This window comes from Pseudomonas sp. 22082, assembly GCF_052046055.1.
GTDB classification, from domain to species: domain Bacteria; phylum Pseudomonadota; class Gammaproteobacteria; order Pseudomonadales; family Pseudomonadaceae; genus Aquipseudomonas; species Aquipseudomonas pharyngis.
On record NZ_JBQEQB010000002.1, the window covers coordinates 163,065 to 219,181 of the forward strand.

Consider the following 56,117-nt stretch of genomic DNA (forward strand, 5'->3'; position numbering starts at 1 on the left):
GTTTTCGTGGGTCGGGTCGAACGGGCGCTGGAAGCCTTCGTCGATTTTCAGCAGCCAGTTGAAGTGGAACGCATCGTTGCGTTCGCGGCGGAACTGCTTCACCGCTTTGAGGCCCGCGGTCATCTGCCGCGCCACTTCGGCCGGGTCGTCGATGATGATTTCGTAGTGCTTTTTCGCCGCCTCGCCGAGGGTGGCGGTGACAAAGGCGTCCAGTTGTTCCAGGTACGGCGCGGCGTGTTTCGGCCCGGTCAAAATCACCGGGAACGGCAGCCCGGCGTTGTCCGGGTGCATCAGGATGCCCAGCAGGTACAAGAACTCTTCGGCAGTGCCGGCGCCGCCCGGGAAGATGATGATGCCGTGGCCGACGCGGACGAAGGCTTCCAGGCGTTTTTCGATGTCCGGCAGGATCACCAGTTCGTTGACGATCGGGTTCGGCGCCTCGGCAGCGATGATGCCCGGCTCGGTCAGACCGAGGTAACGGCCACCGTGAATCCGCTGTTTGGCGTGGGCGATGGTCGCGCCTTTCATCGGGCCCTTCATCACGCCGGGACCGCAGCCGGTGCAGATGTCGAGGCTGCGCAGGCCCAGTTCGTGGCCGACTTTCTTGGTGTATTTGTATTCTTCGGTGTTGATCGAGTGGCCGCCCCAGCACACGACGATTTTCGGCTCGACGCCCGGGCGCAGGGTGCGCGCGTTGCGCAGCAGGTGGAAGACGTAGTCGCTGATGCCCTGGGAGGTGCTGAGGTCGATGCTCAGGGCGTCGAGTTCGTTTTCGGTGTAGACGATGTCGCGCAGGGCGCTGAACAGCATTTCCCGGGTGCTGGCGATCATTTCGCCGTCGACGAAGGCGTCGGCCGGAGCGTTCAGCAATTCCAGGCGCACGCCGCGATCCTGCTGGTGGATGCGGATTTCGAAGTCTTTGTAGGCTTCAAGGATGGTCTTTGCGTTGTCGACATGGGCGCCGGTATTGAGGATTGCCAGGGCGCACTGGCGAAAGAGGGTGTAGGTGCTGCCGGTTCCGGCCTGGCTCAGTTGCTGAACTTCACGTTGGGAAAGGGTTTCGAGGCTGCCTTTCGGGCTGACCGAGGCATTGATTACGTGTCGTTGGGTCATGCAGTGATCCTTAAAACGATGTCATTGCCGGCCTGGCCAATGGCATCCGAATAGTGTGTATCCATGAATGAAGATGGCACGATCTGCGTGGTATCGCCATGTCCCCGTTGGACGTAGAAAAGATGAAAAGGCGCTCCAGCATAGCTAAATCCGCCTCAGAGGCGATAATGCGCCGGCCTCTTTTTATTTCAAGCCATGGAAGCCTGTCGCGATGTTCGAGATTCAACCGATCGATGCCATCAGTTATCGCCAGCAGACCCGGCGCAGCACGCTGATCATCGCGTTGCTGTTTCTGGTGCTGGCGATGGCGTTTTCGACGGCGGCGGTGGCGCTGTTCGGCGAGCCGGGCGGGGATAATCTGCGGTTCAATGTTGGCGGGGTGTTTGGCGCATTTCTGCTGACGGCGGCGTTGTTGCGCGGGCGTTTCTGGAACCAGACCTGGATGGCTCCGGCAGTGTACGGCTGGCGGCTCAAGCGCAGCCTGATGAGCGTCACCAATGTGATGCATCAGGTGACGGCGGCGGTGGAGAAGGGTGATCCGGTGGCGATGAAGGTGCTGCGTTTCTATCACCTGGGCCTGACTCAGATGCATGAACTGGATGGCAACGCCAGCGATCACGCGCAATTGCACCGGGAAGTCGAAGCGCACAAGGCGCGGATGGAGGCGCTCGGTCTGGACACCGATCAGACGCGCCTCGATCCGGCCTGGCTGGAAACCTTGAAAGCGCGCTAAAACGGAATGCGCGCGGCGCGTCTGAGTTTCCAGCGGCGAATCAGGCGCCCGTAGACCAGCAGGTTGACCGCCAGCACCACGCTGCCCAGTACCAGCTGAATCTGCGTGGTCAGCCCGGCCGGGTAGATGATCGGCCAGACGTAATGTTCGATGAAGCCGCCGGCATACTCTGTTTGCCCGGCGGCGTGGCGCATCAGGTTTTCCCAATAGGTCAGCGGACAGGTCAGGTGCAACACCTCGACCGCCACGCCCCAGGCCGCCGCCGGCAAATGCAGCCACATCAGCCGCGGCCACTTGAGCACCAGCAGTCCGCCGAACAGCACGAACAGAATGAACAGCAAATGAAACAGCACCAGCCCGTCGGCGGCTATTCGATACAGCATGTCGTCTCCCTGACGCGTGTGTGAATGGTTGCCATGTTACGCCCGTAAACGACTGACGGAAGGAAGGATTTGCGCCAACTGCGCAAGATTGTTCAAGCCATGAAAGGGCGTTTGCTGGCAGAGTCCGGGGCCTTGTCTCACGGTTGAAGCGTGTTATGTCTGACTCATTAATGCCGCGCAGTGCCTTCCTTCGCGGCGCCGCGGCGATCATGCCGTTATCCCTGGCGACCGCCCCTTGGGGGCTGCTGGCCGGCTCAATGGCGATTGAAGCCAACCTCACGCCGCTGCAAGGGCAGGGCCTGTCGAGCATCGTGTTTGCCGGCGCTGCGCAATTGGTGGCGATCGGCATGCTCAAGGGCGGCGCCGGGATTTTCTCGATTCTGCTGACCACGCTGCTGCTGACCTCGCAGCACTTGCTTTACGGCATGAGCTTGCGCCAGGTGATTTCGCCGTTGCCGGGACGTTGGCGCATCGGCCTGGGCTTTTTGCTCACCGACGAGTTGTTCGCCCTGACCAGTCAGCACGATCGTCAGCAGTTCAACCGCTGGTACGCCCTGGGCGTCGGCCTGACGTTCTACATCGCCTGGAACCTCTTTACCCTGGCCGGCATCGTGCTCGGCAGCAGCATTCCGGGGCTTGAACACCTTGGGCTGGACTTCTCGATTGCCGCCACCTTCATCGCTCTGATCACACCGGTGGTGCGCAATGTGCCGACGGTGGTCTGCGTGGCAGTGTCGCTGTTCTGCTCGTTGTTGTTCAGTTATTGGCAATGGGGTTCGGCGCTGGTGCTGTCGGGGCTGGCCGGCATGACGGCCGGGTTTATCTGCAACAAGTTGTATCGGGAGCGCACATGATGGTCTGGGCTGTGATTTTCGGCATGGGGATTCTGGTGTTCCTCAACCGTTACGTGTTTCTCGAACCGCGCTTGCCGGTGCGATTAAGCAGTAACGCACGGCAATTTCTCGGTTTTGCCGTGCCGGGCATGTTGACCGCGATTTGCGGGCCGATTGTGTTCATGCCGGACAAACAACTGAATCTGCAGTGGGATAACCCTTATCTGCTGAGTTCGTTAGTGGCAATCGCACTGGTGATCTACACGCGCAACACGTTGCTCAGCATGCTATTGAGCATGGCGTTTTTCTTTGCATTGCGCTGGTGGCTTTAAGTTCTACGCTTAATGGATCAATTTCATGAGCGAGGTGAACATGGCAACCGAGCAGAAACGTCCTGAAGAAGATGACGAACCGAGCGAAGAAGAAATCGAACGGGAGAAACACAAGGAGCAGACCTGGAAGCATGACGACAGCCGCGAGTTGTCCGACCGTGATCAGGAACGCCCGCTGAAACCCTGAACGCCACAACGAAAAGCCCCGCGATTGCGGGGCTTTTCGTTCATCAAAGATCGTCCAAGTGCGTGAAATCGGGGTGGGAGGCCCGATAACCCAAGGTCTTGTCGATCCAGGCATTCAACTCGTTGACCATCACCGGCGGGTGGCAGGGATAGCTTTCGAGGGTGGCGCGCAGGATGCGGTCGATATCGGGTACATCACGCAGGTTTCGAGTCTTTATGTAATGGCCGATAAAACAGTCGAGTTGAAAGCGTTCTGTCGGGGACAGATGAATACACTCCAGGCCTGTGACCTGTTTGATTGCAAAATCGTCGCGCAACTTAATTCTCTGCAAGGCTTGTAAGTTTGTGGGGGATTCCTGGTTTTGCTGACTCTTTGGTCAACTGGTATGCCAAAAGGAAATGCGGCGCGCATGCTATCCGTAGTGTTTGTAAATGTATGTATGACGGTTGAAATGTCAGACAGGCGGTTAGTTCAATCAAACGACTGTTTAGGTTGAATGTTTCGCGTTTGAAACACCGCGTGTAACAGGCAGGATTCGATTCGTGAGTTCCTGCTTTTGATAACGCACCGCGTCGACATTTATTTACGGTACGGCATCAATCAATTCCGCGCCCTGATTGCGGGAGTTGCCCACCGCTTTGCCGACTTTGTGCCATTGGAACGCTTCGCTGGATTCGGCTTCGAACAACAGCATCTGCTCGGCACGCTCTGTGGGCGTGGCGGGATCGAGCCATTCCTGAACCCGGTCAGGGCGCAGCACAATCGGGCGACGGTCATGCACATCGAGCAAGCCGCCTTCGCTGTTGGCGGTAATGATGACGAAGCCGTCGTCTTCCCGTGAAGGTTCGCCGGGTATCGGAAACTGGCCGATGGCGGCGCAGAAAACCGGCTGGTGATCGGTCCGACGAATCAGCCACGGTTGTCGGCTCTTGTCGGGTGCATCGACCCACTCGAACCAGTTGTCGACCGGCACGATCAGTCGATGACGCCAGATCGCTCGAAAGAACGGCCCGTGGGCGACTTTTTCCAGCCGCGCGTTGATCGGTGCGGCGCGATCCCTGGCCCAGTGCGGGCGCCAGCCCCAGCGCAGATTGTCGGCGTATAGCCGTTGTTGGTGCTGATGAAGGATCGCCAGTGACGTTGTGGGCGCGGCGTTGTAATGCGCCAGCGGGGCGTCGCCGACGTGATTGATCAGCGCATCGGGAATACTCAGCACCGCGACGAAATCGTGGATACCCCGGTATTGCGACAGTCTTCCGCACATCGGCCGACCCTCCGGCGAACACCTGCCTGAAGGTTTCAGCTTAGTTGCACGGTTCAATCTTTGCTGCCCTGGCCGGTGAACGCGTCGCGCCAGACCAGCCAGCGACGTTCCAGCACGGCCAGCAAACCGTCGCTGAGTTTGCCCAGCAGCGCCAGGACGATGATCGCAGCCAGCACGATGTCCGGCCGCGACGTTTCGCGACCGTCACTGAGCAGGTATCCCAGACCTTTGGTCGCGGCGATCAGTTCGGCCGCCACCAGAAACATCCACGACAGGCTCATACCGCTGCGCAATCCCGTGAACAGGCCGGGCAGGGCGGCGGGCAACAGAATCCGTTGCACCAGTTGCAGCGGGCTGAAGCCGTAGATGTGCCCGACTTCCACCATTTTGCGGTCGATGTTGCGGATCGCCGCGACCACGTTGACGTACACCGGGAAGAACGCGCCGATGGCGATCAGAACGATTTTCGAGGTCTCGTCGATCCCCAGCCATAGCAGCAACAGCGGCACCCAGGCCAGGCTGGGAATCGACCGCAGTGCGGCGAACGTCGGTTCCAGATAAGCCTCGGCTTCACGGCTCAGGCCGACCCACGCGGCAAACACCAGCGCCAGACTCGCGCCGATGGCGAACCCCAGCAGTACGCGAATCAGGCTGGCGCCGATGTGCTTCCACAAGGCGCCTTCGGCCAAATCGGTAAGGGTCAGGGCGATCTCGCTTGGCGCGGGCATCTGGTAGGACGGCAACCAGCCGATGCGTACGATGAATTCGAGGGCGATCACGATCAGCAGTGGCAGGGCCAGGCCTTTAAGGCGTCGACGCCAGAGCGGATTCAGCAGTGGGCCTTTGCGGCGTGGTGCCGGCACGGCGAGGCGGGCGGGCAAGTCGTTGCTCATGGACGGTTCTCCGCTCACGACAAATCCGCGACGGGCGCGGACTTGTTGTGAGCCTGGTGGGTTACTGGGCGGCGACTTGCTGGAAACCGGTGTCGATCAACTGATCGATGACCTGATCGACATTCACCCCACGGCGCACCAGTTCTTCGGAGACCAGAATCGGCGCGGCGGCTTTCGAGGCCAGCACGTCCCTGGCGGTCAGCTGCGGGCTGCTCAGGTCGGTGCGCGACAATTGCAGTTTGGCCACGTCCAGCGGCAGGCCGGATTCGCTGGCGAGCAATTTGGCCAATTCGTCGGGGTTCTTCACCGACCACTCGCGGGCCTGCTCATAGGCCTTGATCACGGTGTCGATGGTTTGCGGGTGTTGCTTGGCGTATTGCTCGGTGACGCTGACCACGCCGTAGCTGTTGAAGTCGCGATTGCGGTACAGCAGGCGCGAACCGGCCTGCACCTGACTGGCGGCCATGTGCGGATCGAGGCCGGCCCAGGCGTCGACATCGCCTTTCTCCAGCGCGGTGCGGCCGTCCGGGTGCTGCAGGTGTACCAGTTCCACGTCGTCCTTTTTCAGCCCGGCCTGTTGCAGGGTGCGCAGGGTGAACAGATAAGGATCGGTGCCTTTGGTGGCGGCGATTTTCTTGCCCTTGAGGTCGGCGACAGACTGGATCGGCGAGTCCTTGCGCACCACCAGCGCGGTCCATTCGGCGCGGCTATAGACGTAGACCGATTTGATCGGACTGCCATTGGCGCGGCTGAGCACGGCGGCGAGGCTGGCCGACGAGGCGAAATCCACGCCGCCGCTGTTGAGGTATTCCAGCGAGCGGTTACTGCCCTGGCTCAGCACCCAGCTGACTTTGCTCTGGGGCAAGGCTTTTTCCAGGTAGCCCAGATGTTTCAGCGCCAGGCTGACCGGCGAGTAATAGGCGTAATCCAGATGCACTTCAGCCGGCGGCGCTTCGGCAGCGTGGGCCAGAGGATGCAGACTCAGGGCTACTGCGCAGGCCGCGAGCAGCGTTTTGATGCGGGAAAACGGTAAGAGGGGTTTCATGGGCACGCTCCGGCAAGGCAACAGATTCTTATGTCAAAAAAGATATTTTTATCGAATGCTTCCTGCATGAATGGAATATTGCAGGCTCTGTGCCATGTGCGCGTTGTCCCGCATTTATTGGGCTTAACGCCGGTTTTGCAGGTTCGAAGTGTTGCAGGGAAAACACTCTGACGAGCCACTGTTGCTCGGCCAACAGTGCGGAGGGAAGGTGCTGAGCTTATGCGTTAATCGAATTTCAAATCTGATTTGTAAGAGCGTTATGGTCTATAAAAATCCCTCTGCAGGACTCGCCATGAAGCTCTCACGTTTCCTACGCGCCGCGTTGACCAGCGCACTGTTTGCCACGCCATTGACCTACGCTGCCGAACCCTTGGTACTGCACGTCGGCGACCAGAATTACTACAACATCCGCGCTTCGATAGAAGCGTCCGGCGTGTTGAAGGACGCGCCTTACACGGTTGACTGGAAACACTTCCAGGCTGCCGCGCCGTTGGCCGAAGCGTTGCAGACCGGGTCGCTGGATCTGGGTTTCCTGGGGGATTCGGGTTTTCTGTTTCTGGCCGCTAAACAAGCGCCGGTGAAGCTGATCGGTGTGTCGCGACAGAATCCGGATACCATCGCCCTGTTGGTGCCCAAGGATTCTCCGGTGAAAACCATCGAGGATCTGAAGGGCAAGAAAGTCGCCTACTGGCCGGGCGCCTGGAGTCAGCAGCTGACTCTTCGCGCACTGGAGCAGGGTGGTTTGCCGGAGAATTACGTCGACTTCGTCAAACTGATGCCGATCGATGCGGCGGCCGCGCTACCGCAAGGCAGCATCGACGCGTTCCCGGTGTGGGAGCCGTATATTTCCCAGCAGATCGTGTTCTCCGGCGCCCGGCCGATTCTCACCGCGAAAAACCTGATGCCGGGCTTGAGCGCCATCGCCGCGTCTGCGCCGTCCATCGACAGCAAGCGTGAAGCGATCGCCGATTTCCTTGGGCGCCTGAAGCAGGCCCGGGCCTGGGTTGACAGTCACACCGACGAGTACGCCGACCTGTGGGCGAAGAAGGCCAACCTCGATCAACAGGTTTCGCGGCACTGGTTGCGCCAGGCGCACATTACGGTCGGCCCGGTGGATCAGCAGGCCGCCGCTGACCTGCAAAGCACCGCCGATTTTCTGTTCAAGGTCAAGGCGCTACCGGCTCCGCTGGCCACGGCCGGTATCATCGACAGCTCGTTTCAACAGGCGCTGGCGCGCTGAGCGAGCGCTGGAACCAAACCCTGTGTATCTTTATCCAACCTCGGCCCATCTCAATGGGTCGCAGGGAGGCAGCAGCGGCGAAGGAGTTTTGCCAATCGACAACATGACCGCAACGGTCGGGCTCAAGGCAAAACATGACACAGTGGTTCAAGCTTTTCTGCGCGATGGCGATGGTCGTCGGGTTGGCCGGATGCATCGCCGCTCCCATCGAAATGTCCGCGCAGACCGAAGCCCGGCTCAAAGAGCAGGCGCCTGTGCGCTTTCTGTTGACCTTCGATGACGGCCCCAGCGCTTCGAGTCTTTTCAATCCTACCGACACCGTGCTCGACAGCCTCAAGGACAACCCGCTGCAACCGGGGATCAAAGCGGTGTTTTTCGTCCAGACCCGCGCACCCCGAGCGGGCAACAGCGAGATCGGTCGGCGAGTCATGCGCCGCGAGTATGACGAAGGGCACATTCTGGGCTTTCACACCGCCACCCATTGGCACACCAATCATCGATTGCTCGACCCGGATGAGCTCGAAACTTCGCTGACCAACGGCTCGGCAGACATCGCGGCGATCACCGGCGCGCCGCCGACGTTATTGCGTCCGCCGTTCTGGAACTACGACAAACGTACCTTCGCCGCCTATCAACAGCACCATATGCAAGTGTTGCTGACCGACCTGAGCGCCAACGACGGCAAGATCTGGGGCTTCAACGCCAGCCCCCGGCGGCGGGCGAACATGCTGCGACAACTGTCGGAGGTCCGCGAACGGATTGCCCTCGGCGAATTGCCAACGGTGGACGGAGTGATTCCGGTGGTAGTGACCTTCCATGACCTCAACCGCTACACCGCCCGTCACACCCGCGAGTACTTGCAGATACTGCTCGACAGTGCCGCCGCCACCGGCGTGCGACTGGCAGGCAAACCGTTCTATGACGATCGCGCGGCGCTGGAAAAGGCTGCGCTGGCGCGCACGGTGCGCGAGTCGTCGAAACCGGTGAATCTGCCGGGAATATGGAACTGGATCTGGGACCATGACGCCCATTGAGAGCCGCGATTTGAAGTTGTGAAGCGGTTGGCAATTTTTACACTGGGCGGCAGGGGCGGGGCAGTGAAAGCTCATCTATGCTCATCGGGTCGCCCGAGCCAACGCCTGTGAGGCGTGCCCACCATGATTGCCATTGCCGATATTTGCCGCATCGTCGAATCCGGCTTTTCGCCGTTGTATTGCGACTGCACCGAAACGGCGCAAGGCCTCTTGCAGATCAAGGTTTACGAACCCGACAGCGGGCGTGTCGAGTTGCTGCTCAATGGTGTTTCTCCTGAACATCTGGTCACTATTCGTGACATCTCCAATTTCATCGGTGAATTGCGCACGGAAATGAGCGCCGGACGCCGGGCGTTTGCCGGCTGAGGGTCAAAGGCGTCGCTGAAAGGCGCGGACGATGCTCAGCGTGGCGTCACTGACGTTCAGATTCTGCACCGCATCGAGCGGGTGCCAGAGACAGTCGACGATTTCATTCAGCGGGCGAACCTGATCGATGTTCAGCACCGATGCCTCGTAGACGTGGTGGCGGGTGCTGCCGTTCTGCAATTCCATCAGATAAAGCATGTCATCGCTGTCCAGCCCGGTTTCCTCTTTGAGTTCTCGGACGGCGGCTTGCGCGCGGGTTTCTCCCGGTTCGACGGTGCCCCCCGGAAGCGTCCAGCGGCACCTGGGTTTGCGCACCAGGAGAATGTGTCGATCCTGCTCGCAGATGACGGTTGCTCGTACTTTCATGTGTTACCCGATTGCCGGTTGTCATAAATCTGTCATGAATTAGCAATATTTGGGCCGCTACCGGTTTAGAGCTTCTGAGTGCCTGGAAGCGGCAAAAGTGCCGGAGACTTGACGCGGCCACGGTGCGACGTCCGGTCGGCACGGCAGCGCGTTGCGGGTGTAAGGTGGAAAAGTTCGTCAGCAGACAGGAGGTGCCTATGAGCATGGCGATGCTGAACAAAATGCACATGAATGGCTACGACGTACTCAGCGTGAACAACGGCCCGTGGCGGGTCTGCACGCAGGGTGACCGGCTCGCATCGTTTGCCAGTCGCGAGGAAGCGCTGGCGTATGCCGCTGCGCTGCCGAGGTACAAAAGCCGCGCACGCGGCCGCAAGACAGACTGAAGGTCTGTGAAGAAAAAGCCCCGGTTGTCCGGGGCTTTTTGCTGTGGGCTGAGTGAGGTTCAGTGGACTTTGGTTCGGCTGATGGCGCGGGCTTTCACTTCGCGGGCATACAGTTGCAGGCGTTCTTCATCGCTTTGCAGCACTTCGCAGGATCGCAGTACCGCCTGGGCGTCCGCCTCGTTGCCCGACTGACGCAGTTGCTCGGCGATGCGCTTGAGGTCCACCGCCGACCATCTCAGGTCCGATGCCACGCTTTGCAGGTCACGCTGAAGTTCGTGTTCGTATTCATTGAGCCGCATGATCACCTCCGGAACATTCTCGGTAAAACAGAGTAGCCGCATTTTTCCGGTGTGGGGCATGGTCTTCTGTCGGTGAGCTGAATGGCCCGGTTTTCGGGGAGTACCGGCAGAGCGCTACGATGGATGTCCGAACAGTTACAGGGTACATTTGCGTTTTTTCAGATGAAGGAATCACTATGCGGATGTTGATCGGAGGGATGCTGATGGCGGCATTGGCCGGTTGTTCGTTGCCTGCGTCACTGGTGCCGGGCGAGCCGAATGTCAGCAAGACCAGCGACAAGACTCCCAAGGACTACGCCGCGTGTGTATTGCCGCTATGGCAGCAGGACGTTGCCAAGACGTCCCAGACAGCGATTTCCAATGGCTACCGGATCACCGCGCCGAGCATCGTCACCGCCGACGAGATTCTCGATGTGGTCAAGTACAAGGACGGCAGCCGCGTTTCCCTGTACCAGGGGCCGCCGTGGGCGAAGTCCGGGTCGTTGCGCAAAGCGGTGCGCGACTGCCTGTAATGGCGAAATAAAAAAAGCAGAAACCGGAGATCGGTTTCTGCTTTTTTTTGCCTGCTGATCGGGCTCAGTCCGAGATGTCGGTGAGCGGAATGCCGGCGCCACCGGTCTTCTTTTCCCGGCGATCCTGCATCCAGTCTTCCACCTGGCTGTTGAACCCTGCCGGTGCCTTGCGCCCGACCTTTCTGGCGATGTCGAGGATGGTCTGCTGGGCGAGGGCTTCTTCCATGCGCTTTTGCGCGGTCATCATCGCGGCGTGAATCGAGCAGGTGCCGTCCAGCGCCCAGTCCGGCGGGGAGCCGTCGAACAGTGCACAACGTCCGCGTATCTCCCGGCACTCGAAAATGTTCTTGCGACCATCGATGGCATTGACGATGTCGAGCAGGGTGATTTCATCCGCCGGACGCGCCAGGGTAAAGCCGCCGCGCACACCGCCGGTGGATTCCACCAGTTTGCCTTTGGCCAGTTTGGTGAAGATCTTCGCCAGATAATCCAGCGGCACCCCTTGCAGCTCTGCCAGATCGCGCACGCTGGCTTCACGACTGTCACCGCCGCTGCCTACCAGAAAGGCCAGGCAGTGAATGCCGTACTCGACCCCCGCACTGTAAAGCGACATAACTATCTCCGACTGTATTTGTCGCCGATGTTATCAGGGTTGTTCGTGGCAAACAAATCGGGAGCGCCTTGAGTGTTTGGCTATGAGGATCCCGGATTTATTGGTTTTTAGCTAAATCAATGAGTTAAGGGAGGTGGCTACGTTCGATCTGAGCTATCGAAGTTTTCGATGCTAATCATCACAAAATCTGACTTTTCGGATTTAAAGGCGACCAATACAGTCGCCGTTGTCAGGTGAGCAGCCTTCCGCGTTTTTGAAAAATACAACCGAGTCCGCTCCCGATGATGTGAATCCTTCAACCTCATTCAGTGACTTGGCTTCGTGCCTGGAGAGAACAATGAAACAGCACATTCTGGTAATCGGCGCAGGTTTCGGTGGCATGTGGACGGCATTGAGCGCCACGCGTCTGGTCGACATTCACAATCGGGACAACATCGACGTCACCGTACTGGCGCCGCAGGCCGAGCTGCGCGTTCGTCCGCGTTTCTACGAGCCGAACGCCCACACGCTGGCCGCGCCGCTGGGCGATCTGTTCGATGCGGTTGGCGTCAACTTCATCAAAGGCGCGGCGAACACCATCGACGTACAGGCGAAAACCGTGGGCTACACCGACGCAGCCGGTACGCAACAGGTGTTCAACTACGACAAACTGGTGCTGGCCGCCGGCAGCGGCCTGGCCCTGCCGGACACCCCGGGCGTGGCGCAGTATGCGTTTGACGTCGACCAGATCGAAGCCGCCATCCGCCTGGAACATCATCTGAAATCCCTGATCGACCAGCCTGAAAGCCAGGCGCGCAATACTGTGGTCGTCGCCGGCGGTGGTTTCACCGGTATCGAAACCGCCACGGAAATGCCGGCGCGTCTGCGAGCCGTGCTGGGCGATGATGCCAACATCCAAGTGATCATCGTTGACCGTGGGCAGAAAGTCGGCGCTGCCATGGGCGAAGCGATCAGCGTGTCGATTGCCGAAGCGAGCGAAGAGTTGGGCGTCGAATGGCGACTGGGTGTGTCGGTGCTGTCGGTCGATGAAAACGGCGTGACCCTGTCGGACGGCCAGCGCATCGAGGCAAAAACCGTGGTCTGGACCACCGGTGTACGCGCCAGCTCCCTGACCGAGCAGATTCCTGCCGAGCGCGATCGCCAAGGTCGGCTGCACGTTGATACCCATTTGAAAGTCATCGGCCAAGACGACATCTTCGCCACTGGCGACGTGGCTTACGCGGCCACCGACGATATCGGCAACTTCGCCCTGATGACCTGTCAACACGCGATTTCCCTCGGTCGTCACGCCGGCAACAACGTTGCGGCGCAGATTCTGGGGGTCGACCCGACGCCGTACAGCCAGCCGAAATACGTGACCTGCCTCGACCTCGGCGCCTGGGGCGCGGTGTACAGCGAAGGCTGGGATCGTCAGGTAAAACTGGTCAAGGAGGAGGGCAAGTCGCTCAAGACCCAGATCAACACCCAGTGGATCTACCCGCCGGTGGCTGACCGTGCCATCGCGCTGGCGGCTGCGGATCCGATGATCCCTGTCGTCGCGTAAAACGGCGTGTCACAGAAAATCTCGCCCGGTTGATGCCGGGCGGGATTTTTTTGTTCAGATTCCGCAAACTCCTCCGGCAAGGATCACTCGACCGAACTCGGCGTTGGCCTCCTGAGGTGTGATCGCGAGCAACTGGTCGAGGCGAATTTCCTGTCGCGCGGCTTGTTGCTCGATCACCAGGAACTCTTCCTTGTCACTGCTGGTTCGCGTGGTCACGGCCCGGGCCATCAGACGCTGACCGTCGACCAACTCAATGTCCAGCTGATAGCCGCGCAGGCAGGCTATTTCCAGGTAGTCGTGCAGATCACAGTTCAACGGCTGATAACGGGTCATGGCGTTACTCCTCGAAACCTTGCGCGATGATGAAACGATCCGGCTCGTGCATCAACCTTCATGCGGCGGTGCTGATGGCGGCAGGGAACGGTGCTGATCAGATTCTGCGGGATGTGTAATGCGCGGTGACAGTTGATTGCGGGCGTTTTTCCCGCGAGCACTAGGCTTTGAATGCCGGCCCGTTACGGGCCGGCATTGCTGTTTCTGGAGGATTGTTTTTGATTCAAGGAGCGACCGATCATGGATGATCTGGTGAAAGAAGTGATTCCGCTGTTGCAGTACCTGATTCCGGGGTTTGTCTCGACCTGGATTTTCTACACCCTGACGGCCTTCAAGCGGCCGGATACGTTCGGCCAGATTGTGCAGGCGCTGATTTTCACGTTTGTGATTCACGGGATGGTGCTGGGGGTTGGAGCGGTTTGTGTGTGGGTGGGGGAGAAGGGGTTTTCTGTAGGGAAGTGGGATGCGAAGGCTGAAGCGTGCTGGGCATTTTCTGCTTCGTTGTTGCTTGGGTTGATGGCTTGCTGTCTGGCAACCAATGACCGATTGCATGGGTGGTTACGCAGTAGAAACGTAACGAAACAATCTTCCTATCCGAGTGAATGGTTCAGCGCGTTTGCGCAAAATGATCAATTCATCACCCTGCATTTGAACGACGAAAGGCGCGTTCTAGGCTGGCCGGTCGAATGGCCTCCCGAATCCAGCACCGGGCAATTCTTGATGGGATCTCCGTACTGGCTCAATGAAGATGGCACCAAGTCGCCTTTGGGCGCGGAGTTTTTGCTGATAGATTCCGCAAAGGTTAAATGGGTTGAGTTCAACCCGACATCAGAGGGTTCAACATGACTGCTAGAGCACGACGACCTATGCCGGAGCATCTCAGACACCTGGTTTATGGGCCAGACGGTAAGCGATTGGAGAATCCACCGATTCAGGCTTCAAAGGCACCACCACCGCTGAAGTATCCCCCATCACCGCATACCCAATCCTAACCCCATCCATCCTTCACCGCCCGGCGAATGCCCTCCAGCAACATCGCAAACGCCGGGTTGTCGTTGTTCTCCCGCCAGATCAGATGCAGCTCGCTCTGCACCCCTTCGCCCAGATCGATCTCGCGAAACACCACATTCCTGAACACCACACTGGTCGCGCAACGCGGCACCAGCGCCAGGCCCATGCCTGCGTTGACCAGCGCCAGAATCGTCAGCGAAGACCCAAGCCATTGCACGTAATCCGGGGCGACCCGGGCCGAACGCAGCATGCCGGTGAGCAATTCGTTGAACGGCGGATAGGCCGCGTGGGAATACATCAGGAACGGCTGCCCATCCAGGTCCTTCACTGACACATCGTCTGCCTCGGCCAGTCGATGACCACTCGGCACCGCCAGCACAAACGGCTCGCGCACCAGACACTCGGTCGCGTAGCCCGGTTCCAGCAACGGCGCGCGGACGATCCCCAGGTCAATGCGTCGAGCGCGCAGGGCTTCGTGTTGCTGGTAGGTGTTCATTTCAGTCAGGTCGATCTTCACCTGCGGCTGCTTGAGGCGCGCCTCGGCGATGACCTTGGGCAGGAATTCATAAACCGCGCTGCCAACAAAACTGATGTTCACCGAACCGATATCGCCCTCGGCAAAACGCCGGGCGGTGACGGCGGCTTGCTGGGCGCGCTCGAGCAGGTTCTGCGCCTCGATGAAGAATGCGCGGCCGGCAGCGGTGAGCGCCACACTGCGTGTGCTGCGGGTAAACAGTTCGACGCCCAGGTGATGTTCCAGTAACTGGATCTGCCGGCTCAGTGGCGGCTGGGTCATGTTCAGCCGCTCGGCGGCACGCCGGAAGTTGAGTTCGGTGGCGACGGTGGTGAAGCAGCGCAGTTGGGTCAGCTCGAACATTGATCTAATCCAGGTATCAATCGAATGCCAAGTTAGATTAGACGGGATCAATCACCCCGTCCATGATCGCTCTACGCCTGAACAGGCCATCCCTACAAAAACAAAGATCGGGAGTCGCCCCTTGAAAACCCTCCAGAGTCCGCCGGACATCACGGTACTCGCCCGCGCCGCCGACAAGGTCAAGCGCCATGTGCTGCCGTTGTTCGTGGTGATGTTCATCGTCAACTACATCGACCGGGTCAACATCGGCTTCGTGCGCAGTCATCTGGAAACCGATCTGGGTATCGGCGCTGCTGCCTATGGCCTTGGTGCCGGTCTGTTTTTCATCGGTTACGCCTTGTTTGAAGTGCCATCCAACATGCTCCTGCAACGCTACGGCGCCCGCGCCTGGCTGACACGGATCATGTTCACTTGGGGCGCCGCCGCGATGGCCATGGCGTTCGTCAAGGGTGAAACCAGTTTCTATGTGCTGCGCTTCATTCTGGGCGCTGCCGAGGCCGGGTTCTTCCCGGGGATCATTTATTACTTCACCCAATGGCTGCCGGCCTCTGAGCGCGGTAAGACCATGGCGGTGTTTCTCAGCGGCTCGGCAATCGCTTCGGTAATTTCCGGTCCGGTGTCCGGCGCGCTGTTGCACATCAGCGGTCTGGGCCTGCACGGCTGGCAGTGGATGTTCCTGATCGAAGGTGCCGCGTCGGTAGTGCTCTGCGGGTTTGTCTGGTTCTGGCTGCAATCCCATCCGCGTCAGGCCAAGTGGCTGAGCGAGGAGGAGCGTGAAGCGCTGGTGACGGCAATCGCTGAAGAGCAGCGCGCCCGCGAAGCAACTCACGTCGCCAGACCATCGATGTTCAAACTGTTGGCGGACCGGCAGATCGCGCTGTTCTGTTTCATCTACTTCTCCATCGCCCTGACCATCTACGGCGCCACTTTCTGGCTGCCGAGCATGATCAAGAAGATGGGCAATCTCGGCGACTTCCAGGTCGGGTTGCTCAACTCCGTGCCGTGGATCATTTCCATCGTTGCGATGTACAGCTTTGCGGCGCTGGCCGGCAAGTGGAAATTCCAACAGGCGTGGGTCGCGCTGACCCTGGTGATCGCCGCGTTCGGCATGTTCATGTCCACCACCGGCGGGCCGATTTTCGCCTTCGTCGCGATCTGTTTTGCGGCCATCGGTTTCAAGGCGGCTTCGGCACTGTTCTGGCCGATTCCGCAAAGCTATCTGGATGCGCGCATCGCGGCGGCGGTGATCGCGCTGATCAACTCCATCGGCAATCTGGGTGGCTTCGTTGCGCCGACCGCGTTCGGTTTCCTGGAACAGACCACCGGCTCCATAGAAGGCGGCCTGTATGGCCTGGCCGCAACTTCGCTGGTGGCAGCAGTGGTGATCTTCTTTGCCCGCATGGCGCCCGGCGCCAAAGGCAAAACCCCGGCAAAGCCTGAACCCGAAACCGCCGTCGCGCCGACGGCCAATCCGGTGGCGAGCCACTGATTCCGACTCAACAGGAGCGTCATTTTGAAAATCACTCGCGTAACCGTCACTCCGATTGCCTTCCGTGATCCGCCGCTGCTCAACGCCAGTGGCATCCACGAACCGTTCGCCCTGCGCTCGATCATCGAGATCGAAAGCGACAACGGCTACATCGGCCTCGGCGAAAGCTATGGGGATGCCCCGGCACTGGCGATCCAGCAACAGTTGCAATCGCAGTTGATCGGCCTCGATCCGTTCAACCTCAATCAGCTGCGTCGGATTGTCCAAGCGACGGTCGCTGCCAACAAACCGGCCAGTCTGGCCGGTGCTGAACTCGCCCCTGGTTCCCATGCCAGTAAAGCGGTGAGCAACGCGTATTCGGCGTTTGAAGTGGCGTTCCTCGATTTGCAGGCCCGCTACTTGAATGTGCCGCTGGTGGATCTGCTGGGCGGTGCGGTGCGCGATGAAGTACCGTTCAGCGCCTATCTGTTTTTCAAGTACGCGCAACACGTCGATTCACCGTACAAGCCGGACAACTGGGGCGAGGCGCTGAACGAGCAGCAGATCGTCGCCCAGGCCGCGCGGATGATCGAGGCGTATGGTTTCAAGAGCATCAAGCTCAAGGCCGGCACGCTGCCGCCGGAACACGAAGTGGCGTGCATCAAGGCGCTGAAAAAGGCCTTTCCCGGTTATCCGCTGCGCATCGATCCCAACGGCAACTGGTCGCTGGAAACCTCGATCCGCATGGCCGAGTTGCTGGGCGATGATCTGCAGTATTACGAAGACCCGACCCCGGGCCTCGAAGGGATGGCCGAACTGCACAAACGCACCGGGCTGCCGCTGGCGACCAACATGGTGGTCACCGATTTCGATGAGTTCCGCCGCAGTGTTGCGCTGAACAGCGTGCAGATTGTCCTCGCCGATCACCATTACTGGGGCGGCCTGCGCGACACCCAGACCCTGGCGAAAATGTGCGATACCTTCGGCCTCGGCGTGTCGATGCATTCCAATTCACACCTGGGCATCAGCTTGATGGCGATGGCTCACGTAGCGGCTGCCGTACCGAATCTGGACTACGCCTGCGACACCCATTACCCGTGGCAGGAGCCGGATGAAGAAGTGATCAAGGGCGGCAAGCTGCCGATTGTCGATGGCTGCGTGAAGGTTACTCGTGCACCGGGTCTGGGGCTGGAACTGGATCACGATCAACTGGGCAAGCTGCATGACCAGTACCTGACTTGCGGCATTCGCCAGCGCGATGATGTGCGGCAGATGCAGCGCTATAAACCGGACTGGAAAGCGCTGAAGCCGCGGTTCTGAGTTCACGGGGCTGCTCGCGATGGCAATTGATCTGGCGATGTAGAGATTCAGAGCGTACGCATCAACCAGTCGCGAAACGCCTTCAGCGACGCCAGCGACTCATTGCGCGCCGGGTACACCAGGTAATAGCTGCGCCGGCTGCTGATCGGTTGGCCCAGTTGCAGCAGCTCGCCGTTGTGCAATTCATCTTCGACCAGAATCCTCGGCACCAGTCCGATGCCGATATTGGCGCGCACCGCCTGGATCAGGTGCGAGGTCATCTCGAAACTCGGGCCGATGCGCATGCTGCGATGGGGCAGGGCGTGATGACTGAACCACTCGGACCAGGCCTGAGCATTGCTGCTGACGTTGAGCAGCAATTGCCCGGCGATATCCTTGTCGGCCGCACGGCGTTCGGCATCGGTCAGCTGCGCACTGGCGATCACCACCAGTTCCTCGGTGTGCAGGCGGTGGGCAGTCAGCCCCGGCCAGTCCCCGCCACCGACGCAAATCGCCGCGTCGATTTCGCTGGTGTCGAAGTCGATCGTCTCGATGCGTGAATGCAGGTGCACGGTCATGCCTGGGTGCGCGGTGTAGAAATCCTTCAAGCGCGGCAGCAGCCATTTCGAGCCGAAGGTCGGCAAGGTCGCCAGGCGCAGGCTGTGGATGCCCGAGCCAAACGCCATGGCCTGCAACGTCGCACTGCGGATCTGGCCGAGGGCTTCGGACAGTTCGCGCTGATACATGCGCCCGACGTCAGTGAGGATCACTCGCCGGCCTTCGCGGCTGAACAGGCGCATGCCGAGCATCTTTTCCAGAATCTGCACCTGCCGGCTGACCGCGCTTTGGGTCAGCGACAGTTCGTGGGCGGCGCGGGTGTAGCTTTCATGGCGTGCGGCGGCTTCAAATGCCAGCAGCAACGACATCGAGGGAGTGAGGGTTCGCGGATTCATTCGTTTTAGTCATGGATTGCGGGTCGATTTTACGGTTGTCCCGGCATCGGTCTGCAATGAACATAAGGCCTATGAGATGGCGGGAGCGTGACGCAATCATTCCTTGCGCACAACTGTTCACCGCCACACGGCCCGTTTTTGACCGAGATTGCACTTCCGATGATTGCTCAGCTGTCGCCTTCCACCACGTTGAACACTGACTACCAACAGTTTCTCAAAGCCCTTGAAACCAGCGGTTTTCGCGGCGAAATCAGTGCCGACTACGCCAGCCGCGTGGTGCTGGCCACCGACAACTCGATCTATCAGCGCTTGCCGCAAGCAGCAGTATTCCCGCGTGACGCCGACGACGTGGCGCTGCTGGCCCGTCTGATCGCCGAACCGGCCTACCAGAAAGTGGTGATCACCCCTCGCGGTGGCGGCACCGGCACCAACGGCCAGTCATTGACCGACGGTATCGTCGTCGACCTGTCGCGGCACATGAACCGCATTCTCGAAATCAACGTTGAACAGCGTTGGGTGCGGGTGCAGGCAGGTGTGGTGAAAGATCAATTGAACGCGGCGCTGAAATCCGCCGGGCTGTTTTTCGCCCCGGAACTGTCGACCTCTAACCGCGCTACTGTCGGCGGTATGATCAACACCGACGCCAGCGGCCAGGGCAGTTGCACCTACGGCAAGACCCGCGACCACGTGCTGGAACTGCACATGGTCCTGCGCGGTGGCGAGCGCTTGCACGGTCGCCCGCTGGAAGAAAGCGAGCTGACAGCGGAGTGCGCCCGCGAGGGCCGGGCCGGTGAGGTGTATCGCTGTGCGCGGCAGATCATTGATGAGCAGGGCGAGCTGATCCGGGAAACCTTCCCCGATCTCAATCGCTGCCTGACCGGCTACGACCTGGCGCACCTGCGCGAGGCCGACAACCGTTTCAACCTCAACAGCGTGCTGTGCGGCGCCGAGGGTTCGCTGGGGTTTGTGGTCGAGGCCAAACTCAACGTGTTGCCGATTCCCAAGCACACGATGCTGGTGAACATACGCTACGCCGGCTTCATGGATGCCTTGCGCGATGCCCGTGCGCTGATGGCGCTCAAGCCGCTGTCGATTGAAACCGTCGACTCCAAAGTGCTGTTGCTGGCGATGCAGGACATCGTCTGGCATGGCGTCGCCGAGTACTTTCCGGAAAGCGCCGAGCGGCCGACGCTGGGGATCAACCTGGTGGAGTTCTGCGGCGACGATCCCGAGGAGCTGCAGCGCCGGGTCGAAGTCTTCGTCCAGCACTTGGGCAACGACGCCACGGTCGAGCGCCTGGGGCATACGCTGGCCGTCGGGCATGCGGCGGTGAATCGCGTCTACGGCATGCGCAAACGCGCGGTGGGCCTGCTCGGCAACGTCGCCGGTGAAGCGCGGCCGCAGCCATTTGTCGAAGACACCGCCGTGCCGCCACAACACCTGGCCGAGTACATCGCCGAACTGCGCGACCTGCTCGACAGCCACCAATTGCAATACGGCATGTTCGGCCACGTTGATGCCGGCGTGCTGCACGTACGGCCGATTCTCGACATGAAAGACCCACAGCAAGCCGCACTGGTGCGTCCCGTTTCGGACGGCGTCGCCGCGCTGACCCAGCGTTACGGCGGCCTGCTGTGGGGCGAACACGGCAAGGGCCTGCGCTCGGAATATGCGCCGGCCTTCTTCGGCGACTTGTACCCGGCGCTGCAGGCCCTGAAGGCGGCGTTCGATCCGTTTAACCAGTTCAATCCGGGCAAGATCGCCACACCGAATATTCCCGGCGCGGCATTGCTGAAGATCGATGAAGTGACCCTGCGCGGCGAACTGGATCGGCAGATCGACGAGAAAGTCTGGCAGGACTACGGCGCAGCGATGCACTGCAACGGCAACGGCGCCTGCTACAACTTCGATCCCGACGACGCCATGTGCCCGTCGTGGAAAGCCACCCGCCAGCGTGCGCAATCGCCCAAGGGCCGCGCCTCGCTGATTCGCGAATGGCTGCGGTTGCAGGGCGAGGCGGGGGTCGACGTGTTGGCCGATGCCAGTCGCCGTCCGCCATTTTTCAGCACGTTGCTGCAGCGCTGGCGTAACAGCCGTGCGCAGGAACAGGACTTCTCCCACGAGGTGTACGACGCCATGGCCGGCTGCCTGGCGTGTAAATCCTGCGCGGGGCAGTGCCCGGTGAAGGTCAACGTGCCGGACTTCCGTTCGCGGTTCCTCGAGCTGTACCACACGCGCTATCTGCGACCGGCGCGGGATTACCTGATCGCCTCGCTGGAGTACACGATTCCGTACATGGCGCGGATTCCGTTTCTCTATAACGGCTTGATGGGCGTCTCGTTCAGCCGACGCTTGATCGAGCGTCTTGGCGGCATGGTCGATGTGCCGCTGCTCAGTCGTTTTGATTTTTATGCGGCGATGCGCCGCTGGCAGGTTCAGCCGGCGTCGGTCGAGGTGTTGTCGGCGCTGACTGCAGCCCAGCGCGAGCGCAGTGTGGTGCTGGTGCAGGATGCGTTCACAAGGTATTTCGAGGCGCCGTTGCTGGCGGATCTGATCGAGCTGATTTCGCGTCTCGGCTATCAGGTCTACCTGGCACCGTTCAGTGCCAACGGCAAGCCGCTGCATGTGCAGGGTTTTCTCTCGGCGTTCAACCGCGCGGCGTTGCGCAATGCCGGGCAATTGCGCGCGCTGGCCGAGGTTGGTGTGTCGTTGGTAGGGCTCGACCCGGCCATGACTCTGGTGTATCGCCAGGAATATCTGAAAGTACCGGGAATGGAGAAATGCCCGGAGGTGGCGCTGGTGCAGGAGTGGCTGCTCAAGGTCATGCCGGAGCAAATCGGAAAGCGCCGCGATGAAACCTTCCGCCTGCTGGCGCACTGCACCGAAAAAACCAACGCTCCGGCCGCCACTCGGCAATGGGAGCAGGTGTTCGAGCGTGTCGGCCTGAAGCTCGCGACCCAGGCCACCGGTTGCTGCGGCATGTCCGGCACTTACGGACACGAAGCGCGTAATCGCGAGACCTCGGCGGTGATCTACGAGCAATCCTGGGCGAAGCAGATCGAGGCGCCGGTGGAGAAGGGCGAGGCGCTGGCCACCGGGTATTCCTGCCGCAGTCAGGTCAAGCGCCAGGCCGATCGACAGTTGCGCCATCCGTTGCAGGTTGTGCTGGAAACCCTGCGCACCGCGTGATCGCCGTTTGAGAACCGCTAGCGATTGGATCGGTTTTTCATGTTATAAGGTAACGAAAATTTTACGGCCGCTTTCGGGCGGCCGCATTGATCAACCTTTCGATTGCGATACTTCCATGACGATTGCGGTTCCCCGTTCTGCCCCCTCGGCCACTGGCCGGTTGCTGTCCATTGATGCGCTGCGTGGCCTGGTGATTCTGTTCATGTTGCTGGACCACGTGCGCGAAACCTTTCTGCTGCATCGTCAGGTCAGCGACCCGATGGACATCGCCAGCACCGAGCCGGTGCTGTTCTTCAGCCGTACCCTGGCGCATCTGTGCGCGCCGGTGTTCGTGCTGCTGACCGGCTTATCAGCGTGGTTGTTCGGGGAAAAGTACGCCGGCAAGGCTGACGTCAGTGCCTTTCTGTTCAAGCGCGGTTTGTTTCTGGTGGCGCTCGAATTCACCCTGGTGAATTTTGCCTGGACGTTCCAGCTGCCACCGACTGTGATCTACCTGCAAGTGATCTGGGCGATCGGCCTGAGCATGATCGCGCTGTCGCTGCTGGTCTGGCTGCCACGCTGGCTGTTGTTGACGCTGAGCCTGGCGATCATCGCCGGGCACAATCTGCTCGACGGACTGCACTTCGCAGCGGAGTCGGCGCTGCACGTACCGTGGGCGATCCTGCATGATCGCGGCTGGATCGAGGCGGGCGAGACCTTGCGTCTGCGCACCTCGTACCCGTTGTTGCCGTGGATCGGCGTGATCGGGTTGGGTTACGCGCTGGGGCCGTGGTTCGCTCGCGCCGCCGATGCAGCCGTGCGTCAGCGCCGCTTGTTGATCGGTGGCATCGCCGGGCTGCTGGGGTTCGTGGTCCTGCGGCTGGTCAACGGTTACGGCGAGAAACCCTGGGCCTTCGGTGACAGCGGTGTGCAAACCCTGATGAGTTTTTTCAACATCACCAAATACCCGCCGTCGCTGTTGTTCATCACATTGACGGTGAGTGTCGGACTGTTGCTGTTGCTGGTGTTCGAACGCGCACAGGATCGACGCTGGATTCGCTGGCTGACGGTGTTCGGTTCGGCACCGATGTTTTTTTACCTGCTGCACCTGTATGCGCTGAAGGTGCTGTACCTGATCGGTGTGGCGCTGTTCGGGCTCAATCAGGGCACGTATTTCGGTTTCTCGTCGGTGACGGCGGTGTGGCTGGCGGCGATGGTGCTGGCGGTCGCGTTGTTCCCGGCCGTGCGCTGGTTTTCGGCATTGAAGGCCCGGCGTCGCGACATTGCCTGGTTGAAGTATCTGTAAAACGGCTCAGCCCGTTTTGCCATCGCGGGCAAGGCGGGCGAAGTCGATAAACGCCTTGAGCGGCGCCGGCACATGGCGCCGGCTCGGGTAATACAGGTGCAGACCCGGATAGTACGGGCACCAGTCCGCCAAGACCTGCACCAGACGCCCGGCCGCGAGGTGCTCGCTGACCATGTCTTCGAACACATAGGCCAATCCCAGACCTTGCAACGCCGGGCCGACCATCAGGCTGACATCGCCCAGGGTCAGCGGGCCGTTGACTTCGATTTCCTGATCGATGCCACCGCGTTCGAATTCCCAGCGATACAGCGCGCCGCTGGGAAAGCGGTGACGGATGCAGGGCAGGGTGTGCAGATCCTCCGGTTTTTGCGGCGCGGCGTGCCGTTCCAGAAACGCCGGTGAAGCGACCACCACCGAGCGCAAGGTCGGGCCGATCGGCAGCGACACCATGTCCGCCTCCAGCCGATTGCCGAACCGCACCCCGGCATCAAAACCGGCGGCGACGATATCCAGCAGCGCATCGCTTTCGACCACTTCCAGGCGGATGTCCGGGTAGGCCTGCAGGAACGCCCCGGCAATCGGCAGCAACACCAGTTCGCAGGCCTGACGCCCCGCAGTGATGCGCAGGTTGCCGGAAGGTTTGTCGCGAAAGTGATTGAGGTCTTCGAGCGCGTCGTCGATGTCGCGAAACGCCGGTTTCAGCCGCGCATATAACCGCTCGCCCGCTTCGGTCAGCGCCACACTGCGAGTGGTGCGATTGAACAGACGCACGCCCAGGCGATTTTCCAGAGTGCGCAATGAATGGCTCAGCGCGGACGGTGTCAGGCCCAGATCCACCGCCGCACGGCTGAAATTCAGGTGCTGGGCGATGCAGAGAAAGATCGACAGATCCGCCGTGGACGGGTTTTTCATTTGTGAGCACCTTTCACAAAGTCATGCAAATTTGCTGGGATTATCACATCAGTAGCACGGCTTTAAAGTCGACTCAACTCATCAAGAAGGCCCGGTAATCTCGCCAGGGTCACCGACAGGAGGAGTTGATATGCGTACTTGGCTGATTACCGGAGCTTCCCGTGGTTTTGGCATCCTTATCGCCGGACAGGCCCTGCGTGCCGGTGACGCGGTGATTGCCACCGCCCGCAACCCGCAAGACATCACCGACCGCCTCGGCGATCACCCGAACCTGCTGGCGGTGCGGCTGGACGTCACCCGTGAAGAGGAAGCCCATCAAGCGGTGGCGCAGGGCATCAAGCGCTTCGGCCGCATCGACGTGCTGATCAACAATGCCGGCTTTGGCGTGTTGGGCGCCGTCGAAGAAACCAGCGCCAGCGAAACCGAGCGCCTGTTCGCGACCAACGTGTTCGGCCTGCTCAACGTCACCCGTGCCGTGCTGCCACACATGCGCGCCCAGCGCAGCGGACGGGTCATCAACATCTCGTCGATTGGCGGTTATCAGGCCTACGTGGGCTGGGGTGTCTACGGCTCGACCAAGTTCGCAGTGGAAGGCATCAGCGAAGCGCTGCATCAGGAACTGGCGCCGCTGGGCATTCATGCCACGGTGGTCGAACCGGGCTTCTTCCGCACCGACTTCCTCGACGAGCAGTCGCTGCTCAAGACCGCGCTGGTGCTGCCGGACTACGACGAAACCGTTGGCAAGATGCGCACCTTTGCCGAAGCCGCCAACCATGCGCAACCGGGCGATCCGCTGAAGTTTGCCGAAGCGATGCTGGCGCTGGTCAACGCACCGAACCCGCCGCAGCGGCTGGCGCTGGGCAGCGACACGATTGCGCGGATCGAAGCGAAGAACCGCTTGGTGGCACAGGAGTTGGCCGAGTGGAATGAGCTGGCGCTGTCCACGGATTTCAAGGACTGACCTAGCCCCTCGTTGAAGCTATCGCAGGCTGCGCTCTATTGATCGCAGCCTGATTTTCTTTTCATTGGATGAAATCATGACAAACGTCTCCCAACACACTGGCGCGCGCGACAAGCTGCTGATCCTCGCGGCCATTTGCCTGTCGGCGCTGGTCCTTCCGTTAAGTTTTACCGGTGGCGCGGTGGCGACGCCGGCCATTGGCCGTGACCTGGGCGGCAGCCCGGTGGCGCTGACCTGGATCACCAATGCGTTCATGTTGTCGTTCGGCAGTCTGCTGATGGCGGCGGGGGCGTTGGCCGATGTCTATGGACGCAAGCGCCTGTTCACCGCCGGCATACTGTTGTTCACCGCAGCGTCGATTGCCCAGAGCCTGGCGCCTTCGGTGTTCTGGCTGGATGTGCTTCGGGCGATTCAGGGCGTGGCCGGTGCGGCGGCGCTGGCCAGCGGTTCGGCGGCGTTGGCGCAGGAGTTCGAAGGTCATGCGCGCACCCGTGCGTACAGCATGCTCGGCACCACGTTTGGTATCGGTCTCGCGTTCGGCCCGTTGGTGGCCGGGGCGTTGATCGAGGCGTTCAACTGGCGCGCGATCTTTGTGTTTACCGCGCTGATTGGTGTGATCGCGATGGTCTTCGGCCTGCCGCGCATGCGTGAAACCCGCGACCCCGACGCCAGCGGTCTCGACTGGCCGGGTACCGTGACGTTCAGCTCGATGCTGGCGCTGTTCACGTTCGGTGTGATCCAGGCGCCCGAAAGCGGTTGGGGCAGTCCGTTAGTGGTCGGTCTGTTGGGTGCTTCGGCGTTGTTGCTGGCGCTGTTCGTCTTCATCGAAATGCGCGTCAAACGTCCAATGCTCGATCTGACGCTGTTCCGCTTTCCGCGCTTCGTCGGCGTGCAGATGCTGCCGATCGGCACCTGCTATTGCTACATCGTGCTGGTGGTCATGCTGCCGCTGCGGTTTATCGGCGTCGAAGGCTTGAGTGAAATCGATGCCGGTCTGCTGTTGCTGGCGCTGTCAGCGCCGATGCTGGTGGTGCCGATGCTGGCGGCGTCCATGACACGGTTTGTCTCTGCCGGCATCCTGTCGGGCGTGGGCTTCCTGATTGCCGCCGTGGGGCTGCACTGGCTGAGCCTGTACAACGTCGGCGAGCCGAAATTCGCGCTGGTGGTGCCGATGGTGTTGATCGGGATCGGCGCGGGTCTGCCGTGGGGCTTGATGGATGGACTGTCGGTCAGCGTGGTGCCGAAAGAGCGCGCCGGCATGGCGGCCGGGATTTTCAACACGGTACGGGTGGCGGGTGAAGGGATTGCACTGGCGAGCGTGGCGGCGATTCTTGCCTCGCTGCTGCATACCGATCTGCAGTCAGTGGCCAGCGGTGCAGACGCCGCGCTGATTGCGCAGACCGCGCACCGGGTAACCACCGGTGACATGGCGCATGCGATCAACACGGTTCCGGACCTGGCCAATGAGCGTCTGGTTCAAGGTTACGCTTCGGCGTTCCAGTATCTGCTGCACATCCTGACGATCATCACCCTGGTGTCGGCGGCTGTGGTGCTGGGGCTATTAAGCAAAGATCGGACGGTGTCGGAACCCCAACAGGCTGCGGCATAAATGAAAAAGCCCGGAAGCGCAAAACGCTTCCGGGCTTTCTTTCATTGGATCAACGGCGATCCAGCCATACCGTCTGCGCATTGCAGAACTCGCGCACGCCGAAGTGCGACAGCTCACGACCGAAACCGCTTTTCTTCACGCCGCCGAAGGTCACGCGCGGGTCGCTGGCGGAGTAACCGTTGATGAACACGCCACCGGTTTCCAGTTCGCTGGTCAGTTGCTGGGCCAGGGCGACGTTGGCGGTGTAGATCGTGGCGGTCAGGCCGAACTCGCTGTCGTTGGCCAGCGCTACAGCGTGGGCGCAGTCGCGAGCGGTGATGATCGAGGCCACCGGGCCGAACAGTTCCTGCTTGAACGAAGTCATGCGGTCGGTGACGTCGGCCAGTACGGTCGGCTCGTAGTAGTTGCCCGAACCCTCTACTTTGCCGCCGCCGAGCAGCAGGGTGGCGCCTTCTTCCAGGGTGTCGCGCACTTGTTGATCGAGCTCGTCACGCAGATCGAAACGGGCCATCGGGCCGATGTAGTTGTCGGCGGACAATGGATCGCCCATCTTCAACTGGCGGGTGGCTTCGACGAATTTGCGGGTGAATTCTTCGACCACGCCTTCTTCGATGATCAGGCGTTTGGCGGCGGCGCAAACTTGCCCTGAGTTCTGGTAACGACCGATCACCGCCGCTTGCACGGCTTCGTCGATATCGGCGTCATTGAGCACGATGAACGGATCGGAGCCGCCCAGCTCCAGCACGCATTTCTTCAGCGCGGCACCGGCCTGTGCACCGATGGCCATGCCGGCGCGGACGCTGCCGGTCAGGGTTACGGCGGCAATGCGCGAATCGGCAATGGCGGTCGAAACGCCTTCCGGGGTGACGTTGATCACTTCAAACACGCCATCGGCAAAACCGGCGCGGGTGAAGGCGTCGCGCAACAGATAGGCGCTGCCCATCACGTTCGGCGCATGCTTGAGCACGTAAGTATTGCCGGCGATCAGCGCCGGGACGGCGCCACGCAGCACTTGCCAGATCGGGAAGTTCCACGGCATCACGGCGAGGATCGGGCCGAGTGGACGGTACTCGATGCGCGCCTTGCCGCCTTCGACCAGCGTCGCTTCGGCGTTGAGCATGGCCGGGCCGTGTTCGGCGTACCACTCGCAGAGTTTGGCGCATTTCTCGATTTCGCCACGGGCCTGGGCGATCGGCTTGCCCATTTCCTGGGTGATCATGGTGGCCATGGCTTCGCTGCTGTCACGCAGCGCACCGGCCAGCGCGGTCAGGGCGCGGGAGCGATCCTGCAGTGGCTTGCGTTTCCACTTGTTGAAGCCGAACGCCGCGCGGGTCAGCGCAGCATCGAGGGCTTCGGCGGATTCGAAAGCGTAGTGACCGATCTGCTCGCCGGTGGCGGGATTGATCGAGATGGCGTGGGTCTGGCTGGAAATCGGGCTCATGGCGTCGTCCTGCGAGGTCAGTGGATGCGCTCAGAGTAGGGTGGCGTTTGATTTCTGGAAACTGAATAATAAAGAGCGTTTCTTTCACGATTGGAGAATGACTGTGGATCTGGTGCAACTGGAAATCTTCAAGGCCGTTGCCGAACACGGCAGCATCAGCGCTGCGGCGGCGCAGATCCATCGCGTGCCGTCGAACCTGACGACGCGCATCAAGCAATTAGAGGAAGATCTGGGCGTCGATCTGTTCATCCGCGAGAAAAGCCGCTTGCGCCTGTCACCGGCCGGCTGGAGTTTTCTCGAGTACGCGCGGCGCATTCTCGATCTGGTCCAGGAAGCCCGCGCCACCGTCGCTGGCGAGGAACCGCAAGGCGCGTTCCCGCTGGGCTCGCTGGAAAGTACGGCGGCGGTGCGCATTCCCGGTTTGCTGGCGACCTACAACCAGCAACATCCGAAAGTCGATCTGGACCTGTCGACCGGTCCTTCCGGGACGATGATCGACGGTGTGCTTTCGGGGCGCCTGGCGGCCGCGTTCGTCGACGGCCCGGTCCTGCATCCGGCGCTGGAAGGCATCCCGGCATTCGAAGAAGAAATGGTCATCATCTCGCCGCTTCATCACGGGCCGATCCAGCGCGCAGCGGACGTGAACGGCGAGAACATCTATGCATTTCGTTCGAACTGCTCTTATCGCCATCACTTCGAAAAATGGTTCAGCACCGACGCTGCGGTGCCCGGCAAGATCTTCGAAATGGAGTCCTATCACGGCATGCTCGCCTGCGTCAGTGCGGGTGCCGGCCTGGCTTTGATGCCGCGCAGCATGCTGCAAAGCATGCCCGGCTGCGCGACGGTCAGCGTATGGCCGCTGGCGTCGGATTTCCGCTATTTGACGACGTGGCTGGTGTGGCGACGGGGCACGGTTTCGCGCAGTCTGAGTATGTTTGTGCGTTTGCTGGAGGAGCGCGGTGTGGTGCGTGCAGAAGAGAATTGACGCTCTGGGTTCGGGTCTTCTCCATGAAGACCTGCTCATTTGATTGAAAAGCGTGCCCGGTTCGGTGATCCGCCGAACCGGGCATTTTTTATTGGCCGTCGATGCTGCGGGGCAGGTTGAGTGGATTGGCGTCGCGCAACACCTCCGGCAACAACGCATCCGGAAACCCCTGATACGCCACCGGCCGCAAAAAGCGTTCGATCGAGGTCATGCCGACCGAGGTGAAGCGGCTGTCCGAGGTAGCCGGGAATGGGCCGCCGTGTACGGTGGCGAAGGTCACTTCCTGCGGGTGGGCGAAGGCGTTGACCACGATGCGTCCGGTGCGGCGCTCGAGGATCGGCAGCAGACGCCGGGCCAGATCCAGATCGCGGTCTTCAAGGTGAATGGCTGCGCTCAGTTGGCCCTTGAACGAACGGGCAACTGCCAGCAGTTCTTCCTCATCGCTGACCGTCACCAGCAGTGCAGCCGGGCCGAACACTTCATGGGCCAGTGCGGGTTCGTTGAGAAAGTGCTGGCCACTGACTTCCAGCAACGCCGAGCGGCCTTCAAACGGGCCATCCGTCGGCGCGCCAACCGCCACCAGATTCGCCCCCACGCTTTCCATTGCCACCAGCCCCTTGACGTATGAACCGTGAATCCCCGGCGTCAGCATCGTGCGCGCCGGCGCTTCGCTGACTCGCTTGATCATCGCGCTGCGCAACGCTTGCAGACCTTCGCCCTCGACCGCGATCAGGATCGATGGACACAGGCAGGCTTGGCCGACATTAACCAGCATCCGCTCGACAAAGCCATCGCCGATCTCACCGCCGCGCGCGGTCAGCGCTGTGGGCAAAATGAAGGTCGGGTTGACGCTGGTCATTTCGGTAAACACCGGGATCGGATCAGGCCGCAATTGAGCGCGGCGATAAAGCGCCATGCCGCCCACCTCTGAACCGGTGAAGGTCACCGCTTTAATCAAAGGATGATCGACCAGCGCTTCACCGATGGCGTTACCACCACCGCGCACCATGGAGAAAACCCCTTCATGCAAGCCATGCGACTGCACCGCTTTGCGGATAGCACGAGCCTGGATTTCCGAGGCTCCGGGATGCGCGTTATGCGCCTTGAGAATCACCGTCGCACCGGCCGCGAGTGCCGACGCAGTGTCGCCACCGGCCACCGAATAGGAGATCGGAAAATTGCTCGCACCGAAGATTGCCACCGGGCCGATGGCGATTTTCTGCAGGCGATGATCCATTCGGGGTCGCGGCTGACGCTCCGGCTGTGCCGGGTCGATTGCCAGCTGCAGGAAGCGCCCCTTGCGCACCACCTCGGCGAACTGGCGAAACTGGGTCGCGGCCCGGGCGGCTTCGCCTTCAAGCTGCGCCTGAGGCAGACCGGTTTCAAGTGCGGCGCGGGCTGCAAGCTCCTTGCGTACGGCGTCGAGATTGTCGGCGATGCTTTCCAGAAACGCCGCGCGTTCGGCCAGCGAGGTGTGGCTGTAGCTGTCGAATGCCGCGTCGGCGAGGGTTGCCGCCTGATCGACCTGGGCTGTGCCACCAAAGGCGAATTCCGGCTCGATCAGCATGTTGGTCGCCGGATTCAGCGCCTTCATCATGCCCTCAGTGGCGGGTACGTCAGCGGCGCCGATCAGCAGGTGGCCTGTCAGACTCATTTCGTTTCACCTTGCGACTGAAGAGTGGCGATCAGTTCGTCCGTGGTGGTGATGACATGGGCGAAGGTCGGGCCGTTGAGTTCGTGGGCGGCGTGCATCATTTCTTCCTTGAACGCGGCGGTCGCATCGCGCACCAGCGTGACGTGATAGCCGAGTTCCGATGCATAGCGCGCGGTGGCTTCGATGCAGGTGTTGGCCAGCAGGCCGACGATGATCACGTGGGTGACGCCTTGCTGTTTCAGGCGAAAGTCAAGGTCGGTATTGGCGAAACCGCTGGAGCCCCAGTGTTCCTGAACCACGATGTCGCCGTCCTTCGGTGCGAAATCCGGGTGCCATTCACCACCCCATTCGCCGCGCGCAAAGTGGTGCATGTGCATGATCTTTTGTTGGGTCGGGGTTGGATGATCCCAGTTCTCGTAGTCGCCTTTGACCCAGCGATGATGCGGTACGATGAACACCGGAATCGGCAGGGCCCGCACGGCGCGATCGAGTTTGCGCAGGTTGTCGAGCAGGCCGTTCTGCTCGGCCATCGGTTTGAGCAGCGGAAAGATCTTGCCGCCCTCGGAGAGAAAATCGTTGTACGGATCGACCAGCAGGTAGGCGGTTCTGTCGAGCGGATAAAGAGGTTTCGACATGACGATGTACTCCGGCAATGAGAGTGATCGATGCTCAGGGCTTGTTCCCGCATCGTGTTGATATGATAATCATAGTAACTGTGTAAGAGGCAAGCCCTGATGGCTGTAAACGATAGTCTTCCTGAGACCCTGTGCCCGATTTCCCGGGCCGAGGCGATCGTCGGCGACCGCTGGACAGTGCTGGTTTTGCGCGAATTGTTCATGGGCAGCCACCGCTATGACGAGATCCTGGCGCAGACCGGCGGCACGCCGCAGATGGTCGCCGCCCGTCTGAAAAGCCTGGAAGCGGACGGACTGGTCGAGCGCCGCTTGTACAACGAGCGGCCGAAACGCTACGAGTACCACCTCACCGCAAAGGGTGAGGCGTTTTACCCGGTGGTGATCGCGCTACGCGCCTGGGGCGAGACCTGGTGTAAATCGCCGGAGGAGGGGCTGGCGGTGAACATGACCCACAAGAACTGCAACCACAGCGCCGGCCTCGGACCGATGTGCGATCACTGCGGTGAAGTGTTGCGCCGTGAGGATTTGATCAGCCAGCCGCAAGAGGCGTACGCCGCGGAACGACAGGCGCGGCGTGAGGCGTTCAAAAACAAATGACTGAAATCACGGCGTGCCATTTCGTCCGTGCAATCGGTAAGCGGGGTGTTGGCTCAGGCGTTCGTAATAAGCGCTCACTGCGGGCAGGTGCGGATGCTCCAGCGGCGTCTCGAACCAGCGATTGACCGACAGGCCGATAGGGATGTCGGCGAGGGAAAACTGCTCGCCGCTGACATAGGCGCCGGTTTTTTGCAGCTGCCGGTCGAGGATCTCCATGTGCCTTGCCCACTCCCGGCAACCGGCCGCAAGAGCAACGCTGTCCTGATGCGCGGGTGACTTGCGCACCAGCGAAAGAAACGCGTACGACCACGACTTGTTCAGCTCCGAAGCCTGCCAGTCGATCCATTGATCCACCCGCGCGCGGGCACGCGCCTCGCTCGGGTAAAGTTGCTCGCCGCCGTAGCGCGACGCCAGGTAGCGAATGATCGAGTTCGATTCCCACAGCGTGAAGTCATCGTCCTGAATCACCGGCACCATCGCGCAGGGATTGAGTGCGAGAAACTGCGGCGTCAACGTTGATTGAAAACCTGAGCCCCAGTCTTCGCGTTCGAAGGGAAGATTCAGTTCAGCACAGGTCCACAGCACTTTGCGCACATTGATCGATGAGGCTTTGCCCAGAATTCGCAGCATTGGATTTCCATCTCCGGTTGTCGTCGGGCGTAAAGAAATAGCACAACGCAAAGCAGAAGGCCCGCGAATGGCGGGCCTTGTTGGTGCATCGAGTCAATCTCAGAGACTGCCCGCCAGTTTTCCGGAGGTCAGCCGCCGACGATAAGCACTGTCACGGGTCGCCAGCCAGAAATACAGCGGCGAAGTCACCAGCAAGCCAACCAGCCACGACAGGTCCGCGCCGTTGATGTGCGCCGACACCGGCCCGACGTACAGCGGCGTGTTCATGAATGGAATCTGCACCGCGATACCGATCGCATAGGCCAGCAAGGCCTGCGGGTTGTAACGGCCGTAGATGCCGCCGTCGACCTGGAAGATCGAGCCGATGTCGTACTGGCCTTTGTGGATGGCGTAGAAGTCGATCAGGTTGATCGCGGTCCACGGCACCAGTACGACCAACAACACCAGCACCATGTCGACGAAGTGGCCGATGAAGTCCGCCGAGGCGCCGACCGCAGCGAAACAGCAGGCCAGCAGCACGATGATCGAAATCACCGCGCGGCTCTTGGCGGTCGGGATCCAGCGGTAGGCAAAGGTCTGCACCAGGGTGATCAGCGACAGCACCGCGCCGTACAGGTTGAGGGCGTTGTGGCTGATGACGCTGAGCAGGAACAGCACCAGCATCAGCGGGCCGATGGCACCGGTGGCGAGTTTCACCGCGTCCATGGTGTCCATGCCCACCGGGGTTGCCAGCACCGCGACGGCGCCGAACACGAACGACAGGCTCGAGCCCAGCGCCGATCCCAGATAGGTCGTCCAGAAGGTCGCCGCCACCGGCACGTTCGCCGGCAGGTAACGCGAGTAGTCCGACACGTAAGGCGCAAACGCGATCTGCCACAGCGCCGCCAGCGACACCGTTGCCAGCCAGCCCGAGAGGTTAAAGCTGCCGCGAGTGAGGAAATCATCGGTCTGGATGTGGGTGAGGATGTAGCCGAAGCCGACCACGATGCCGATCCCCAGCACCCAGGTGCCAATGCGGTTGAGCACGTGGATGAAGCGGTAGCCGATGATGCCGATGATCCCCGAGCCCAGCGCACCGATGACGATGCCGACCGGCACCGGAACGCTGTCGACCACGCCATGCAGGGACTTGCCGGCCAGCACGATGTTGGAGGCGAAGAAGCCGATGTACATGACGCCGGCAATCAACACCACCAGCAGCGCGCCGAGGGAGCCGAATTGCGCGCGGCTCTGGATCATCTGCGGGATGCCCATCTGCGGGCCTTGCGCCGAGTGCAGCGCCATCAGCACACCGCCGACCAGATGGCCGACCAGAATGGCGACGATGCCCCACACCAGATTCAGGTGAAACAGTTGCACGCCGAGAGCGCCGGTGACGATGGGCAACGGCGCGATATTGCCGCCGAACCAGAGGGTGAACAGATCCCGAACCTTTCCGTGGCGATCTTCGGGCGGCACGTAGCCGATCGTGTGTTTTTCAATGAGCGGTGCAGACGTTGATGCAGAGGTGGTCATGACGAACTCCAAGGCAAGGACGAGTACGTGGACGTACTTCAATGAGCGCCGGCACGGACGGCGCATTTCTTGTTGGGGTTGATCATGGGCAAGGAAAGGGGAGAGATAAATTAGTAGTTTTGTTGCTTCAGGCGTTAAAAAAACGAGGCTCTCCGGTCAGTTGAAAACGCTCTGTTGCGGGCGTTTCAGCCCGGTGAACGACAACGCAGCTGACCTCCATCGGAGCAGCTGTCTGTCGGTGAGCCGGCGGCTTGGCTGCGGATTTCAATCCAGCAGCCAGGCGTTTTTTCAAAGACGAATCGCCACTAGCATCCGTTGCAGCATCGCATCGCAGGCCGTGAGCTGATCGACGCTGACGAACTCGTCCGGCTTGTGGCCCTGATCCATGCTGCCGGGGCCGCACACCACCGTGGGAATCCCCGCCGCGTCGAACAATCCGCCTTCGGTGCCAAAGGCCACGGTGCCGAAATCGTCCGAGCCACAGAACGTGGCGATCAGTTCCGCAGCCTGGCTCCGGGCATCTGTGGCCAGCCCCGGATACGCCGACAATTCACTGAACCGGATATCGCTTTGCTCGCTGACGGCCCGCATTCGCGGCAGCATTTGCTGCTCGGCGTAGGCCTTGAGTTGCTGCGCGACCAACGCCGGGTCCTGCGAGGGCAGGGCACGGATTTCGAAGTCGAAACGGCAATCGGCGGGGACGATGTTCAACGCCTTGCCACCGCCGATCACGCCGGTTTGCACCGTGGAGTACGGCGGGTCGAAACGCGGGTCGAGGTGTTCATCCTTGAGCTGTCGACCGATGCGTCCCAGCTCGCCGATCAGCTCGGCGGCGCATTCGATGGCGTTGACCCCAAGTGGCGCGTAAGCCGAGTGACAGGCGTGCCCCTGGACATCGCAGCGCATCGCCAGTTTGCCCTTGTGCCCGAGCACCGGTTTGAGTTCGGTCGGCTCGCCGATGATGCACAGCAGCGGTTTGACCGGACGTTGCTCCAGCACCTTGAGCAGCGAGCGCACACCGAGGCAGCCGACTTCTTCGTCGTACGACAGGGCAAAGTGCACCGGCAGGCGCAACGGTGCTTCGATCAACGACGGCACCAGCGCCAGCACGCAGGCGATGTAGCCCTTCATGTCCGCCGTGCCGCGACCGTAAAGCTTGCCGTCGCGCTCGCTCAGTTCGAACGGCGGCAGCGTCCACGGCTGGCCATCGACCGGCACCACATCGGTGTGCCCCGACAGCACGATGCCCGGCTGATCGGCCGGGCCGATCGTGGCAAACAGATTGGCCTTGCTGCGCTCATCGTTGTAGATCAGCTCGCACGGCACATCGAAACCTTCGAGGTAGCTGCGCACGAAGTCGATGAATTGCAGGTTGGACTCGCGGCTGGTGGTGTCGAACCCCACCAGCGTCTTGAGCAACGCGACGCTGTCGCTCATCGGTCGTCTCCGGCAACCCCGTAGCCCGGCGCCTTGGCCGGATCCAGGGCGCGGTCGATGTAGTCCTGCAACTGCGGGCGATAGGCGTCCCACAGTTTCTGCAATTGACCGATCGGGTCTTCATCGGCCCAGTCCACCCGCAGGTTGACGATGGGCCAGGTCAACTCGCCGACCACGACCACGGCCGCCGAATGCACCGGGCCCGCTTCACCGCCCAAGGCCTGGGCGGCGTGCAAGGCCTTGATCAGGCGATCGGCCAATTGACCTTCGCCTTCTTCGAACGCGCTGACCATGGCTTCGATCACCGAGCGCCCGGCGAGCATGTTGCCCGCCGCCACGCATTGCTCGCCCGACACGGCGTTGTGCACGCCGAGGGTCTGCGCGCCGCTGAAATGCGCGGTCTGGCCGAGGTGGTTGATGGCCGTGATCTGCCGGTACTGGCTGTAGCCGTTGCGGGTCAGCACCTTGTCCAGCGCCGCCTCGGGCGCCAGGCCTTGTTCCATCAGGGCAAGCACTTCCGGGCCGAGCGATGGCAGGGTGATGTTCTGGCTCGACACCGCGCCAACCCCCGGCAACAGCCACGGGCAGCGTGCGCCGACGGCAATGCTCGAGGAGCTGATGGCGATGCCGAACTGACCGGTTTCGGGGCAACGGGCGGCGATGGAAAATGTCATGTGTGGCCTCCTTCGCTAAGGTCGAATTACTCGGGGATCACCGCAACCACATCAATCTCCATCAGCCATTGCGGCTGACCCAAGGCCGACACCACCAGCCCCGTAGAGATCGGGAACACGCCCTTCAGCCACTTGCCGACTTCCTGATACACCGGCTCGCGGTAGCGCGGGTCGATCAGGTAGGTGGTGGTCTTGACGATATGGCTCAGGTCGCTGCCGGCCTCTTCGAGCAATTGCTTGACGTTGCGCATCGCCTGTTCGGTCTGCGCGCGCGGGTCGCCGAGGCCGACCAGTTCGCCATCGAAATTGGTCCCGACCTGACCACGCACATACACGGTGTTGCCGGCGCGCACAGCCTGGCACAGGTCGTTGTCCAGGGTCTGGTTCGGGTAGGTGTCCTTGGTGTTGAACATACGGATGCGGGTGTGGGTTGGCTGACTCATGTGAGGCTCCTGACGAAATCGAACCCGGCGCGACAGGCGCCGGTACTGAAGAGGGAAATCAAGCGTCGACGGTGTCGACAGCGTGGTTGTGCAGCGCGGCTTCGCGTTGTTCGGCATCGCGATAAGCCAGGTATTTGAGCTGGGTGGCGATGTGATCGGCCACGTGCTTGGCGTCGTGCCAAACGCCCCAGATGAACGACGAACCGCGTCGCGACTGCCACGGCAAGCCGAGGAAATACACACCCGACTCGCTGGACACACCGCGCTGATGTTGCGGCTTGCCGTTGTCGTCGAAAGCGGCGACTTTCAGCCACGAATAGTCCACGGCAAACCCGGTGGCCCAGATGATCGAGGTGATACCGGCGGCGGCCAGATCGAGATCGGTCAGCGGGTTTTTTACGCATTCAGGGTCCGGATACGTCTCGCGGGCTTCCGGTTCCAGCGGCAGGTCGAGGCCGTTGCGTTCGATATAGGCGTCGGCGGCATCCAGCAGCGCAAGGTAGTTCTCGTCGCCACGTTTGAGGTTGTCGCGCAGGTCCTGTTTGAAGGTCACCACGCCGTTGCTGAACGATTCGGTGACGCCGACCAAAGTCATGCCGCGATGGGCCAGACCACGGAAGTCGATGGTGCGGCCACCGTGGGCGCCGCTGACGGCGATGGTCACGTGCTCGCGGCCGGGTTTCATCGCGGCTTGATCCCATTCGCCGAGCACGCCCAGCCACCAGCAGAAATCACGGTTGCGGTAAGCGCGAGGAGGGCGGTCATGGGCGCCGACCGAGAGGTAAACCTGCTTGCCAGAGCGCTGCAATTCGTCTGCGATCTGCACGCCCGACGAACCGGCGCCGACCACCAGCACCGCGCCGGCCGGCAGTTGTTGCGGGTTGCGATAGTCGGCCGAGTGAATCTGCAGCAGACGCTCATCTTTCGGCGCAATCGCCGGGATCACCGGACGCTGGAACGGGCCGGTGGCGGCGACGACACGGGCCGCTTCGATCACGCCCTCCGAGGTCTCGACAGTGAAGCCCGGACGCCCGACATTGCGCACCACGCTTTTCACATCGACACCGGTGCGGATCGGCGCATTGAATTTCTTCGCATAGGCTTCGAAGTAATCGGCGACACGTTCCTTGTGGGCGAAACCGTCCGGATCGACATCATCGAATTCCATCCCCGGAAACCGGTCGTGCCACGCCGGACCGTTGGCCACCAGCGAGTCCCAGCGCCCGGTGCGCCAACGTTCGGCAATGCGGTTGCGCTCCAGAACGAGGTGCGGCACACCGAGTTTGCTCAGGTGTTCACTCATGGCCACACCCGCTTGACCGGCGCCGACAACAAGCGTGTCTGTTTTTATTATTTCAGTGGTCATCTCTGATCCCTTCTCACGAGGCCGTTGGATTCAGGTCGCTGTCGACCTGTTCTCTGTGCTTGGGATCAGACTAGGGAGGGGGTGGTTATCGGTAAAATATTATTAAGCTGGCATGTGAAGATAAAAACGTGATGCAGAGGCCTGAAAGGCCCGTAATCAAGGGGCTTCGCCCTGGCACCGGAATCCGGGACAACGAAAAAAAGGGCCGTCGACAGGTGTGTCGACGGCCCTTTTCAGTTGGCGCTTGAATTACATCAAATTCAACGATTGAGGAACGCCAGCAGGTCTTCGTTCAGTGCCTGCGCATGGGTCACGGCAAACCCGTGCGGCGCACCGGCGTAAACCTTCAGCTCGGCACCCTTGATTTGCTCGGCGGCGCGTTTGCCGGTGGTTTCGAACGGCACGATGACGTCGCCGTCACCATGGATTACCAGGGTCGGTACATCGATTTTCGCCATGTCAGGGCGGAAGTCGGTTTCCGAGAACGCAGTGACGCAATCCACGGTGCCTTTTAGCGAGGCCAGCAGCGCAATATTCAGGGTTTGTGTCAGCACGCCGTCCGAAACTTTCTGACCTTTATCGAGGCCATAGAACGGCGTGTTGAAGTCAGCGATGAACTGCGCGCGATCCTTCAAAAGACCCGCCTTGATCCCGTCGAATACCGGCTTGTCGACGCCCTCGGCGAAGTCCGGTTTCTTGCCGAACAGCGGCGTTACCGCGCCCAGCAACACCAGCCCGGCGACACGCTCGCTGCCGTGACGCGCGATGTAGCGGCTGACATCGCCGCCGCCCATGGAGAAGCCGACCAGGGTCACGTCACGCAGGTCGAGGTGCTCGATCAACTGCGCGATGTCATCGGCGAAGGTGTCGTAGTCGTAGCCGGTCCAAGGCTGCTCGGAGCGCCCGAATCCACGACGGTCGAAGGCGATGGTGCGGTAGCCGCGGCTGCTCAGGTATTCCATCTGGTATTCCCACATGTCGGCGTCCAGCGGCCAGCCGTGGCTGAACAGCACGGGCTTGCCGCTGCCCCAGTCCTTGAAATAGATCTCGGTGCCGTCTTGGGTCGTGAAGGTGCTCATGAAAACTCCTTGTGTCGGGGCGTGTGTGGTTGCCGGGATGGCATCGCTGACTATCGCGGTTAAGCGTCTGGTCTACTTGTACGCAGGTGCTAAGTTTCGCCAGCCGATCAGCGTAGACGCTCGCGGGCGCCAGAGTTGTAAGATGCAACCACGATTTGATGACCGTTTTGCTGGAGAGCGCTGAATGAAACGCAAAAGCCTGGAGGGCAACATCTGCCCGGTTGCCCGGACGCTGGACCTGATCGGCGACTGGTGGTCGTTGCTGATCATCCGCGACGCGCTGGAAGGCATCAGTCGTTTCAGCGATTTCGAGAAGAGCCTGGAAATCGCCAAGAACATGTTGAGCATGCGGCTCAAAGGGCTGGTGGAGCGGGGCATCCTGCGCCTGGTGCCGGCGTCCGACGGCAGCGCCTACAAGGAGTACGTGCTGACTGAAAAGGGCCGGGCCTTGCAAACCGTGATCGTTGCGTTGTCGCAGTGGGGTGGGGAGTTCATGTTCGAGCCGGGCGAGGCGGGGTCGGTGATGGTGGATGCGCAGAAGGGGCAACCGATTCGCAAGCTTGAGTTGCGGTCAGCCGATGGTCGATTGTTGGCACCGGACGATGTGGCGACGAAACGGGCTGTTGAGTACTGAGGTGAAGTGAGCGGGTCTGTCGGATATTTCGTTTTCGGAACGTTCTCTGATTTGGTGACCGTTTTTCCTTGGTTGATCTACGAAACATCCTGCATCTCTGTCGGAGTCGGACGATTTCACCGATGCCGCTCGTCGGCCACACTATTTCGGTGAATCCTTAAATTGACGTCAGAATAGTGGCTCTTTAACATGGTGCCACTATTCTGATATCGCTTTCCGTCTCGAGGGATCGAACATGTCCTCACCCGCCCTCGTGGCGAGGTTGTGCCTGGCTTTGCTATGCCTTTCTCCGCTCCAAACCGCACTTGCAGCACCTACCCCCGGTGAAACCGACCTGATTCGCGAACGTCAGAACCGTCTGCTCGAAGAGCAGCAGCGCCGGCTCGAAGAGCTCAAGGATCTACCTGGCAAAGAGGCCAAACCGGCTCAGCCGGAAGCCCCCACCGACACGCGTTGCTTTCAGATCAACGACATCGAGCTCAAAGGCGCCGACAGCCTGTCGGAGAGTGACAAGAGCCGTTTGCTCAAGCCCTACATCGGCCAGTGTCTCGGTGTGCCTCAGCTGAATGAAGTACTGAAGGTCATCACCGATCACTACATCGAGAAGGGTTGGGTGACCAGCCGTGCTTACCTGCCACAGCAGGATCTGTCCGGTGGACATCTCAAAGTACTGGTGGTCGAAGGCAAACTCGAGGGCTTGAAAGGCGCCGACAATAGCAAGCTTTCCGAGCGAGAGCTGTCGATGGCGTTTCCCGGCAAGGCCGGTGAGCTGGTGAACCTGCGCGAGATCGAGCAGATGGTCGATCAGCTCAATCGCCTCCCTTCCAACCAGGCCAAGATGGAGCTGTCGCCAGGCCAGAACGTCGGCGGCAGTGAGGTGCTGGTCACCAACACCCCGCAGAAACCATGGCGCGCCGGGCTGTCGCGTAGCAACGACGGTCAGCGCAGCACCGGTGAGCAGCAGTGGGGCACGACATTCGACTGGGACAGCCCGCTGGGCCTGGCCGACCAATTGAGTCTGCGCGGCGGTCATGACGCAATGACCGATCATCAGCACACCTCCAACAACGCCATGCTCAACTACAACCTGCCGTGGGGCTGGTGGAACTTCAGCTACACCTACAGCCAGAGTGAGTACCGCTCGCAGATCGCTGCCAACGGCTACAACTTCAAGCAGACCGGCGACAGCGAGAACCATCAGTTGCGCGCCGAGCGGGTGATCCATCGCGACTCGGTCAGCAAGACCTCCCTCAGCGCCGGTCTGTCGTATCTGCGCACCAACAATTTCATCGAAGACAGCAAGCTCAAGCTGAGCAGTAACCGCATTAGTGAAGCGCAGTTCGGCTTCAACCACGGGCGACGGATCGGCAGCGCCTTCGTCAACTTCGATGCCGGCATGCAGGAAGGTATCGGTGCATTCGACGCTCAGGGCAGCCACGATCCGGGTCCCGGCGAGCCCGACGCGCGCTATCGCAAGTACACCGCGACCCTGAGCTATCTGCAGCCATTCAAAGTGTGGGGCGAGTCCTTCAGCTTTAGCAGCCTGATGACCGGCCAGCGCAGTGAGGACGTGTTGTTCAGCCCGCAACGCACCAGCCTCGGCGGGTCGTCTTCGATCCGTGGCTACAAGGATCAATCGCTGTCTGGCGACAGCGGCGGCTATTGGCGCAACGACCTGCGCTGGTCGCGCCCGGTGAGTGCCGAATGGCTGCGCCCGGTGTTCGCCGAATACGGCACCAGCCTCGGTTACGACCAGGGCGTGATTCGTGGCGACCGTTACAACGGCGACCAGCACGGGCGGATGTCGAGCAACTCGCTCGAGCTGTTCGCCCGGGGCGAGCATGTGGCGGCAAGCGTGACCTTCGCTCATTCCCTGGAGCGGCCGGACGCACTGACCGAGCGCGAGGCACCGATCTACTTCCGTCTGGATTTTTTCATCTAATTACATTTACCCGAGACCACCAACATGGACGTTCGTCAGTACGCCTTTATTGCTCGACAGTCATCTGCAGATGTAGAAAAACACGAGCACTTCTGGGGCATGCCCAAGCGCGGACTGGCGTTCCTGCTGGCCAACGTCATGTTCTGGCAACCGATGTGGGCACAGGCGGACGGCATCGTGGTGGCCAATCCCGGCACAAGCCTGGGTCAGGCGGGCAACGGCGTGCCTATCGTCAACATCGCCACACCCAACGCTGTAGGCCTGTCGCACAACCAGTTCCATGACTACAACGTCGGTGCGCAGGGCGTCATCCTCAACAACGTGGCGGTGCAGACCGGGCAGACACAACTGGGCGGGATCATCGTCGGCAACCCCAACCTGACCAATCGGGTGGCGGCCCAGGCGATTCTCAACGAGGTAATCAGTGGCAATCCCAGTCAGTTGCGCGGTTACACCGAAGTCGCGGGGCAGTCGGCGCGGGTGATCGTCGCCAACCCTTACGGCATCACCTGTAACGGTTGCGGGTTCATCAACTCACCGCGGGTGACCCTGACCACCGGCAAGCCGGTGATCGATGGCATGGGGCGGCTGGACCGCTTTCAGGTCGATCAGGGCAGCGTCGCCATCGAAGGTGCGGGGCTCAATGCCAGTAACGTCGACCGCTTCGAGATCATCACCCGCAGCGCAAAAATCAACGCTGAAATCCAGGCACAGAACCTGACCATCGTGGCCGGTCGCAACGACGTCAACGCGCAAACCCTCGATGCTACGGAGCGAGCCGACGATGGCAGTTCCAGGCCGCAATTGGCGATCGACTCGTCCGCGCTCGGCGGGATGTACGCCGGGGCGATCAAACTGGTGGGTACCGAGGCCGGTGTCGGGGTGAAGCTGGCGGGCAACCTGGCGGCCAGTGGCGGTGATATCCGGATCGATGCCAACGGGCAACTGACCCTGGCGCAGGTTTCTGCGGCCAATGCCGTCAACATCAAGGCGTCCAGCCTCGATGCGCAAGGTCCGGTCTACGCCGGCACCAGTGCCAATGTGCAAACCCAGGGCAATCTGACCAACCAGCAGACCCTTGCGGCTCGCGACAGCATCAACCTCAGCGCCGGTGGGCAACTGACCAACAACGGCATCGTCGAGGCCGGTGTCAATGCGGATAACACTCGTAACAACGCGGGTGATGTAAACCTCAGCGCCGGCAGTCTCGGCAACGTCAACAAAAGTGTACTCGCCAGCCGCAACCTCACCGTCAACGTGGGGCAAACCCTGAACAACCAGGGCGGCACTTTGAGCTCGCAGAACACTCGGGTGTCGGCTTCGACACTGGACAACCAGAACAAGGGCCGGGTGCTGAGCACCGGCGCCCTCAGCCTCAACGTCGGCCAGGCGCTCAATGGCGGCGGCCTGATCAACAGCACCGGATCACTCGACGCAACCATCGGCCAGTTCAATAACCGTGGCGGCGAACTGTCGAGCCTGCAGGATGCGACGCTGCGCATGGGGAGCCTGGACAACGTGGCAGGTCTGGTAAATGCCGGCAGGGCGCTGAGCATCACTGCCACAGGCGCGATCAACAACCAGAACGGCAGACTGACGTCGCTCGACGGCCTCTCGCTCAAGGCCGGACACGTCGATAACAGCAACAAGGGGCGGATCGCCAGCAACAAGGCTTTGGCGATGAATGCCGCCAGCCTTGATCAACATGACGGCGGTCAACTCACCAGCGATACGTCACTTATGCTGGATCTGAACAACGGCGACTTGAATAACCAGAACGGCCTGATCAACGCACCGCTGCTGGTACTGAAAAACCTGCGACAGGTTGATAACCGTAACGGCGAAATTTCCAGCGCCCAGGCCTTCACACTGGCGGCTGCAAGCCTGGACAACAGCAACGGGAAACTGCTCGGCAATCAAGCCCTGACACTGCATGTGCAACAGGCGTTGACCAATATCAAGGGGCTCATCGCTGCTGCCGGCATTGATGCTCAAACCGGCAGCCTGAACAATAACGGCGGCACATTCACCAGTCGCGCAGATCTGAGTCTGCGGGCTGACGGCCGTCTGGACAATCAGGACAGGGGCCTGATCAACGCCACTCGGGTACTCGACATTACCGCTGCGAGCGTGAACAACCAGAATGGCGGTTCGCTGCTCGGCAGTGCCATTGCCATTGATTTCAGCGGTGCGATGGGCGATCTCGACAACAGCAAGGGACTGATTACCACCAAGGGACAGTTAAGCATCAGCCACCTGCGGGATCTGAACAACCAGGGTGGCGAGTTTTCCAGCGACCTCAGCTACACGCTTGCCGCACGCAACATGGACAACAGCGACGGCAAACTTTTCAGCCGTCAGCGGCTGGATTTGAACGCAGAGAGTACACGCAATCTCAACGGCCTGATTTCCGGCTGGCAGGGCTTGAGCCTGCTCGGCGGCAGCCTGGACAACCGTAACCACGGCACCCTGTCCAGCCGTGACGGCGACCTGCTGGTGGATCTCACGGGCGATATCCGTAACAGCAACACCGGCGCGCTGGTCAGTAAAGGCGCCTTGAAAGTCAATGCAGGCAGTCTAGACAACTCGGACAGCGGCGTTCTTTCCAGTGAGAGCGCGCAAACCCTGACCCTCACCGGCACTTTGAACAACGCACAGGGTGGTCTGATCGACAGTGGTGCCGATCTGGGCATTACAGCCAAACGCCTGGACAACACCAAGGCGACCATCAACGCCAAGCAGGACATCCGTTTCATCGGCACTGACCTGGATAATACCGAAGGCGTTCTGGCCAGTGATGCGGCTGTCAATCTCGACCTGCTTGGCACGCTGATCAATACCAAAGGTCAGGTGGTTGCAGCCGGCCCGCTGGCGATCACCCGTGCCGCGCAGATCAATAACCAGGGCGGCAAACTGGTGAGCCAGAAACTGCTCAGTCTGTCGACCGGCGGTCTCGACAACCGTAATGGCGGAACCGTAGCTGCAAACGATAACCTCACGCTCACTGCCAGTGGTGCGGTGCAAAACAGTGGCGGCCTGATCTACAGCGATGCGGCCGATCTGCAACTGAACGCCGCCAGCCTCGACAACGCCGGGGGATCGCTGCAAAGCGAAGGCGCACTTACCGTCAAGGTCGGTGGTGCGATCGATAACCAGAAGGGTCGACTCGTTGCCAAGTCCGGCAACCTCGACGTCACTGCCGCCAGTCTCGACAGCCGCGGCGGTGTGCTGTCCAGCCTCAAAAGCGCTTTCACTGCACAGATCGGCGGCTTGTTGCGCAATGGGCAGGGAGGGGTGATCCAGGCTCAGCATGTCACACTCAAGGCCCTGGCCGGTCTCGACAACGAGAGCGGACGGATCGCTGCGCAAAGCGGTGACACGACCCTTGATCTGGGCAACACCGGCAATTTCATCAACCGCAACGGTGTGCTGGTCGCCAGGCAGCGCGTCAGCGTCACCGGCAGGGATTTCGATAATAGTGGCGACACGGGTGGCCAGATCGCGGGCCAACAAATCGATCTCAGCCTGCGCGGCGCCCTGAACAACCGCAAAGGCATCATCGAAAGCGCCAGCACCCTGAGCGTCGGCGCCGCCAGCGTCGATAACCAGACCGGTCAGTTGCGCGCACTGGGCAACACCGGCAAAACCGCGTTCACCGTCGGCGGACTGTTCGACAACCGCAACGGCGCCGTTGAAAGCGCCAACAGTGACTTCAGCCTTGGGGCGGGTGGATTGTTGAACGCGGGCGGTAACGTGCTGCATGTCGGGAGCGGGATTTTCGACATTGCCACCGCTCAACTCGGTAGCGCCGGCGGCAGCTTCGTCACGCGTGGAGCCCTGACGCTGGCGGCGGATAGCTGGACCAACGCCAGCGTGATCCAGGCCGACCGCCTGACCGTCAACATCAACAACCTCAACCAGACCGCAAGTGGTCAATTGCTGGCGGCCAGCAAGCTGACAGGTAGCGGAGGTTACTGGAACAACGACGGGTTGATCGCCAGTGACGGATCGCTGGATCTGACCTTGTGGGGCAACTATTCCGGCAACGGTCGCACCAGCAGCCTTGGCGACCTGACGCTCAAGAGCAGTCAACTGACCCTCGGTGCCGGGACCAGCATTGGCGGTGGCGGCAACACCACGGTCAATATTAACGGCCTGTTGAGCAATCAGGGGCGGCTGACATCCAGCGGCGATCTGACCCTCACTGCCGCCACCGTCAACAACTACGGCACCCTCGGCGCCGGCAAAGACCTGACCCTGACCACTGGCGCACTCCTGAACGACAGAGGCCTGATCACCAGTGGCGGTGACATGCGTCTGCTGTTGTCCAGTTTCACCAATGCCTACGGCAACGTGTACGGTCTGAGCAATGTGCACATCGGCCGGGATCGCGACAGCGGCAAGGCAGACTTGCTGGACAACCGTTCTGGTGAGATCTACAGCGCGCAGGACCTGACCATCAATGCCCTGACCGTGAACAACGTAAGGGACATTCTCGAGTACACGGCACATGAAAAGAGCTCGGTAGTCATCACGCAAATCGACTGCAACCTGATCCCGATTGCCGGGTGTGATTTTCGCAGTGGCGGCCGACGCAACGGGCATTGGGAGATCGCCGAAACCGATCGACTGAAAGTCGACAACAGCAGTGCTGCCGCGAGCCTGACCAGCGGCGGCAATATGTCGATCAACGCTCAGGCGCTGAACAACGCCAGCAGCACCATCGCGGCCACCGGCAATATCAATGTGACTGCCGGCACCATCACCAACAAAGGCCTGCAAGAGCAGGAGATCATCACCAAGCGAACTTACTGGAACTACGTTGACCAGATCTTCGCCGCCGAGCCCGCCGCCAAAGCCTTCAACGACAAGAACGGCGGCACGCCTTCGGCCACCGTCGAAGCGGATTTGAGCCATTTCATCAGCCTTCTGGGCGGTGGCAAGCTGACCGAAAGCGTTTCCACCGTCACGGGTTCGGGCAGCTCCTACGACGCGGTGATACAGGCCGGCGGCAACATCCGACTGGATGCGGCTCAGACCATCGACAACAGCGTGGTACGGCCTTATTACAGCTACGTCGCGGCGGGCAAGACCAATACCGATACCGGCGTTGGCAACGGCTACTCCACCGTGGTCAAGATCAATCCGCAACTGCCCCCGGATCTGGCCCAGCAACAGGTCAGCCCGATCGACTTGCCGGGCTTCAGCCTGCCGACAGGTCAGAACGGACTTTTCCGTCTGAGCCAGGAGGGTGGCAGCGCGCCGGCCACTACCGGCCCGCAAAGCTGGACGCTCAGCGGCGGCAAAGTCACCGGCGGCGTGTCGACCACACCGGTGACCGTAAACCGCGTACAGGGTCTGCCAAGCAACGCCGGCAAATCCCAGCCGCACAAATACCTGATCGAAACCAATTCGGTGCTCACTGACCTCAAGCAGTTCATGAGTTCGGATTACCTGCTCCAGGGCCTGGGCTACGACGCCGATCAGAGCGCCAAGCGCCTGGGTGATGGCCTGTTCGAACAGAAACTGGTCCAGCAGGCTGTCGTCGCCCGGACGGGGCAGCGCTTCATCGACGGTCAGACCTCCGACGAGGGGGTCTTCAAGTACCTGATGGACAACGCCATCGCCAGCAAGAACACGTTGAACCTGAGTGTGGGCGTCAGTCTCAGTGCGCAGCAGGTCGCGGCGTTGACGCACGACATCGTCTGGCTCGAAGAGCGTGAAGTGAACGGCGAAAAAGTCCTGGTGCCGGTGCTGTACCTGGCCAACGCCAATAATCGCCTTGCGGCCACGGGCTCGTTGATCCAGGGCAAGGACGTCACGCTGATTGCCGGTGAAAACCTTGAAAACTCCGGCACGTTGCGCGCCAGCCAAAACCTCGATGCCACGGCCAAAAAGGATCTGGTGAGCAGTGGTCTGGTCGAGGCCGGCAACCTCTTGAAGCTGACGGCGACCGACAACCTGACGAACAAGGCCGGGGGGATCATTTCCGGTCGCGATGTCACGCTCACCGCCGAACGCGGCGACGTGATCAACGAACGCACCGTGACCACCCACCGCAGCAGTGACGGCCGGCTCAGCGAAGAAACCGACTTCGTCGATAACGCGGCGCGGATCGAAGCGGCGAACGCACTGGTTATTGGCGCCGGTCGGGACATCAACAACAGTGGCAGTGTGCTGAAAAGTGGTGGCGATACCACGCTGACGGCCGGGCGCGATGTACACATCGACTCGACCGAGCAGACGACTGATCGCAGCAATACCAACTATCAGTATTCGACGGTCAAGCAGCATGGCTCGGACGTCAACGTCGGCGGCACACTCAAGGTTACGGCCCAGCGTGACGTCAGCGTTGTGGCGAGTAATGTCGAGGCCAAAGGCAATGTCGATATCAATGCCAAAGGCGACCTGACGATCAGCTCGGCGGCTGACGAATCCCATGCCAGCGGCTGGAACAAGAAGTTCCGTGCGGAGGAGGATCACGTCGCCCAGCAATCGAGTGTGATCAAGGCAGGTGGAAGCCTGACGCTCAATGCCGACAAGGATCTCAACCTGATCGCCAGCCATGTCAAGTCGGGTGGCGAGGCTTTTGTTTATGCCGGCGACGACCTGAACCTGCTGACCGCTGACAACCTCGATCACTCGTTCTATACCAAGACGAAGAAGGGCGACTTCGGCAAGAAAAAGTCCGTGATGACCGAGAGCGAAAGCATCACGTCGGTCAGTTCGAGTATCGAGTCGGGAAGCAAACTGGTGATGTCTGCGGGTCAAGACATCAATGCACAAGGGGCCAAAGTCAGAGCCGATGGAACACTGCTGGCCACTGCCGGCCATGACATCAACCTCGATGTAGCCGAGGACTATGCCAGCCAGGCCAGTGCCTCTTCGAAGAAGAACTGGAAATCCAGCAAATCCAATAGTGCCGAGGCCACTCAAACCCGCTTGAACAGCACCGAGTGGGTTGCCAAGAGCATGGAGCTCAAAGCCGACAATGACATTACGTTGAAAGCGGCTTCGTTGCGTGCGGCTGATGAGATCAAGCTGACAGCCGCCAATGACGTATTCATTGGCGCCGCCCAGGAAACACAAACCTCCAGTCAGTCGCAGAGCTCTAGCAAAACCGGGGCGACGATCACCGGACTGCTGTCCAACACGCAGAAGTCACAACAGGGTCAACAGACGTCCACCGAGAGCATCGGCAGCGATATCAGCGCCGGCAGCCTGCAGATCAAGAGCGGTCGGGACACGGTCGTTGAAGGCAGTACGCTGGTGGCCGACAAGAACATCGGTATCAATGCCGGGAGAAACCTGGAAGTCATCAGCGCTGAAAACACCACGACTGCCAGTTCCTCTTCAGGCAACAAGAAGGTGGGCGAGATCGGTTCCTGGTGGCAGGGCGCGACCGGGATCGTCAAGACCAAGGAGTCGGATCAGAGCACCACGACTCGCCAGTCGGGCAGTCAGATTGCGTCGCTTGGCGGCAACATCCTGCTGACAGCCGGGGATCATTACACCCAGACAGCCAGCCAATTGGTGACCCCGGTCGGCGATATTGGCATCACGGCCAAACACGTGGACATCGGCGAGGGTTACGACACTCTCAGCTCCACCAAAACCGCCAGCACCAGTCGTACTGCCGTGGGGGGCACGGTGAGCATTCCACTGCTTGATGCGTTGCGTGGTATCCAGCAGATGGGCGAAGCCGCCGAAAAAACCACCGATGGACGAATGCTTGCACTCGCCGCCGTGAACGCGGCAATGAGTGCCGATCAGGCGATGGACGCTGGCAAGTCAATGACGCAAGACCCACGGACGGGCGTGAAAGTCAGCGTCAACCTCAGTAATAGCCAAAGCCAAATGAACAGCAGCCAGAGCGGCAGCAATGTCGTCGGCAGCGGCGTGATTGCGGGTGGCAACATCAACATCGTCGCCAAGGGTGCCGGTGCCGACAGCAACATCAATGTGGTCGGTAGCCGCATTGAAGGCGGTGGCGATGTTTCGCTGAATGCCGATGGTGCAATCAATCTTCTGTCCGCGCAGAACACCGCGCATCAGGAAAGCACTAACAGCAACAGTGGCTGGAGCGCCGGGATCGGTTTCGGCTTCGGCGAACAAAACGGCTTTACCCTTGAGCTCGCCGCCAACAAGGGGCGAGGGACCACTGATGGTGACGACGTCACGCACACCAACACCTCGGTCAAGTCCGGCGGCACGCTGAGCCTGAAAAGTGGTGGCGACACCAACATCAAGGGCGCCACCGCCAGCGGCGAAACGGTCAAGGTCAACGTGGGCGGCGATCTCAATATCGAGAGCCTGCAAGACACCAGTACCTACACCTCCAAGCAATCAAGCGCCAACGTCGGCCTGAGTGTCTGCGTGCCTCCGTTCTGCGTCGGCAACAGCAGCGTCAGCGGCGGTATCGCCCAGCAGCACATGCAAAGCGAGTACGCCAGTGTTTCCGAGCAGTCGGGCATCAAGGCGGGTAATGGTGGCTTCCAGGTCGAGGTCAAGGGCAACACCGACCTCGTCGGGGCGATCATCGCCAGTACCGACAAAGCGGTGGCTGACGGTAAAAACACGTTGAGCACCGGCACGCTCACGACGTCGGACGTCAAGAACAAGGCTGAGTACGATGCCAGCAGCATCAACCTCAGTGGGGGATATGGCGCCGACATGGGGCGTGATGCCAATGGCAATGCCAGCGCAACGGCCAACAGGGGCGGGCCTGTCGTCGCCAGCAAGGATGGCGTCAGTGCAACTACGCCGGTCGTCCTGTTCGCCAGCGGCAACTCCAGCAGCACCACTTACAGCGGCATCAGCGGCGCGGCCGTCACTATCACCAACAGTACAAAGCAACAGGAACTGACCGGGCAAACAGCCGAACAAGCCATCGCTGCGATCAACACCGATGTTTCCAGCGAGCGTGACGGCAGCAATAAACTCAAGCCGATTTTCGATGCCCAGGAAATTGGTGTTGATTTCGAGATTGTCGGCAAGTTTGTGCAGAACGTTTCGCAGTTCATCGAGAACCGCGCGCGTGAAATCGATGACAAGAAGAAACAGGCTGATCTTGAGTACGCGGCTGCGCGAAATCCGAATCTGTCTGAAAAGGATCGGCTGGCACACCACGAAAACTATCTGCAACTTCAACAGCAGATAAAAGAGGTTGGCGACAACTGGGGCGCAGGCGGAACATACCGACAGATCGCAACGGCTCTGGTTGCCGGCATCAGCGGTGGCGTAACCGGCAGCAGCGCGCAATTCGCGCAAAACATGGTCGTCAACTACGTCCAGCAGCAAGGCTCGTCGTATATCGGCGACCTGGTGAAAAAAGGCCTGAAAGAGGGCAGTCCGGAGCACGCTGCCTTACATGCGATTCTTGGCTGCGCAGGTGCTGCCGCCAGCAATCAAAGCTGTTCGGCGGGTGCCTTGGGTGGTTCGGCGTCCAGTGTGCTGGCCGGCCTGTTTGCGGATTCCGACCCGAACGAAACCGCGATAGAACGCGAAGCCAAACGTAACATCATCACCAGCCTCGTGACCGGGATTGCGGCCATGAGCAATCCGAACGGCGCGGCAACAGCGAATAACGCGGCCACCGCAAACATCGACAACAACTGGCTTGCGACACAGCAGTACGTCCAGGCCATGAAGGAAGTTGACGCAGAGCCCAATCTGGCCAAGAAGCTGGCGATCATTGCAAAGTGGGGGTACATCTCGGCCCGGCAGGATCTGCTGACAGCTTCCGGCGTCATGAAAGGCTTCACGGACGGCATGGCAGGTGCGGGACTCGGCGCGCTGGACAGTGCAGTGAATCTCCTGCGTGACCCGGTGGAAAGCTTTCACGCCATGAACGAGTTCCTTGCCTCCGATGAGGCGGTGAACATCCTTGGTAAAAGCGTTGCTGATGCCTTCAAATCGCAACTTTCGCAAATCCTTGAAGCGGCCACCGTGGGCGGCGACGAGAACGCGGAGAACGTTGGCCGGCAAATGGGGCAGGCCGTAGCGCTCATCGTTCAGCTCATGGCCGGCGGCGGCACCAGTTCCGCGAATGCGTCGCTGCAACTGTCGCGTATGGGGATCGACGTCTCGGTCAAGACCATCAAAGAGGTCGGATCGACAGTCAAGATCGACCATCTCAAGACGCAGATCACGAAGTTTTCGGAGAAGCTGCCGGATACGGATGTGCCGGTACTGGATCCGCAGAAGCCGGTGGTGCCGCCAAAAACAGATGTAACCCCACCAAAGGTGGACGTGACAGTTCCCAAAGATGGTGATCTGCCACCGAAAGACGGTGTCAAGCCGTCGGAAGTCGAGCCACCGCCTCCGGTAAAAGGGCCAGATGAGTTCATTCCACCAGGAATGGACCGACCTTTCAGACCTGTAAATCTCGACCATCCGCCCCTTCAGTCTGTTGTGGATGCGATGGAAAGTCCTCTGATTAAAAAAATGGTAGCGTGCGACAGTGTCGACTGTTCGGAAATAGCGATAAAACTATTCGACGCAGCCGAAGGAAAAGGAAAAATCATTGAGGTTAGGCCAGTCCAACCCGGGAAACTGACGCTGTTTGAGAATGGCAAGATTGAGGCGGATCAGATATACCATCAGGTTTATACGGATGGTCGCTATGTATACGACCCGCGCCTGTCTTCAAATCCGATTCCAAAAGGTGATTGGGAACAGCACATCAAGGGAATGAATCCTGAGGGTGTTAAGATTTCAGATAATTTAAAAGGTCTTTGAGTTATGAAGATTGAGAATGATGAAGGTCGCCTTTTGAATGTTATTGCTGATATCGGCGATTTGGAGTGGCGTAAGTATCGGCAGCGTTATCCGGATGTGATGGTGGGCAGTAAGATGCAGAGGGAGGATCATTCTGCTTTTCTTCCATTCATTGCGTTCAGATTCAAAGATATCAGGGAGAGTGAAATTGAAAAGTTGCGGAGTGCGGTGGAGGGCTACAAGGGAAAGATGTCGTGGTCGCTTGTTGGTAATGCACGCGAAGGTTTGCCTGGAACCAACTGGATGATAGCCCCCGCCAGGCTCTGGGAAGTAAGTGATTGTGCTTCGAAAGCAAATCTGACTGCTGCCGTCTATTTGTCGATCCATGAACCTGCACTGGGTCCGGCCGCGTACGAGGATTTGGTCGGCCTCACTGAATATGTTCGTTCGGCGTTTCAATTGTCTTAATAAGAATCACAACGGGTAGAAATTAAAAGAAATTAAAAGGGCGCTGATTTATTTGATTTAATAAATCTGTCCCTTTTTTTTGTCCCGTTTTTTTGTGAAAACTGAGCGGAAAGGGGACAGATTTATTTGATTAATAAATCTGTCCCCTTTTTATGCTATTTGAAGGGGCCTGAGGATTTTAACAAGGCGTTGACGAGCACAGCGCTAAGTGCCGGTTTCGAAAAATTTGTTGTCGCCAATGGTTTCTCGAAGGAGGTAGCCAGCAAGGCTTCGAATACTCTCGGCATGGCCAATACTTGGGATAAGCTTGCGGACAGAACGCTGGATTTTTTAAGGACAAGTAAATGTTGGGAGAGCTCAAACGGTACAAACATGTAATTGGTCTGACATTGCTGGTGGTCGCATTAGTCGCTGGCTTTATACGGTTCAACGGGGACCAGGAGCGTTTCTTTGCGATGGTCTTGGGACAGATATGGTTTGGTCAAGCGGTCTACAATTACTTGCGCGATGGATGGGTCACGATTGGGCCGGGAGGAATGAGCCCTGAAGATGATCCAATGCACCGAGCGGTGCTGGCGGGAGTAGCGATGTTTTTGTACATGCTTGTGTTTTTTCTCTTCTGAATACAAAACGTAAATAGGGCAGACCACGTTCAGAGATATTTCGATACGTGGTGTGTCCCGGTTTGCGCGCAAAGGATCCAGGATTTGAGCGAAGTAAAAAAATACCCACGTCTGAAAGTGTTCCTGGCTTTTCTTCTCTGCCCACTGGTTCCAGGGTTTATCGCAAGCATCATCAAGACCCTTGCAACGATCTTCCATCTGGCCATGAACCCACGGCTGATGGGCGAGGTCGTGGGAGGGGAGTTAATGTTGATGCCGTTCCTCGGCCCCTTGCTCGCCGAGGTGGTATTTCTTGTACCGTTTTTGCTGTTCGCAATGGTGATTGCACTGATGAAGGTCAAACGGACGGACCGATCCTGTTCAGTGATTGCTCTGTCGGGTGCCGCGTTGGCTACTTTATGGGTGACACCGTTTGTGCTGGCCGTTGTATCGGATGTAAAGGGAGCGACCTTTTCGGATGAGATGTTCGGAATGTTCGTGCTGTTCGTCACGGCAATGGCGACATGCTGGCTGACAGCGCGTTTCTTTCTGCCTGTTCCGGCAGAGCCATCGTTGCCTTGAACCCCCAAATGAAAACGCCCCGAACATTTCGGGGCGTTTTCATATACCGGGTAGCAGGTCTATCTGAACGCCGGCACCACATGCTTGATAAACAACTCCAGCGACTTCTTCTTCTCCGCATGCGGCAAGCTGTTGTCGCACCAGAAACTGAACTCATCCACCCCCAGTTCCTGGTAGTACTTGATCCGCGGAATGATCTCTTCCGGCGTACCGATCATGGCGGTCTTGTGCAGACTCTCCAGCTCAAACTCCGGACGACCAGCAAATTTCTCTTCCGGGCTCGGGGCGAGGAAACCATTAACCGGCACTTCCTTGTTGCCGAACCACGCATCGAACGTGCGATAGAAACGTGAGATGGCTTTCGCGCCCACCTTCCAGCCTTCCGGGTCATCCGCCGAGTGCACGTGGGTATGACGCAGCACCATCAATTGTGGACGCGGCACATTGGGGTTGTTGTCCAGCGCAGTCTGGAACTTGTTCTTCAGATCGAGGACTTCTTCGTCGCCCTTCATCAGCGGCGTGACCATCACGTTGCAACCGTTGGCAACGGCGAAGTTGTGCGAGTCCGGGTCGCGGGCGGCGATCCACATCGGCGGGTTCGGCTTCTGGATCGGTTTCGGCACGCTGGTGGAGGTGGGGAATTTCCAGATCTCGCCGTTGTGGGCGTAGTCGCCTTGCCACAGTGCGCGCACTACCGGAACCATTTCCCGCAGTGCCTGGCCACCGCTGGAGGCGGGCATGCCGCCGGCCATGCGGTCGAATTCCACCTGGTAGGCGCCACGTGCCAGGCCGACTTCCATTCGGCCGTTGCTGATCACGTCGAGCAACGCGCATTCACCGGCGACCCGCAGCGGGTGCCAGAACGGCGCGATGATGGTGCCGGCGCCCAGGTGAATGGTGGTGGTTTTGGCCGCGAGGTAGGCCAGCAACGGCATCGGGCTCGGCGAGATGGTGTATTCCATCGCGTGGTGTTCGCCGATCCACACGGTGCTGAAACCGCCGGCCTCGGCCATCAACGTCAGTTCGGTCAGGTCTTCGAACAGTTGACGGTGGCTGACGCTTTCGTCCCAGCGCTCCATGTGTACGAACAGGGAAAATTTCATGACGCTACCTCGAATCTCTTGGGAGTCGGCCGGTCGCTTGCCGGCCTGTTTAAGTGCAATCGTGCGGATCAGGCGAAGGCGGGCAGGGCGCCCATCTTGCCGTGGCAATACACCAGCGGGCCGGCGTCTTGCTGAGGGACGATGAGGTTTTTCACCGCACCGACCATGATCGCGTGGTCGCCGCCTTCGTATTCGCGCCACAGCTCACATTCGATGATAGCTGTCGCGTTGGCCAGGATCGGGTTGCCCAGTTCGCTCAGCGTCCACTCGATGCCCTGCGCCTTGTCCTTGCCTTTGCGGGCGAACGCGTAGGCTTCGCTTTGCTGACCGCCGGACAACACGTGAATGGCGAAGCGTTTGTTCTTGATCAGGACAGGGTAGGAATCGGAACTGTAGTTGGGGCAGAACAGCACCAGGGCCGGGTCCATGGACAGCGAACTGAAGGCGCTGGCGGTGAGGCCGACGATCTGGCCGTCGTCATCAAGCGTGGTGATGACAGTGACGCCGGACGGGAACGAGCCCATGACTTGTTTGTAGACGGCAGCATCGATCATTGGTCAATCCTCGAGTGC

The 56,117-nt window shown here is 60.3% G+C and carries 50 protein-coding genes (1 of these 50 only partly in view); 25 read left to right on the plus strand and 25 right to left on the minus strand.

All coding sequences use genetic code 11. The features are described from left to right. A protein-coding gene (gene ppnN, locus ACTJK9_RS03295; RefSeq protein ID WP_085610598.1) for a nucleotide 5'-monophosphate nucleosidase PpnN crosses the window boundary here: on the minus strand, window positions 1-1,113 show its 5' portion. The gene continues 261 nt to the left of window position 1, outside the view; the window shows 1,113 of its 1,374 coding nt (coding positions 1-1,113); the start codon lies at window positions 1,111-1,113; the stop codon falls past the left edge of the window. Between the two features lie 211 nt (window positions 1,114-1,324). Between ppnN and ACTJK9_RS03300 the strand changes: the two genes are divergently transcribed. Beyond that, window positions 1,325-1,846, plus strand: coding sequence for a DUF3087 domain-containing protein (locus ACTJK9_RS03300; RefSeq protein ID WP_085610597.1), 522 nt, complete (start codon window positions 1,325-1,327; stop codon window positions 1,844-1,846). Here ACTJK9_RS03300 and ACTJK9_RS03305 read toward each other — a convergent pair. After that, a complete protein-coding gene (locus ACTJK9_RS03305; protein WP_085610596.1) occupies window positions 1,843-2,229 on the minus strand; it encodes a DUF2784 domain-containing protein in 387 nt (128 codons plus the stop codon). The two genes, ACTJK9_RS03300 and ACTJK9_RS03305, sit on opposite strands and share 4 nt — an antisense overlap. Window positions 2,230-2,384: 155 nt before the next feature. On the opposite strand from ACTJK9_RS03305, the gene ACTJK9_RS03310 reads away from it, so the two are divergent. From ACTJK9_RS03310 to ACTJK9_RS03320, 3 genes are read left to right on the plus strand one after another with little or no spacing between them, the layout of a single operon-like run. After that, complete coding sequence (locus tag ACTJK9_RS03310; RefSeq protein WP_440812102.1) at window positions 2,385-3,083, plus strand: AzlC family ABC transporter permease; 699 nt, start codon at window positions 2,385-2,387, stop codon at window positions 3,081-3,083. Then, a complete protein-coding gene (locus ACTJK9_RS03315; RefSeq protein WP_440812409.1) occupies window positions 3,083-3,394 on the plus strand; it encodes an AzlD domain-containing protein in 312 nt (103 codons plus the stop codon). Before ACTJK9_RS03310 ends, ACTJK9_RS03315 begins: the two co-directional genes overlap by 1 nt. A 25-nt stretch (window positions 3,395-3,419) precedes the next feature. Then, complete coding sequence (locus ACTJK9_RS03320) at window positions 3,420-3,581, plus strand: hypothetical protein (protein WP_158248853.1); 162 nt, start codon at window positions 3,420-3,422, stop codon at window positions 3,579-3,581. A gap of 43 nt (window positions 3,582-3,624) precedes the next feature. Here the strand turns inward: ACTJK9_RS03320 and ACTJK9_RS03325 are convergent, their stop codons facing one another. From ACTJK9_RS03325 to ACTJK9_RS03340, 4 genes are all read right to left on the minus strand, one after another. Then, window positions 3,625-3,897 (minus strand): hypothetical protein, encoded by a 273-nt coding sequence (locus ACTJK9_RS03325; protein ID WP_039767674.1) that lies wholly within the window; start codon window positions 3,895-3,897, stop codon window positions 3,625-3,627. Window positions 3,898-4,164: 267 nt separating this feature from the next. After that, a complete protein-coding gene (locus ACTJK9_RS03330; RefSeq protein ID WP_440812104.1) occupies window positions 4,165-4,845 on the minus strand; it encodes an SOS response-associated peptidase in 681 nt (226 codons plus the stop codon). A 53-nt stretch (window positions 4,846-4,898) separates the two neighbouring features. Next, window positions 4,899-5,738, minus strand: coding sequence for an ABC transporter permease (locus tag ACTJK9_RS03335; protein ID WP_440812107.1), 840 nt, complete (start codon window positions 5,736-5,738; stop codon window positions 4,899-4,901). A gap of 61 nt (window positions 5,739-5,799) precedes the next feature. Continuing rightward, window positions 5,800-6,783: an aliphatic sulfonate ABC transporter substrate-binding protein gene (locus ACTJK9_RS03340; protein WP_221397558.1), complete on the minus strand. Its 984-nt coding sequence runs from the start codon at window positions 6,781-6,783 to the stop codon at window positions 5,800-5,802. Window positions 6,784-7,075: 292 nt separating this feature from the next. Between ACTJK9_RS03340 and ACTJK9_RS03345 the strand changes: the two genes are divergently transcribed. The 3 genes from ACTJK9_RS03345 (at window position 7,076) to ACTJK9_RS03355 (ending at window position 9,423) form a co-directional block, all read left to right on the plus strand. Next, complete coding sequence (locus ACTJK9_RS03345) at window positions 7,076-8,023, plus strand: ABC transporter substrate-binding protein (RefSeq protein WP_440812109.1); 948 nt, start codon at window positions 7,076-7,078, stop codon at window positions 8,021-8,023. 134 nt (window positions 8,024-8,157) lie between these two features. Then, entirely contained in the window at window positions 8,158-9,057 is a 900-nt protein-coding gene (locus ACTJK9_RS03350) for a polysaccharide deacetylase family protein (protein ID WP_085610590.1), read from the plus strand. Window positions 9,058-9,180: 123 nt separating this feature from the next. After that, entirely contained in the window at window positions 9,181-9,423 is a 243-nt protein-coding gene (locus tag ACTJK9_RS03355; protein WP_011334667.1) for a DUF1652 domain-containing protein, read from the plus strand. A 3-nt stretch (window positions 9,424-9,426) separates the two neighbouring features. On the opposite strand, the gene ACTJK9_RS03360 is transcribed toward ACTJK9_RS03355, so the two are convergent. Further along, a complete protein-coding gene (locus tag ACTJK9_RS03360) occupies window positions 9,427-9,789 on the minus strand; it encodes an NUDIX hydrolase (RefSeq protein WP_085602944.1) in 363 nt (120 codons plus the stop codon). Between the two features lie 197 nt (window positions 9,790-9,986). On the opposite strand from ACTJK9_RS03360, the gene ACTJK9_RS03365 reads away from it, so the two are divergent. After that, complete coding sequence (locus ACTJK9_RS03365; RefSeq protein ID WP_440812113.1) at window positions 9,987-10,175, plus strand: DUF2188 domain-containing protein; 189 nt, start codon at window positions 9,987-9,989, stop codon at window positions 10,173-10,175. Between the two features lie 59 nt (window positions 10,176-10,234). Here ACTJK9_RS03365 and ACTJK9_RS03370 read toward each other — a convergent pair whose 3' ends face one another. Beyond that, window positions 10,235-10,474, minus strand: coding sequence for a hypothetical protein (locus ACTJK9_RS03370; protein WP_007950501.1), 240 nt, complete (start codon window positions 10,472-10,474; stop codon window positions 10,235-10,237). A 176-nt stretch (window positions 10,475-10,650) separates the two neighbouring features. Here ACTJK9_RS03370 and ACTJK9_RS03375 point away from each other — a divergent pair, with 176 nt between their 5' ends. Further along, on the plus strand, window positions 10,651-10,986 hold the full coding sequence (locus tag ACTJK9_RS03375) for a hypothetical protein (RefSeq protein WP_041475321.1): 336 nt from the start codon (window positions 10,651-10,653) through the stop codon (window positions 10,984-10,986). Window positions 10,987-11,050: 64 nt separating this feature from the next. Here the strand turns inward: ACTJK9_RS03375 and ACTJK9_RS03380 are convergent, their stop codons facing one another. Beyond that, window positions 11,051-11,599, minus strand: a complete 549-nt coding sequence (locus ACTJK9_RS03380) for an RrF2 family transcriptional regulator (RefSeq protein WP_221397557.1) — start codon at window positions 11,597-11,599, stop codon at window positions 11,051-11,053. 337 nt (window positions 11,600-11,936) lie between these two features. Here ACTJK9_RS03380 and ACTJK9_RS03385 point away from each other — a divergent pair, with 337 nt between their 5' ends. Beyond that, window positions 11,937-13,142, plus strand: coding sequence for an NAD(P)/FAD-dependent oxidoreductase (locus tag ACTJK9_RS03385; RefSeq protein WP_085610588.1), 1,206 nt, complete (start codon window positions 11,937-11,939; stop codon window positions 13,140-13,142). A 54-nt stretch (window positions 13,143-13,196) separates the two neighbouring features. On the opposite strand, the gene ACTJK9_RS03390 is transcribed toward ACTJK9_RS03385, so the two are convergent. Then, complete coding sequence (locus ACTJK9_RS03390) at window positions 13,197-13,475, minus strand: Rho-binding antiterminator (protein ID WP_085610587.1); 279 nt, start codon at window positions 13,473-13,475, stop codon at window positions 13,197-13,199. 240 nt (window positions 13,476-13,715) lie between these two features. On the opposite strand from ACTJK9_RS03390, the gene ACTJK9_RS03395 reads away from it, so the two are divergent. Continuing rightward, on the plus strand, window positions 13,716-14,321 hold the full coding sequence (locus ACTJK9_RS03395) for a DUF6338 family protein (RefSeq protein ID WP_221397555.1): 606 nt from the start codon (window positions 13,716-13,718) through the stop codon (window positions 14,319-14,321). A 142-nt stretch (window positions 14,322-14,463) separates the two neighbouring features. Here ACTJK9_RS03395 and ACTJK9_RS03400 read toward each other — a convergent pair whose 3' ends face one another. After that, window positions 14,464-15,363 (minus strand): LysR substrate-binding domain-containing protein, encoded by a 900-nt coding sequence (locus tag ACTJK9_RS03400; RefSeq protein WP_064379392.1) that lies wholly within the window; start codon window positions 15,361-15,363, stop codon window positions 14,464-14,466. A gap of 121 nt (window positions 15,364-15,484) precedes the next feature. On the opposite strand from ACTJK9_RS03400, the gene ACTJK9_RS03405 reads away from it, so the two are divergent. Continuing rightward, window positions 15,485-16,852 (plus strand): MFS transporter, encoded by a 1,368-nt coding sequence (locus ACTJK9_RS03405; RefSeq protein WP_440812119.1) that lies wholly within the window; start codon window positions 15,485-15,487, stop codon window positions 16,850-16,852. Between the two features lie 24 nt (window positions 16,853-16,876). Further along, complete coding sequence (locus ACTJK9_RS03410; RefSeq protein ID WP_440812121.1) at window positions 16,877-18,151, plus strand: glucarate dehydratase family protein; 1,275 nt, start codon at window positions 16,877-16,879, stop codon at window positions 18,149-18,151. 47 nt (window positions 18,152-18,198) lie between these two features. Here ACTJK9_RS03410 and ACTJK9_RS03415 read toward each other — a convergent pair whose 3' ends face one another. Next, window positions 18,199-19,083 (minus strand): LysR substrate-binding domain-containing protein, encoded by an 885-nt coding sequence (locus tag ACTJK9_RS03415; protein WP_085610583.1) that lies wholly within the window; start codon window positions 19,081-19,083, stop codon window positions 18,199-18,201. 159 nt (window positions 19,084-19,242) lie between these two features. On the opposite strand from ACTJK9_RS03415, the gene ydiJ reads away from it, so the two are divergent. Both ydiJ and ACTJK9_RS03425 read left to right on the plus strand, forming a co-directional pair. Next, window positions 19,243-22,272, plus strand: a complete 3,030-nt coding sequence (gene ydiJ / locus ACTJK9_RS03420) for a D-2-hydroxyglutarate dehydrogenase YdiJ (protein WP_440812123.1) — start codon at window positions 19,243-19,245, stop codon at window positions 22,270-22,272. 115 nt (window positions 22,273-22,387) lie between these two features. After that, window positions 22,388-23,557, plus strand: coding sequence for a DUF1624 domain-containing protein (locus tag ACTJK9_RS03425; RefSeq protein WP_440812126.1), 1,170 nt, complete (start codon window positions 22,388-22,390; stop codon window positions 23,555-23,557). A gap of 6 nt (window positions 23,558-23,563) precedes the next feature. Here the strand turns inward: ACTJK9_RS03425 and ACTJK9_RS03430 are convergent, their stop codons facing one another. Continuing rightward, window positions 23,564-24,469 (minus strand): LysR family transcriptional regulator, encoded by a 906-nt coding sequence (locus tag ACTJK9_RS03430; protein WP_221397550.1) that lies wholly within the window; start codon window positions 24,467-24,469, stop codon window positions 23,564-23,566. Between the two features lie 130 nt (window positions 24,470-24,599). Here ACTJK9_RS03430 and ACTJK9_RS03435 point away from each other — a divergent pair, with 130 nt between their 5' ends. Both ACTJK9_RS03435 and ACTJK9_RS03440 read left to right on the plus strand, forming a co-directional pair. Then, window positions 24,600-25,430: an oxidoreductase gene (locus tag ACTJK9_RS03435; RefSeq protein WP_440812129.1), complete on the plus strand. Its 831-nt coding sequence runs from the start codon at window positions 24,600-24,602 to the stop codon at window positions 25,428-25,430. 76 nt (window positions 25,431-25,506) lie between these two features. Next, window positions 25,507-27,039 (plus strand): MFS transporter, encoded by a 1,533-nt coding sequence (locus ACTJK9_RS03440; RefSeq protein WP_440812131.1) that lies wholly within the window; start codon window positions 25,507-25,509, stop codon window positions 27,037-27,039. Window positions 27,040-27,088: 49 nt separating this feature from the next. On the opposite strand, the gene ACTJK9_RS03445 is transcribed toward ACTJK9_RS03440, so the two are convergent. Then, window positions 27,089-28,480, minus strand: a complete 1,392-nt coding sequence (locus tag ACTJK9_RS03445) for an aldehyde dehydrogenase family protein (RefSeq protein ID WP_085746204.1) — start codon at window positions 28,478-28,480, stop codon at window positions 27,089-27,091. A gap of 103 nt (window positions 28,481-28,583) precedes the next feature. Between ACTJK9_RS03445 and ptrR the strand changes: the two genes are divergently transcribed. Then, window positions 28,584-29,465, plus strand: coding sequence for a putrescine utilization regulator PtrR (ptrR, locus tag ACTJK9_RS03450; protein WP_007950470.1), 882 nt, complete (start codon window positions 28,584-28,586; stop codon window positions 29,463-29,465). Between the two features lie 88 nt (window positions 29,466-29,553). Here ptrR and ACTJK9_RS03455 read toward each other — a convergent pair whose 3' ends face one another. Together ACTJK9_RS03455 and ACTJK9_RS03460 are read right to left on the minus strand one after the other, a co-directional pair. After that, window positions 29,554-31,119 carry an aldehyde dehydrogenase (NADP(+)) gene (locus tag ACTJK9_RS03455; protein ID WP_440812133.1) on the minus strand — a complete coding sequence of 522 codons (1,566 nt, stop codon included), beginning with the start codon at window positions 31,117-31,119 and terminating at the stop codon, window positions 29,554-29,556. Then, window positions 31,116-31,754 (minus strand): isochorismatase family cysteine hydrolase, encoded by a 639-nt coding sequence (locus tag ACTJK9_RS03460; RefSeq protein ID WP_440812135.1) that lies wholly within the window; start codon window positions 31,752-31,754, stop codon window positions 31,116-31,118. Before ACTJK9_RS03460 ends, ACTJK9_RS03455 begins: the two co-directional genes overlap by 4 nt. A 99-nt stretch (window positions 31,755-31,853) precedes the next feature. On the opposite strand from ACTJK9_RS03460, the gene ACTJK9_RS03465 reads away from it, so the two are divergent. Next, complete coding sequence (locus tag ACTJK9_RS03465; protein ID WP_085648408.1) at window positions 31,854-32,351, plus strand: winged helix-turn-helix transcriptional regulator; 498 nt, start codon at window positions 31,854-31,856, stop codon at window positions 32,349-32,351. Between the two features lie 6 nt (window positions 32,352-32,357). Here ACTJK9_RS03465 and ACTJK9_RS03470 read toward each other — a convergent pair whose 3' ends face one another. The 7 genes from ACTJK9_RS03470 to ACTJK9_RS03500 all read right to left on the minus strand — a co-directional run bounded on the left by ACTJK9_RS03470 (window position 32,358) and on the right by ACTJK9_RS03500 (window position 39,495). After that, a complete protein-coding gene (locus tag ACTJK9_RS03470; RefSeq protein ID WP_085610573.1) occupies window positions 32,358-32,981 on the minus strand; it encodes a glutathione S-transferase family protein in 624 nt (207 codons plus the stop codon). A 99-nt stretch (window positions 32,982-33,080) separates the two neighbouring features. Then, a complete protein-coding gene (locus ACTJK9_RS03475; protein ID WP_039766943.1) occupies window positions 33,081-34,496 on the minus strand; it encodes a purine-cytosine permease family protein in 1,416 nt (471 codons plus the stop codon). Window positions 34,497-34,784: 288 nt separating this feature from the next. Beyond that, on the minus strand, window positions 34,785-35,933 hold the full coding sequence (gene argE / locus ACTJK9_RS03480) for an acetylornithine deacetylase (RefSeq protein ID WP_440812139.1): 1,149 nt from the start codon (window positions 35,931-35,933) through the stop codon (window positions 34,785-34,787). Beyond that, complete coding sequence (locus tag ACTJK9_RS03485; RefSeq protein WP_039766940.1) at window positions 35,930-36,607, minus strand: DUF1028 domain-containing protein; 678 nt, start codon at window positions 36,605-36,607, stop codon at window positions 35,930-35,932. Before ACTJK9_RS03485 ends, argE begins: the two co-directional genes overlap by 4 nt. Before the next feature lie 26 nt (window positions 36,608-36,633). Continuing rightward, entirely contained in the window at window positions 36,634-37,050 is a 417-nt protein-coding gene (locus tag ACTJK9_RS03490) for a RidA family protein (RefSeq protein WP_007950460.1), read from the minus strand. Window positions 37,051-37,108: 58 nt separating this feature from the next. Continuing rightward, a complete protein-coding gene (locus ACTJK9_RS03495; RefSeq protein WP_440812143.1) occupies window positions 37,109-38,416 on the minus strand; it encodes a flavin-containing monooxygenase in 1,308 nt (435 codons plus the stop codon). Window positions 38,417-38,676: 260 nt separating this feature from the next. Next, on the minus strand, window positions 38,677-39,495 hold the full coding sequence (locus tag ACTJK9_RS03500) for an alpha/beta fold hydrolase (RefSeq protein ID WP_440812145.1): 819 nt from the start codon (window positions 39,493-39,495) through the stop codon (window positions 38,677-38,679). Window positions 39,496-39,679: 184 nt separating this feature from the next. Between ACTJK9_RS03500 and ACTJK9_RS03505 the strand changes: the two genes are divergently transcribed. The 6 genes from ACTJK9_RS03505 to ACTJK9_RS03530 all read left to right on the plus strand — a co-directional run bounded on the left by ACTJK9_RS03505 (window position 39,680) and on the right by ACTJK9_RS03530 (window position 54,442). Next, window positions 39,680-40,129, plus strand: a complete 450-nt coding sequence (locus ACTJK9_RS03505; protein WP_440812147.1) for a winged helix-turn-helix transcriptional regulator — start codon at window positions 39,680-39,682, stop codon at window positions 40,127-40,129. A 235-nt stretch (window positions 40,130-40,364) separates the two neighbouring features. Continuing rightward, a complete protein-coding gene (locus tag ACTJK9_RS03510) occupies window positions 40,365-42,071 on the plus strand; it encodes a ShlB/FhaC/HecB family hemolysin secretion/activation protein (protein ID WP_085610568.1) in 1,707 nt (568 codons plus the stop codon). A gap of 24 nt (window positions 42,072-42,095) precedes the next feature. Further along, window positions 42,096-52,811 carry a hemagglutinin repeat-containing protein gene (locus ACTJK9_RS03515; protein ID WP_440812150.1) on the plus strand — a complete coding sequence of 3,572 codons (10,716 nt, stop codon included), beginning with the start codon at window positions 42,096-42,098 and terminating at the stop codon, window positions 52,809-52,811. Between the two features lie 3 nt (window positions 52,812-52,814). After that, the gene (locus ACTJK9_RS03520; protein WP_085610566.1) at window positions 52,815-53,258 is read left to right on the plus strand and encodes a hypothetical protein; all 444 of its coding nucleotides are present in this window, start codon (window positions 52,815-52,817) and stop codon (window positions 53,256-53,258) included. A 344-nt stretch (window positions 53,259-53,602) separates the two neighbouring features. Then, window positions 53,603-53,881, plus strand: a complete 279-nt coding sequence (locus tag ACTJK9_RS03525; RefSeq protein WP_440812152.1) for a hypothetical protein — start codon at window positions 53,603-53,605, stop codon at window positions 53,879-53,881. An 84-nt stretch (window positions 53,882-53,965) separates the two neighbouring features. Beyond that, window positions 53,966-54,442: a hypothetical protein gene (locus tag ACTJK9_RS03530; protein WP_256575400.1), complete on the plus strand. Its 477-nt coding sequence runs from the start codon at window positions 53,966-53,968 to the stop codon at window positions 54,440-54,442. A 59-nt stretch (window positions 54,443-54,501) separates the two neighbouring features. Here the strand turns inward: ACTJK9_RS03530 and ACTJK9_RS03535 are convergent, their stop codons facing one another. Together ACTJK9_RS03535 and ACTJK9_RS03540 are read right to left on the minus strand one after the other, a co-directional pair. After that, a complete protein-coding gene (locus ACTJK9_RS03535; RefSeq protein WP_440812156.1) occupies window positions 54,502-55,545 on the minus strand; it encodes an LLM class flavin-dependent oxidoreductase in 1,044 nt (347 codons plus the stop codon). 68 nt (window positions 55,546-55,613) lie between these two features. Next, complete coding sequence (locus ACTJK9_RS03540) at window positions 55,614-56,099, minus strand: flavin reductase family protein (protein ID WP_007950450.1); 486 nt, start codon at window positions 56,097-56,099, stop codon at window positions 55,614-55,616. Window positions 56,100-56,117: the final 18 nt, after the last annotated feature.

What these genes read in the sequence shown, in the direction of transcription:
- ACTJK9_RS03360 (WP_085602944.1), bottom strand. Translation starts at nt 9,789, where the DNA reads ATGAAAGTACGAGCAACCGTCATCTGCGAGCAGGATCGACACATTCTC.
- ACTJK9_RS03300 (WP_085610597.1), top strand. Translation starts at nt 1,325, where the DNA reads ATGTTCGAGATTCAACCGATCGATGCCATCAGTTATCGCCAGCAGACC.
- ACTJK9_RS03365 (WP_440812113.1), top strand. Translation starts at nt 9,987, where the DNA reads ATGAGCATGGCGATGCTGAACAAAATGCACATGAATGGCTACGACGTA.
- ACTJK9_RS03495 (WP_440812143.1), bottom strand. Translation starts at nt 38,416, where the DNA reads ATGACCACTGAAATAATAAAAACAGACACGCTTGTTGTCGGCGCCGGT.
- ydiJ (WP_440812123.1), top strand. Translation starts at nt 19,243, where the DNA reads ATGATTGCTCAGCTGTCGCCTTCCACCACGTTGAACACTGACTACCAA.
- ACTJK9_RS03345 (WP_440812109.1), top strand. Translation starts at nt 7,076, where the DNA reads ATGAAGCTCTCACGTTTCCTACGCGCCGCGTTGACCAGCGCACTGTTT.
- argE (WP_440812139.1), bottom strand. Translation starts at nt 35,933, where the DNA reads ATGAGCGACAGCGTCGCGTTGCTCAAGACGCTGGTGGGGTTCGACACC.
- ACTJK9_RS03335 (WP_440812107.1), bottom strand. Translation starts at nt 5,738, where the DNA reads ATGAGCAACGACTTGCCCGCCCGCCTCGCCGTGCCGGCACCACGCCGC.
- ACTJK9_RS03485 (WP_039766940.1), bottom strand. Translation starts at nt 36,607, where the DNA reads ATGACATTTTCCATCGCCGCCCGTTGCCCCGAAACCGGTCAGTTCGGC.
- ACTJK9_RS03390 (WP_085610587.1), bottom strand. Translation starts at nt 13,475, where the DNA reads ATGACCCGTTATCAGCCGTTGAACTGTGATCTGCACGACTACCTGGAA.
- ACTJK9_RS03340 (WP_221397558.1), bottom strand. Translation starts at nt 6,783, where the DNA reads ATGAAACCCCTCTTACCGTTTTCCCGCATCAAAACGCTGCTCGCGGCC.
- ACTJK9_RS03470 (WP_085610573.1), bottom strand. Translation starts at nt 32,981, where the DNA reads ATGCTGCGAATTCTGGGCAAAGCCTCATCGATCAATGTGCGCAAAGTG.
- ACTJK9_RS03460 (WP_440812135.1), bottom strand. Translation starts at nt 31,754, where the DNA reads ATGTCGAAACCTCTTTATCCGCTCGACAGAACCGCCTACCTGCTGGTC.
- ACTJK9_RS03355 (WP_011334667.1), top strand. Translation starts at nt 9,181, where the DNA reads ATGATTGCCATTGCCGATATTTGCCGCATCGTCGAATCCGGCTTTTCG.
- ACTJK9_RS03465 (WP_085648408.1), top strand. Translation starts at nt 31,854, where the DNA reads ATGGCTGTAAACGATAGTCTTCCTGAGACCCTGTGCCCGATTTCCCGG.
- ACTJK9_RS03315 (WP_440812409.1), top strand. Translation starts at nt 3,083, where the DNA reads ATGGTCTGGGCTGTGATTTTCGGCATGGGGATTCTGGTGTTCCTCAAC.
- ACTJK9_RS03525 (WP_440812152.1), top strand. Translation starts at nt 53,603, where the DNA reads ATGTTGGGAGAGCTCAAACGGTACAAACATGTAATTGGTCTGACATTG.
- ACTJK9_RS03425 (WP_440812126.1), top strand. Translation starts at nt 22,388, where the DNA reads ATGACGATTGCGGTTCCCCGTTCTGCCCCCTCGGCCACTGGCCGGTTG.
- ACTJK9_RS03440 (WP_440812131.1), top strand. Translation starts at nt 25,507, where the DNA reads ATGACAAACGTCTCCCAACACACTGGCGCGCGCGACAAGCTGCTGATC.
- ACTJK9_RS03415 (WP_085610583.1), bottom strand. Translation starts at nt 19,083, where the DNA reads ATGAATCCGCGAACCCTCACTCCCTCGATGTCGTTGCTGCTGGCATTT.
- ACTJK9_RS03515 (WP_440812150.1), top strand. Translation starts at nt 42,096, where the DNA reads ATGGACGTTCGTCAGTACGCCTTTATTGCTCGACAGTCATCTGCAGAT.
- ACTJK9_RS03400 (WP_064379392.1), bottom strand. Translation starts at nt 15,363, where the DNA reads ATGTTCGAGCTGACCCAACTGCGCTGCTTCACCACCGTCGCCACCGAA.
- ACTJK9_RS03305 (WP_085610596.1), bottom strand. Translation starts at nt 2,229, where the DNA reads ATGCTGTATCGAATAGCCGCCGACGGGCTGGTGCTGTTTCATTTGCTG.
- ACTJK9_RS03320 (WP_158248853.1), top strand. Translation starts at nt 3,420, where the DNA reads ATGAGCGAGGTGAACATGGCAACCGAGCAGAAACGTCCTGAAGAAGAT.
- ACTJK9_RS03535 (WP_440812156.1), bottom strand. Translation starts at nt 55,545, where the DNA reads ATGAAATTTTCCCTGTTCGTACACATGGAGCGCTGGGACGAAAGCGTC.
- ACTJK9_RS03375 (WP_041475321.1), top strand. Translation starts at nt 10,651, where the DNA reads ATGCGGATGTTGATCGGAGGGATGCTGATGGCGGCATTGGCCGGTTGT.
- ACTJK9_RS03350 (WP_085610590.1), top strand. Translation starts at nt 8,158, where the DNA reads ATGACACAGTGGTTCAAGCTTTTCTGCGCGATGGCGATGGTCGTCGGG.
- ACTJK9_RS03455 (WP_440812133.1), bottom strand. Translation starts at nt 31,119, where the DNA reads ATGAGTCTGACAGGCCACCTGCTGATCGGCGCCGCTGACGTACCCGCC.
- ACTJK9_RS03430 (WP_221397550.1), bottom strand. Translation starts at nt 24,469, where the DNA reads ATGAAAAACCCGTCCACGGCGGATCTGTCGATCTTTCTCTGCATCGCC.
- ACTJK9_RS03385 (WP_085610588.1), top strand. Translation starts at nt 11,937, where the DNA reads ATGAAACAGCACATTCTGGTAATCGGCGCAGGTTTCGGTGGCATGTGG.
- ACTJK9_RS03330 (WP_440812104.1), bottom strand. Translation starts at nt 4,845, where the DNA reads ATGTGCGGAAGACTGTCGCAATACCGGGGTATCCACGATTTCGTCGCG.
- ACTJK9_RS03475 (WP_039766943.1), bottom strand. Translation starts at nt 34,496, where the DNA reads ATGACCACCTCTGCATCAACGTCTGCACCGCTCATTGAAAAACACACG.
- ACTJK9_RS03370 (WP_007950501.1), bottom strand. Translation starts at nt 10,474, where the DNA reads ATGCGGCTCAATGAATACGAACACGAACTTCAGCGTGACCTGCAAAGC.
- ACTJK9_RS03540 (WP_007950450.1), bottom strand. Translation starts at nt 56,099, where the DNA reads ATGATCGATGCTGCCGTCTACAAACAAGTCATGGGCTCGTTCCCGTCC.
- ACTJK9_RS03435 (WP_440812129.1), top strand. Translation starts at nt 24,600, where the DNA reads ATGCGTACTTGGCTGATTACCGGAGCTTCCCGTGGTTTTGGCATCCTT.
- ACTJK9_RS03500 (WP_440812145.1), bottom strand. Translation starts at nt 39,495, where the DNA reads ATGAGCACCTTCACGACCCAAGACGGCACCGAGATCTATTTCAAGGAC.
- ACTJK9_RS03490 (WP_007950460.1), bottom strand. Translation starts at nt 37,050, where the DNA reads ATGAGTCAGCCAACCCACACCCGCATCCGTATGTTCAACACCAAGGAC.
- ACTJK9_RS03395 (WP_221397555.1), top strand. Translation starts at nt 13,716, where the DNA reads ATGGATGATCTGGTGAAAGAAGTGATTCCGCTGTTGCAGTACCTGATT.
- ACTJK9_RS03380 (WP_221397557.1), bottom strand. Translation starts at nt 11,599, where the DNA reads ATGTCGCTTTACAGTGCGGGGGTCGAGTACGGCATTCACTGCCTGGCC.
- ACTJK9_RS03510 (WP_085610568.1), top strand. Translation starts at nt 40,365, where the DNA reads ATGTCCTCACCCGCCCTCGTGGCGAGGTTGTGCCTGGCTTTGCTATGC.
- ACTJK9_RS03520 (WP_085610566.1), top strand. Translation starts at nt 52,815, where the DNA reads ATGAAGATTGAGAATGATGAAGGTCGCCTTTTGAATGTTATTGCTGAT.
- ACTJK9_RS03310 (WP_440812102.1), top strand. Translation starts at nt 2,385, where the DNA reads ATGTCTGACTCATTAATGCCGCGCAGTGCCTTCCTTCGCGGCGCCGCG.
- ACTJK9_RS03445 (WP_085746204.1), bottom strand. Translation starts at nt 28,480, where the DNA reads ATGAGCCCGATTTCCAGCCAGACCCACGCCATCTCGATCAATCCCGCC.
- ACTJK9_RS03505 (WP_440812147.1), top strand. Translation starts at nt 39,680, where the DNA reads ATGAAACGCAAAAGCCTGGAGGGCAACATCTGCCCGGTTGCCCGGACG.